Origin of the sequence: Bacillus sp. CCNWLW194 (assembly GCF_037120585.1) — a bacterium.
Taxonomy (GTDB): Bacteria; Bacillota; Bacilli; order Bacillales; family Bacillaceae_G; genus Bacillus_A; species Bacillus_A basilensis.
Genome location: NZ_JBBBBL010000011.1, coordinates 1 through 57,671, shown reverse-complemented (window position 1 = coordinate 57,671; position 57,671 = coordinate 1). Strand labels below are relative to the sequence as shown.

Sequence of the window (57,671 nt, the reverse complement as noted above, 5' to 3'; positions counted from 1 at the left end):
TGAAAATGAATATGTACATATAGGTACATTGTAGGAGGATTTTTTAAATGCAAAACGGTAAAGTAAAATGGTTTAACTCAGAAAAAGGTTTCGGATTCATCGAAGTTGAAGGCGGAGAAGACGTATTCGTTCATTTCTCAGCTATCCAAGGCGAAGGTTTCAAAACTTTAGAAGAAGGTCAAGAAGTTACTTTCGAAGTAGAACAAGGTAACCGTGGACCTCAAGCTACAAACGTTAACAAGAAGTAATTGTGGAAAAAAGAAGGGCTTGCCCTTCTTTTTTTTGCATTTTTATTGAATAACCTCCTATGTACATATAATAATGAAATTGAATTTTCGTTTTTTAGACGAAGTATTACATGCATAAAGTGTATGATTAAATAAATACTGAAAATAAAGTATGTGTGTGAAAAGGAATTTAGAAAGAGGTAAATAAATTGGAAAACGCTACACATTTTATTGTGTTTGATATAGAGAGAAATTTCAGGCCGTATAAATCAGAAGATCCGTCAGAGATAGTTGATATCGGAGCTATAAAAATAGAAGCAAGTACAATGAAGGTAATTGGAGAATTTTCGGAGTTAGTAAAACCGGGTGCACGACTTACTCGTCATACGACAAAATTAACGGGAATTACAAAGAAAGATTTAATTGGTGTAGAGAAATTCCCGCAAATTATTGAGGAATTTATTCAGTTTATCGGGGAAGATTCTATATTTGTTACATGGGGAAAAGAAGATTATCGATTTCTATCTCATGATTGTACGTTACATGGTGTAGATTGCCCATGTATGGACAAAGAAAGAAGAATGGATTTACAAAAATTTGTTTTTCAAGCGTATGAAGAATTGTTTGAACATACGCCAAGTTTACAATTTGCGGTAGAACAGCTTGGTTTAACGTGGGAAGGGAAGCAGCACCGAGCTTTAGCGGATGCTGAGAATACAGCGAACATACTTCTTAAAGCATATAGCGAGAGAGATATTACTAAAAGATATAAAAGACATGGTGAGCTTGAACTTGTAGAAAACGGCAAACTAACAGAAAAAGCGAAAAAAAAGATGCGAAAATGGGTATTTAAAGAAATGAGAAAAAATACAGAGCGTCCTTTCGTTTGGAGTACATTTGAAAGTAGTGATACGTGGGAAAGTATAACGGAAAGATATTATATAAGTGAATCTACAGTAGAACTTCTGAAAAAGCATTTTCGTACTGCGGTTAGAAAAGCGGAAAGACAGATTAGGTATTTGGCTGAGATGGAGGAGAATACAGAGGTTAAATGATATTCTCCTCTACTTCTATCTACATAAATTTAACGTCATTGTATTGATGGGTGAATAAAGTATCCATATTAAATAGGAATTGATTTGTTCGAATGGGGCCATTGTAATTGCTTTGAAAATTAAGATGTGGCAAGAATTTTAAAATCTATTAATAAAAGCTCAATTTATCTTTAAATCGTGGTGTATTAAAGATTAAAATAAAAGAGTAAGATAAGAGTTTTATACAAGGGAGGTATGATAGTGATAGACTTGGATATTAAAGATGTCACCGTACAGATGGAATTAAACGGAGTCTTTTGGAATGAGGACGGGACTGCTGAAATGATGGTGACTACAAAAGCGGAGCATTCTTTTATTCTTCGTCTAGTAGTTGATTTAGAAAGTAAAACGATTCGTACGATGAATGCCGAGATAGTAGGTGGATTTTGCCCTCTGTGCAAACAGAAAAGGAATGAATGTAGTGAACTTAATGACCTACAAAACAAAATGGAAATTTTAGAAGAAGCCTACGATTGGGTGAGAGAGCATCCGGAATATCGTTTTCAACTATCTTTTTATGAGTACAATAAATTTGAGGTAATAAAGTAAAAGTTTCATTTTAAGAATATACATAGTGACTAAAAGGAAGCGTACCAAAAACTTTAGAAGGACTTGGTCAACTAGAAATATTGAAGCAAAGATCTCTAATGGAAATACGCTTGATTCTGCAACAAATGTGATCTTGGATTAAAAATTATTTTTAAACATAAGCATATTTTGTTATAAAGTAAAAAAACCGATTCTTAGTAGAATCGGTTTTTAATATAATTGTCAATTCTGTCCCAAATAAAAGAGCGCTTATTAAAAGCGCTCAGTAAAAAAGTTATATGGAAAGATTTATTCAATCCCGTTCCGATCATAAGAATACTGCTGCTTATTCTCAATCCGCTCCATTACGTCTTGCAATTCATCCGGCTTCAGAAACTCAATCGGAGAGAATCCTTTTTCAAACGTAAGTGTATCAGCCTCAATCATTAATATATATCGGTCATTTACCTTTGCGATATGTATTTGATCCCCGAAATCAGCAAGCAGGGCCTTCACAGAGATATGATCTGCTTTTAGCTTTAATTCTACTTCAGGAGCATGCTCGACGATTTGGGCAGTTGCTTCCATTACTTCTTCGGTTGAAAATTGTTCCATAATTTCGCGTTTCGGACTGGCAGCCCATACTTCCATCGCTTGGTCGAATTGTTCGCGTTCTTCCGTACCTTCTTCAAATACATCTTCAATTTGGTCGTATACCATGTCCATTACTTGTGTTTTCATAATTTCAGGCATAGAGCGTTCATATTCGACGAATTTTAAGAAGTCTTCAAAGTAACGGGCGTGTGATGCTTGGTGAATTTTTAGCTCGCCCACTTCGACCATACCTTCTTCAGGCATGTACGGATATTGGATAGATTTCATGTTTTTTGTTGTGATAGCCATTTCAACGTTACGAATCAGTGTGGATTCATCGGAAATAGAAGCGACTTTCGGCTCGAAGTCACATTTCATAACGAAAACGAATGGATCATCAAAGTATTTGCGTAGTTTTGCTTGCGCAATTAAAAATACACCACCGCGTACAGCACTTGTGTCAAGATATGTATAAACTAGAGGTTCGCTCATATCTTTGAAGTTTTCCTTTGTTTCCGCAAAGCGAATGCGATTAAATAGGTTGTAATGAGGGTTTGAATCAAGTTCGTGCCCTTCTTCTACAATAAAGCGACCGATCTTTGTCGGAGCTTGTTCTGTTTTCGCATGACGTTCTACTTTTCGCTTTGAAATTTTTAATAATTCTCCATTCAAAAATTCTTTTAAGGAGCTATCTCCATACTCTTCAGCGTCTAATGTTTGAAAATGTTTGTAGCGCTTATCAACAGCTTCACCTTTTCCTTCTACTTGTACAACATAAAAGGATAGATAATTTATTTCAAAATCCATATTTATCACCTTGTTTCATTTCATTAACTCTTATCAGTATAGAGATGGAAAAAACTTTCGTCAATTTATATAAGGAAGGGGGAGTCCCTTCCTTCATATATTTTTTATTTTCGAAATTAAAATCCGTCTTCTAATGCTGAAAATGGAATGTTTAGTCTGTTTTCTATTGTACGTAAACGTTGGTTTAAGCGGTTTAATCTACGTGTATGACGCTCAACTGTGTTTTCTAATTGACGTACTCTTTGCTCAAGCTCATTTACTCGTCTTTCTAGTTGACGGTTTCCAGTACCAGGAAAAGAGATTGGAAGTTGGAATTGTCGATTTTGATCATATGGATTAACTTGTTCTGCTGGATCTATATATTGTTGGTATTGTGCTTGTAAATCATATTGAGGCTGATAACCATTTTGGTTATATGGATCGTATGGATTGTAGGGGTACATAAAAAAATCCTCCATTTCTTTAAAATAGGTTAATTTCACCATAATGTATGTGCAAAAGCGGAGCGGTGGCACGGCAAATACCTATTTATGTTCAAGAGAAGTTTCTTTATAAATAAGAATATGGAGTTTTTACATTTGTATTTCTTTTGTTTTATGGTATATACTGGATAAAAGAATGGGGTTACATAAAGGTTACAATTCTATCAAACTCAAACTTTTATGTAAATATGTATAGACATTTGGAAAAGAAAAGAGTAATTTATATAGAGTAAAAAATAACTTGTAACAATTTATAAATATATTGTAAAATGATTGTAACAAAACATACATGAAAATGAAATAATACATAAAAGTAATGTTGGGAAAAAGGGGAGAGTATATTGTTCCGTAAAGTAAAGGGTATATTAGTTGGGGTGTTATGTGTAGCTGTAGTGAGTGGTTGTGGTACAAAAGTAAGTGATGTTGCATTAGTAAGTGATATTGGTGGCCACACGGTAGAGGCTAAAGCAGAAGTACAGGATTCTATTAGTTTAGTTGATAGTCGAACTGGTATGGAAGTGAAAAAGCTAGATTTATCGAGTCTAGGTTATTTTGAAGACGAAGCAAAATTTAAAAAATCGGTAACGAAGGTTGCTAGCGAGGTTGGGAAAAGCGTCGATAAAAAGATGGTTCCTTCGCGTTTAGCATCTGATGGAAGTTGGCAAGAAGGAAAACCTTCTTATGAATTAATGGAAAAAGAATTAGTAGATAAATTATTAAACGTTGGTATGTGGGATTCTTCATATCAGTTACCTATTGTTGAGAAAAAACCTACCGCGACATTAAGTGACGCGCAAGGAAGCGGTACGGTAATTGGTAGATATGAAACGAATTTAGGAGGCTCAGCAGGTGGCCGTATTGAGAATATCCGTTTGTCGGCAGCGAGCATAAATGGAGTTGTATTAGCAAAAGGAGATCGTTTCTCTTTCAATGCATTAATTGGTGATACAACGCCAGATAAAGGATATCAATTAGGAAAAGAAATTGTAGATGGTAAATTAGTAGATGGATACGGCGGTGGTGTTTGTCAAACATCATCAACTTTATACAATGCAGCAGATCAAGCTGGTTTGAAAATGGTAGAGAGAACGACACATTCTAAAACAGTAGGCTATGTTCCACAAGGAAGAGATGCTACAATTGCGTATCCATACTTAGATTTAGTATTTGAAAACACAAATGATGCACCTGTGAAACTTTACATGGGTATTCAAGGTGGAAAGTTAGTTGCTGAAGTACATAAAATGAGATAAGAGTTATAAAGTCACCTTTTCTGAAAGTTAGAAGAGGTGGCTTTTTTATTATGAAAATTAAAAAGTGGATAAATTCTGACTTTTCTTATTTACATAGGATGATTTTAGTTGTATCCTTCATAGTAACGGTTATATGTAATGGAAAATATTGGGATAAGGAGATGGAGTTATTCATGGTAAAAATTCATCCGAAAACACGTATTGGTCATGTTGAATTTAAAGTGATAGATTTAGAACGTCAAATTGCCTTTTACGAGAATGTTGTAGGCTTAGAAGTAATTAAGCAAGAGGAGAATAAAGCATATTTATCTGGAAAAGGTGGAAAGAACGTGTTACTTGTTCTTGAAAAGTTAGAGGACGGGGTACTGCAAGAGCCGCGTACGACTGGTATATATCATATAGCCTTTTTAGTTCCGACTCGTGAGGCGTTTGCTTCGGCATTATTTGGGGTGATTCGCAATAAGAATGTAATTGATAGTCCGGTTGAGCAAGAGGGGCGTTATACATATTCAAATGAAATTTTACCAATTTCAAGGTTTAATAGTGCAAGTGATCATACGTATAGCGAAGCGTTTTATTTACAAGACTTAGAGGGAAATGGTATTGAAATTTATGCGGATCGTCCGCGTGATCAATGGGGAGAAGGGCCAGGAGGAAGTACACCACTTAATTTAAAAGAACTAGCAACACTCGTTGATTATGAGGTTGATGGATTACCTGCTAACACTGTTGTCGGGCACGTACATTTACGAATAGCTGATGTAGAGAAATCACATGAATTTTATGTCGAAACAATAGGTTTTGAAGTACAACAGCGTGAAGAGGATTGCTTATTTATTTCAGCAGGGGAATATCATCACCATATTGGTGCAAATACTTGGAACGGAGTAAACAATCCACATCCACCAGTACATGCAACTGGACTAAAGGTATATGCGATTGTACTACCGCATAAAGAAGCGTTAGATGAAGTGAAAGAAAGATTAATAGAAAAACAACATGAAATAAATGAAACTACAAATGGGTTTGTGGTGGTAGATCCAAGTGGTATTACAGTGCAGTTTGAAATAGAAACAGCATAAAAGAAGTCGGAAGGTGTATAATCACTTTCCGACTTCTTTTTGATACGTAATCCAAGTAGCACAAGGGTTAAAAGGAAAGGATTTTAATATTTCCATTGCATATATACTCGTTGAATCAAATTCACCTTGAATAAAAGAATAGCCGTGTTTATTTGCATACATAGCTTGTTTGAAAAAGAGCAGTTTCAGTAAGGGTAAATCTTCTATAGTGTGAGTTCCGCACCATCCTAGTTCTAACGCAGTATCCCTTTCCGATGTATGGAGGAAAGAGTATGCCATAATTTGATGCGCTTCATCTATAATGAGAAAGCTTCCATCTAGTAGTACATCATCAGCTAAAATCATCTCTTGCCAAGTTTCGAGAGAGAGTTAGGCAACCAGATTTGCTAAGTGAGTATACTCGTAATTCGTTTTTACTAAGTGAGCTAGTTTTTCAAAGAAGTTATTATTGGACAAGATGGTGGATAAGGTTTGTACATGATAATTTGAATGAAGCGTTGTCCCGATAGGTATGATTTTTTGTACGTCTAATATCGGCATATATGTTCTTCGGATTTCCATAAAATTATTTTGCTCATAATAATCTTTTAAATGAGCTGACGTTTCCCATATAGAGGTTTGTAATGGTAGTATGAAATTTTCTCGTTTTGGAATCTCGTTTAATAAAAATTGTTCAATGCGTAGCCCTGAATAGAAAGGATTCGTATATATTCGAAAGTATGTGCAGTATGGATGGAAGTTACTGCCCCAGGTAAAAAAGATGCCTACTGCATCTTTTTTATAGTAGGCAACATACGCGCATTTTGTTTTATTATCTCGTAATAAGTGAAATAGATACGATTCTTCATTATATAAATCAATAAGTTGTTTTACTTGAAGCTCATTACTTCTACTATACTTCTCTATAACAAGATTATTTTCATTGGAGGACTTCTTCATAGCTCAATCCAAAATCTTCTTACTACATTTCCATCTTCCTCAGTGAAATCATCATCACGAAGCCCGCCGTTATGTAAAATTGTTTTTTCTGAAGCAGTATTTACTTCATCGCAAACGACAAGTGCTCTCGTGATGTTTAATTCCTTCGTTTTTTCTAGGGATAATTCTAATAACCTCGTAGCATAACCTTTTCTTCTTTCAGAAGGACGAATGCCATAACCGATATGACCGCCAGCGTTAAATAAATGTTCGGTTAAACTATGGCGTATATTAACAGCCCCCACAATTCTATTATTATCTGTAACGAGCCAATATGTGGAGTCTGGTACCCAGGATTCAGGAAGGTTTACTCCGTTATGTGAATCGAGTAATTCTTGAATCAGAGCGGGGAAGTTAGAAGGGTCTTTTGAAATGATCCACGGGATCATTGTTTCACCGCTATCTTTCCATTCGTTATAGAAATCTAAGTATTCTTCTTGTAAATCAGTAGTAGGTGTAAGTAATGAGACGTTCATTGTTAGTAAGCTCCTTTATTTATGTAGTTTTTATAAATAATTATGATACAAAATGAAAGCGTTTTCTTAACTTTCTCAACCTAATTTCATGTAATCCACCCTTGTTTTTTAGAAAATTAGTGGAGGTTTAAAATTAGAAGTTATTTATTTTATGTTAATATTTAAAATATTAACATAAAACGGTCGGAGTATTAAGTGTATTTTAGTGGTATTCCTTCATATTGATAAATAGATGTTTGTGATAATTTTTGTTTTATCTATCTATAATGAATGAAAGGAGGAAGAGCCCGTGAGTGTAGATTTTGATTTTATTATACGAATCGGTGTTGCTGGCTTGTTAGGAGCAATGATTGGTATTGAAAGAGAAATTCGATCGAAAGAAGCTGGATTAAAGACTCATTTCCTCGTAGCGGTAGGAAGTGCGTTAATAATGGTTGTTTCGAAATATGCCTTTTCAGATATTGTGTTTGAAGAGCATATGTCTCTAGACCCAAGCCGTATTGCAGCACAAGTCGTTAGTGGAGTTGGTTTTTTAGGTGCAGGTACAATTATTATTCAAAAGCAGGCGGTGAAAGGATTAACGACCGCGGCTGGTTTATGGGCTACTGCAGGAATAGGATTAGCAATTGGAGCGGGAATGTATGTAGTAGGCATTGGAGCGACGATTCTCGTTTTAATTGGTTTAGAAATTGTAAGTCGTATTTTTAAGGTGCAATTTTTATTTCCACAAAATATAACGGTGCAAATGTGTATAAATAAACAGGAAGCAGTACAACAAATATTAGAAACACTACAAGTGAAAGGCATTCCAATACTTTCATATGAAGTGGAAGCTTCACAGCAAAGTATAGAAACTGTTTTTAAGGTAGGGATGAAACTGAAAAATATATCGTCAGAAGAAAAGAATGAGTTTATTCAGCATATGCAAACATTACCGGAAGTTACATTCATAAAGTTAAAATCATAGTGTTAAAAACGAGGATAGATGTAGCGGGAATTTCGCTATGATCTATCCTTTTTTGATATAAAACGCACGTAAAGTCAAGTGTTAATTTTGCACGACATGGATACATGTGTGAACGTTACCTTATTTTTTTCTCAATACAGTATAAAAAGTAAAAATAGTAAAATAATGGTGCGGGACACTAAAAAATGTAAGGTAGGGGAGAGCATGAAAGGTTATTCGAAAAAAGTGTTATTAGGGGTAAGTTTTGCTAGTTTAATGTTAGGAAGTTTTCAAGGGAGTACATTGGCAGAAAGTACAAAGGGAGAGCAAGTTTCTTATCGAAATGTGCTCAAAATGGAGCCAGTTGGCGTACAACCACCAGTGCAAGAATTAGCTCATTCATCAAAAGTGCTGGAAAATAAGTCTTTTGAGAAAAGGCTACAACTTGCTGATTTATCACAAAGACCGCCTGAAGTGAAAAAGGAAAGTAAGCAATTAGCTGCAGCGAAAACTTATACAATTGCTGAATTAAATCAATTGAGCAATCAGCAGTTAGTAGATTTACTTGTAACAATCGATTGGGAGCAAATTACTGGGCTATTTCAGTTTAACAAGGATAGTCTTGCATTCTATCAAAATGATAGTAGGATGCAGGCAATTATTGATAAATTGAAGCAGCAAGGACAAGCCTATACGAAAGATGATTCAAAAGGGATTGAGACTTTAGTAGAGGTGTTACGATCTGGTTTTTATTTAGGGTTTTATAATACAGAATTAAGTAAACTAAATGAGCGGAGCTATCATGATAAATGCTTACCTGCATTGAAAATGATCACAAGCAATCCGAATTTTAAACTCGGTACATTAGAACAAAATAGAGTTGTATCATCATACGGGAAATTAATAGGAAATGCTTCGAGTGATGTGGAAACGATAACATCAGCTTCAAAGATTTTTAAACAATATAATGATAATTTTTCTATATTAGTAGATAATTTATCAGCTGGAAATGCGATTTACGATATTATGCAAGGCGTCGATTACGACATTCAATCGTATTTGTACGATACGAGAAAAGCGCCAAAAGATTCAGTATGGTATCAGAAAATAGATAGCTATATTAATGAGCTAAGTCGTTTTGCATTAATGGGAACGATTACAGAGAAAAACGGATGGCTTATTAATAATGGGATTTATTATACAGGTAGACTTGGTACGTTCCACACTATAGGAACGAAAGGGTTACAAGTAGTAACAGACGCAATGAAAATATATCCGTACTTAGGAGAGCAATATTTCGTAGCGGCTGAGCAAATTACGACGAATTATGGCGGGAAAGATGCAAATGGTAACGTTGTTAATTTAGATCAAATACGAGAAGATGGGAAGAAAAAGTATTTGCCGAAAACGTATACGTTTGATGATGGGGCAATTGTTTTAAAAGCTGGAGATAAAGTGACAGAAGAAAAAGTAAAACGTCTTTATTGGGCGGCAAAAGAAGTAAAGGCGCAATTCCATCGTACGGCTGAAAGTGACCAGCCATTAGAAAAAGGAAATCCTGATGATGTATTAACAATGGTTATTTATAATAGTCCAGCTGAATATCAATTTAATCGTCAATTGTACGGATATGAAACGAATAACGGTGGTCTTTATATAGAAGGAACAGGCACGTTCTTTACTTATGAACGTACACAAGAAGAAAGTATTTATAGTTTAGAAGAATTGTTCCGACATGAGTTTACGCATTATTTACAAGGAAGATATGAAGTGCCAGGACTTTGGGGCCAAGGTAAGATTTATGAGAATGAGAGATTATCTTGGTTTGAAGAAGGAAATGCTGAGTTTTTTGCAGGTGCAACGAGAACGGATAATGTTGTACCGAGAAAGAGCATTATTGGCGGATTATCTTCAAATCCAGCGGAACGTTATACGGCAGAGCGGACGTTAAATGCAAAGTATGGAACGTGGGATTTCTATAATTATTCCTTCGCTTTACAATCGTACATGTACAATAAGAGATATGATATGTTTGACAAAATTCATGATCTTATTAGAAAAAATGATGTAACAGCATATGATGCATACCGCTCTGCTTTAAGTAAAGATGCGAATTTAAATAAAGAGTATCAAGACTATATGCAAATGTTAGTCGATAACCGTGAGAAATATAATGTTCCATTAGTATCAGATGATTATTTAGCAACTCACGCACCGAAACCAGTTTCAGATATTGCGGCAGAAATTACAGCAGAAGCAAAATTAAGTAATGTATCGGTTAAGAAAAATAAATCACAGTTCTTTAATACATTTACATTGCAAGGGACGTACACAGGTACTACTGCAAAAGGGGAATATGAAGACTGGAAAACAATTACACAAAATGTGAATGATACGTTAAAACGTTTAAGTGCAAAAGAATGGACAGGCTATAAAACAGTAACAGCTTATTTCGTAAATTACCGTGTGAATGCATCAGGACAATTTGAATATGACGTTGTATTTCATGGGATTAATACAGAAGAAGGCGCTGTGAATAAAGCGCCAGTTGCGGTTATAAATGGTCCCTATAGTGGAAATATAAATGAGGCAATTTCGTTTAAAAGCGATGGATCAAAAGATGAAGATGGGAAAATTGTTGCTTATAAATGGGAGTTTGGTGATGGTACTGTAAGTGATGAACAAAATCCGACTCACGTGTATACAAAAGAAGGAACATATACAGCGAAATTAACAGTAACAGATGATAAAGGGTTAACGAATACTGTTACAACGAATGTAACCGTTCAAAAGAAAGAGGATAATAGTGTAGAAAAAGAACCAAATAATTCATTCCAAACAGCAAATAAACTGCAATTAAATCAAGTTTTACGTGCTAGTTTAGGAAATGGTGATACGAGTGATTTCTTTGAAATAAATGTGGAAACGGCGAAAAACCTGCAAATTAATGTAACGAAGGAAAATAATATAGGAGTAAACTGGGTTCTTTATTCGGAAGCAGATTTAAATAATTATGTTACGTATGCACAGCAAGAGGGGAATAAGTTAGTAGGAAGTTACTACACGTATCCAGGAAAATATTATTTACATGTGTATCAGTATGGCGGGGGAACAGGGAATTATACGGTAGAAGTAAAATAGTAAAAGGGAAATTGTTTTTCAATGAATGGAAATCAATTTAAGCTTATATTTAGTAATGCAGGTAACGATATCAGTTGCAAAAATAAATACTGGAATATCGTTATGCATATCAAAAAAGCTTATACTTTAAATGAAAAAATAACTGTAGGGAATGTATCCAATGATATTAAGAAATCAAGTATTAAGAGCTGATCTTGAAGTTAAGCAGATCTAATCAGTAAATGAGATACAGTCTATGAATCATTATTTCATAGAGATGTGAGCAAAGTAATAAAATTTAAGTATGTTTGATTTAATTAAAGGACTAGAGTTTATCCGTAAAAACAGATAAACTTTGGTCCTTATTACTTTTAATTCATTCAAGAAATCAAGATGACTAATGAGTCAAGTAGCAGCATTTTTTAAATTTATTTAATAAGTTAAGTAGTAAAATTTTATCATTTAAATAATTCCGTCATATTAGCAGGGGATACTAATAGAAAAGCGTGTCCCTTTACCTAATTCACTCTCTATCTCTATATCTCCGTTTAATTCTTTAATAATGCTATAAGCAATCATAGTACCAAGTCCAGTCCCTTTTTCTGTTGTTGAATAGAATGGCAAAGCAATTCGTTTTATTTGTTGAGAGGACATTCCAATCCCTGAATCAATAATATCGATTATAATATTACCTTTTATTTTCTGTATATTTATTTGTAATACTCCACCATTTGTCATGGCCTCAATTCCATTTTGTATGATGTTGTTTAGACAGATTCTGAATTTTTCGGGGTCGCCATTTATATAAAAGGAATCTGTACTATTTTGTTTTATTTCAACTTTATATGATAGAGCGAGTGGTGAAATAGTGTCTTTCACTTGATTTAAAATATGATTAATATCTATTTTCTCTTTTAGGGTGTTCTGTGGTTTTGTTAAAGATAAATAGTTATTAATAGTAGATTGTATTTGTTGCATTTCAATTAACATGATTTCTAAGTACTGATTCTGAGGTAGCTTAGAGGCATGTTTTTCATTTAACAATTGAGTGAATCCATGTACTGTGGTTAGTGGATTGTGGATTTCATGTGCAATGGACGCGGCTAGTTCGCTAGCTATATAAAATTTTTCAGCCCGTTGCAGCTTTTCTTTCATTTTATATTTCTCAATCATTCCCTCTATTAAATAAACTGATAATAATACTGTGAAAATATTAATGATTATATAATTTAATAAAAATTCTATGAGAGTAGAGTCTATTTTACCGCCTGTATTTATTTGAGTTACAAAACCGCAGATAGAAAGTGAAGTTGTACATACTAAAATAAGAAGTAAGCTTAATAATAGCTTTTTTTCTTTAACATACATAGGTAATACGTAACGAAAGAACATTGTTATAACAGAAATAATAGTAAAGATAATAAATGATGGAAGAACGCCATTTCCGCCTAAGTAAAATCGATAAGAAAGATATAAAATTCCTATAAAAACAATGTTTTTTGTATTTCCGTATAGAAAAACTAATATGATAGGAATAAAACGTAAATCGTAAATAAATCCAGCATGTAAATGAAAAGGAAAAGTCATGCAAAAAATAATAGCAACGGAGGAAAGGATAGAAATCAATATATTATTACATGTTATTTTTTCTTTAAATTCTAGCCAAAATACGTGGTAGCTAAGGATACAAATTATTATTATAAAGGTATTTAATAAAAGAGTAGATATTCCCATAGTTTTGCATCTCCGATAGTTTGTATATTGGATTATGTATGAGTTAAACTTAGATGTTTAGTATCAGTAAACTTTCTATCTAAAAAAGGAAGGGCACTTGAAAAAGTACTATCATATTACTCGTATTAGAATTGATAAGGAAGTTAGAAAAAATAATAGATAAAAAAATCTACTTAGATATTTATACATATGAAACTAGAAATTGATTTTTGTATAGGTGAAATCTGAATTAAGTTACTGATAAAATAATGATTTTTTAAGTGTGAATATTCTGTGAAGGTAATATATGTGGTGACTTTTGTTTTATAGCCTTCGTTATATTAACATGGAATATATCAAATTACAAAGTGAAAATTTCAAAATTTTTTATTAGTATATTTTATCTGAAATGGAAACACTATTTATTTGAGTGTCTTGGTACTTAATTGTATGAATTCTTGTGAGAAAAAGAATTTGAAATTTACATGTTCTTTTTTATGAAGCATAATACTGTAGCCTTATCAATGTGAGTTTTTCAGTAACTATTTTAAGATACAAAGTTAAAATATATAGGTTTAAAGATATGAATTATTACATAAAAACGTACTTGAAAAAGAATGTATGATGGTAATAGATTACAAACATCGAGGGGGAACTTAAAATGAAGTTAAATAAACTAGTGCTTAGTTGTGGAGTAATTTCAGCATTAACACTTGGAGTGTTGGGAAATAATACTTATGCTGAAGAAGTAAACAAAATGAATGATACAATTCATTTTGTTGAACATATTCCTACAGACATATTATTAACTCAAACAATGGATTATAGTGGAGAGGCTATAACTTCTTTTGTATATAGTGGGAGTGAAAATTTAAGCTTCTTTATGAAAAATAATGGTCAAAATACAATGGGATATAGTGTGAAAGGTCCAAATATGGAGCTAATTGTTGGTGGTTATATAAAACCTGGAGAACAACAAATTAATGTTACAAATGTACGGAATGCTTTATCTCCATTACCAATTGGAACGTATAGTATTTACGTTTCAAATGATGATGGTTCTAAGGGACAATTCCAAGTTGCAGTAGGATCTATGAATTAAATTTAAAACGCCTTGTTTATAAGTTAATTTAGTCTTTATTTACCGGAAAGAAACTATATTGAATCGAGAATTACACATAAAAATAAAAATGAGCACCTTATGTAATTACGAGAGGGTGCTCGTTTTTTGCTATAAAACAGAAGAGAATGGTTTTCAACTATTTATAAATACATGTTGATATTTTCATTGCTAATTTACTAGTTTGTGTAAAAAAGAGGATGTCGGTTGTGATAAATCTTAAAATAAAGGTAACTTGTCATTCAGTTAAGTTACATGGAAAACTAGAAAAACCACTTATATAAGTGGTTTTTCTAGTTTTAGGCTATACATTTAAAATTAGGCTTAGTTAAAGTAATAAGCATTTTATTTGATTGGATTATTTTGGTTCTGGATAATGATTGTAGTACGAAATTCTAATAAATTCTTGGTATACATTTGTTAATTTAGCATCTCTGAGAGCATCATTGAATTTTTGCATACGAACACTACCTTGAGCGTAGCCTCCACCAGGAACATAAGGATTTCTAGCTTCAAAGTCATCCATAAAGGCTTTTAATTTTTTATAGTCCTGAGATTGATAAAAAGTAGCCGCTTCTTCAGGAGTGACATCAAAGTAAGAAGATGATGTTGAGTTATAAGAAGCCGCTTGTGCGGTAGGTGTTTCTAGCATAGTTGCAGCCCCACCAAACATAGTAAGCGCCATAGAAGATACAATGATTTTTTTAAACATAATAAAACCTCCACGTGGAATATTTGGATTAATAGTAATCCTGTAATCATTATAGTTACAATGAAAATGTTTATCAAATGCAATGTTGCATAATTTATTATTTGAACGAGAATATATTTTCTCAACAGGACAAATGGTAAATATCTATAAGTACTACTTATAAGGATAATTGGAAAATAGAAATTAATAATAAAGGGGAATGCGAAATGACAACATTAATATCTAATAGAGATCTAGCTAAAATCCGAGAGGAAGATGTAGATGTATTAAAGGTAATGGCACATCCCGTTCGATTAAAAATTGTAAATGAATTAATGCATCATAAACTGTGTAATGTTTCGCAGTTGACAGAAATATTAAGGCTCCCGCAATCCACTGTTTCACAGCATCTATCAAAATTAAAGGGAACCGTGCTCCGTGCAGAAAGACGAGGATTAGAGATGCATTATTATATTGATAATGCTAAGGCTCGCCAGATTGTAGGAATTCTAGGTTTGTAGGTTCATAATTCGTAAAAAATTTTCTAATAGAATTAGTGGCGTACAAAGTAAAAAGAGCACTTTTCAAAAGTGCTCTTTTTAAGATGTACATTAGGAATTGAAAGAGGCATCAATGATAATTTAGAAAAAGTGTGCTTGGAATCAATCTTTTCTTAAAATAAAAGATAGTTATTTACATTGTTTAATAATTACTTAATATATTATTAAGTTGGTTACCTTACAAAACTGTAAGGTTATTTCAATTGACACTCGTATATATAAGTAACTATACTAGTTACACAATGTTGGTGAATATATTAAATAGTTTTAATCTATAAGTGTATGTCTGAAGATTCTTTTCGGAATAATAGTTCGATTTTAAATTATTCATTTGTAATATAGTGTTAATGCCAACTTAATCTATGCTTTATTCTAAGGAGTAGTATTTAAAGATTAACTATAAATGATATATTTACTAACTTGTAATAAATTTTTAGAGGTGCTAAATTTTGAAAAACAAATTAATTGCTACAGGAATTCTTGCTGGAAGTCTACTATCTTATTCTTCTAGTATTTTTGCAGATACTCACAAATTCCCAGATGTTCCTGCATGGGCTGACAAATCCGTTACTTATTTAGTTGATAAACAAGTATTGAGTGGTTATCCAGATGGAACTTTTGGTTCAAATGACACATTAGATAGAGCTTCTGCAGCAACCATTATGACAAAGGCTCTTGGTATACACATTGATTTAAATACAAAACCATCTTTTAAAGATTCACAAAACCACTGGGGAACTCCTTATATTGCCGCAGCTGAAAAGGCAGGAATAATTAAAGGTGAAGGAAATGGAATATTTAATCCTTCTGGAAAAGTTACTCGTGCTGCTATGGCTACTATGCTAGTGAATGCATATAAACTACAAAATAAAAGCACTAACAATGGACAAAGTAAATTTGAAGATTTAAAGGGACATTGGGGTGAAAAGTTCGCAAATACTTTAATTGATTTAAAAATCTCAGTTGGTACAGATAATGGTTGGCAACCAAATAGATTCATAACACGCGCTGAAGCTGCACAACTAACCGCAAAAACAGATATGCTTCAATATAGTCAAAGTAATCCTTTAGAAAATAAAGCAATAATTATTGATCCAGGACATGGCGGCGAGGATCCAGGAAAAAACACAAAGGGATTACCTGAAAGTAAGATTGTACTAGATACTTCTTTACGTCTACAACAATTGCTTGAAAAACATACTCCATTTACAGTTTTACTAACTCGTGAATCTGATACTAGACCTGGACATGATCAAAAAAGCTCTTTACAGGAACGTGTTAAGTTTGCTAAGCAAAATCAGGGTGATATCTTTATAAGCATTCATGCAAATGCTTTTAACGGTAATGCAAAAGGGACAGAAACATACTACTATAAATCTTCTAAATCTGAAAAAACAAATCCTCATGTGGAAGAAAGTCGTGTTTTAGCTGAAAAAATTCAAACACGATTAGTAGACGCACTTCAAACACGTGATAGAGGTGTTAAACATGGAGATCTTCATGTTATAAGAGAAAATGACATGCCAGCTGTGTTAACGGAACTTGCTTTTATAGATAATGGTATCGATTATAGTAAGTTATCTACAGAAAACGGAAGGCAGATTGCAGCAGAAGCCATTTATGAGGGGATTTTAGATTATTATGAATGGAAAGGGAATAATGTATCTGAATATAGATTGTAATAAGTAAATGAAAATATAGTAATTCTTGAAATGAAGAATTCTATAATTTTTTTACATTTTTTTAAACAACAATTTTAAATTCATATTTAAAATTGTTGTTTAAATCGCTATTTTGTGTTTTAATAATGTTGATAATAGTTATCAGTAAAAAAGAGATGAAAATTAGCAAAACAAGTGTTGATAGTTAGTGTCGTAAAGATTAATAAATTTCTACATTGTAACGTTATGAATCTATCTTTAGTATTGAAAACTAAAAATAATACGTTTATATCTTTTAAATGTTTAAGAAGGAGTGGCTGTCTGTATGAAAAAAGCAAATGGAATAGCTAAAAGTGTTGCGGTAGCGTCCGTTATTATGTCTGGATCACTTGGTTTACAAGCAACATCTGTATTTGCGGATTCTAAAGGAACTGTAGAAAATCTTCAAAATGGTGGAAAAGTCTATAATAGTTTTAAAACTACTTATGACATGAAGCAGAATATCAAAAATTCAATAAAGGTTTCTTTTATTGAGGATCCTTACGCAGATAAAAAGATTGCAATTGTTACCACTGATGGTAGTAATATAGATGCTAAATATACAATTAATGGCGGATACTATAACGCAGGTTTAAAATGGCCATCGGCTTATCATACTGAAGCAGAAATAACAAGTGGTGATAGCGCTCAATTCCATAAAGCTGCCCCAGTTAATACAATGACTTCAGCAAAGGTTACTTCCGAGGTTGGGTATACACTTGGTGGAAGTGTTAAAGTTGGGGTAAATGATAAAGGACCCAATGCCGATGCGAGTATTACGGGTAGCTTTGCTTGGAAAGAAAGTGTATCTTACGATCAAGTAGACTATAAAACGGTATTAGAGACTCACACAGATAAAAAATTAAATTGGAAAGTAGGATTCCAATCATTTAATTACCCGGAGTGGGGAATTTATAATCGTGATTCATTTAATACTTTCTACGGTAATCAACTATTTATGAAATCACGTAGTTATAATGAAGGAACGAATAATTTTGTTTCAAAGGATACAGTACCAGCTTTAACAGGATATGGTTTTTCTCCTAATGTAGTAGCGGTTATTACTGCTGATAAAACAGAATCTACATCAGATTTAAAAATAACAAATCGTAGAATTTCAGATCAGTATAATATTGAATGGGTAAGTTCAAAATGGTGGGGAACAAATAATAAAGATACATATAATGAGTTCTTTACAAACAACTATAAATTGGACTGGAAAAACCATCAAGTTACCCTTGATAACCAAAAAGCCCTTGAAGAACAAATGATTGGTATCAACAACGTGAATAACAAACTTAACAAAGGAAAAGGGAAATTATCTTTTTCAATGAATGGAAACCAACTCAAAGCGACATCTATCAATGCTGGCTATGGTATCAGTTACGAAGATAAAAATTGGGGCATCTTTGTAAATGGTGAAAAGGTCTATACGTTTAATGAAAAAACAACTGTAGGAAATATCTCAAATGACATTAACAAATTAAACATCAAAGGACCTTATATTGAGATTAAACAAATCTAATCAGTAAATGAGGTACAATTGATGGATAATTATTTCATCAAGATATGAGTATAAAGGTTTATTTTAAATCTGCATAACGTAATGAAAGGACCAGAGTTTATCTGTAAAAACAGATAAACTCTGGTCCTTATTATTTTTCGTTCGTTCTTATACTCAATCAGAAAAGAGCGTGAAGTATTTGAAAGCTATTCATGCTACACAGCGGGATATTGTTTTAAGTATGGTGTTTATTTTTATTTCATTTTTAAATGAATTCTTTGTATGATGACATAGGGTAGGAGAGGGTTAGGGGATGTTTCTTTTTGAGGCGTACGTTGTGTGGCGAATAGTTTAAAGTAATCAAGACTTCATCGGTTGTTAAGTTACTACTTTAAATATATAATTAAATTTCATTAAAAAGATACTCTATTCAAAGTCCTTATTGGATTTTTGAAGTGAAATATATATTATTTGAGGTGTGTAAAATGGGGAAATCTCGAGAGCAGACGATGGAAAATATTTTGAAGGCTGCTAAGAAAAAATTTGGAGAGCGTGGCTACGAAGGTACGAGCATACAAGAAATTGCAAAAGAAGCGAAAGTGAATGTCGCTATGGCTTCATACTATTTTAATGGGAAAGAAAACCTGTATTATGAGGTGTTTAAGAAATATGGCCTTGCTAATGAGTTACCTAATTTTCTTGAGAAGAATCAATTTAATCCTATCAATGCTCTTAAAGAATATTTAATAGTCTTTACTACACATATAAAAGAAAATCCTGAAATTGGGGTATTGGCATATGAGGAGATTATTAAGGAAAGTGCAAGATTAGAAAAAATCAAACCCTATTTCATAGGTAATTTTGAACAGTTAAAAGCAATATTACAGGAGGGTGAAAAACAAGGAGTTTTTCATTTTTTCTCCATAAATCATACGATACATTGGATCACTTCTATTGTTTTATTTCCAAAGTTTAAAAAGTTCATTGATTCTTTAGGACCAAATGAAACGAATGATATAAATCAGGAATGGATGCCAGAAGACTTAGTGAACAGAATTATTTCTGCTTTAACAGATAAGCCTAACATGTAAATTATTCATTGTTTATGAATTTTAATTTTCTTATTAAAAAGCCTAATTTCTCAATATATTGTAGAGAGATTAGGCTTTTTTGGACACTTCATTCTTAAATTATTTTAGTATTTATTGTTTATTACATTTGAAATGACTTTTAATGTGTATAAGCACGTGATAAGTAAATTAAATAAACAAAGGCCCTGTAAAAAATACAGGGCCGGATACAGGGTTAAGGGAACGCATAGTTTCTTAGTAACATATTAGCATAAAATTTTCATGTAACTACATAAGAGTTTTGACAAATTTAAGAACAAGATAGAGGGTTTTTAAGAATAAATAGAGTACTGAAAATTAGGGTTGTGATTTAAATGTTAGCGTTGTTATATCGTTAAAAATAGATGAGTATTTTAATCATGATAACGTTTAGGAATGTATATTGAAGAAATATTTTTTGATTAGGTTAAAAGAGAACTCTGTCAATTTAATATACGTTATATCCAAATAACTTTAGATCTTCTCCTGAGTCCGAAATAATCTCTTCGAACTGCAATCCTACTTTTTCTAAAAGCTTTCCTGAATAGATGTTATCGATAGTTGTAATTGCTACAATTCGTTTCAGTCCTAGTTTTTGTACTCCGTATTCGATTACAGCAGAAGCGGATTCAAAGCCATATCCCTTTGAACGGAATTTCTCTAAAAAGGCAAAGCCGATATCAACATCTTCTAATGAATCCCTTTTAATAAGACCACACATACCAAGTGGAGTGAGATCTTCTTTTCGTTCAACTAAGTAAAGACCAAAGCCCATTTTATTATACATATCAACGGGTCCGTTTAAGATGTATTTTTTTGCATCTTCTAAGTTTTTAATTCTTTTATCACCGATATACTGAATCCATGCAGGATCGTTTACTAATTCAAGAATAAATGGAGCGTCTTTTATATCAAACCAGCGAAGAACGAGTCGTTCAGTTTCAAGAACTATCAATCCAATGCACCACCTTTAACATTTATAATAATTAGTATGGATTGCGTAATACGAAATCGCAACATATTTTAAAAGAGTCCTGCTTGTTCACATAAAGTTCGTTTGTTTTGTATAAAAGGATATTTTATAATTAGATTTGATTGTAAAGAGTGAGATGCTTATACAATGACTCCTAGGTGACTAGGAGTTTTTACTATATAACTATCATTATTACTAAATATGACACACTACACATTCTACTCAAGGAGGTACATAATGAAGAAATTATATAATGCATCGTTTACGTATTTGATTATCGGTTTATTATCAGGGATTTTCGCTAGGGAATATGGAAAGTATAAGGGGATTGTAGGATCTACGTTGTTAAATCTTTTGCATACACATACACTTGTACTTGGCTTTTTCTTCTTTTTAATTGCTTTAGGATTAGCAAAAGTATTCGCGTTTCATGAAGCGAAAAGTTTTAATAAGTGGTTTGTTGTACATAATATCGCATTAATTTTAATGTTAGGTTCATTGGCAGCAAGAGGGCTTCTTCAGTTAAATGGAGCGGATTTTAACGGGTTAACTTATATTGTTGGTTTTTCTCATTCGCTAATGGCAATTACTTTAATTTGGTTTATGTTGTTAATAAAGAAGTCGTTTAAAATGTAGTTTTATAGAAAAGAACTTGAAACAATTGTTTCAAGTTCTTTTTTTATTCGAAAGTAAGAAATGAATTTCGTATATGTAAAACTTGAATTATTTAATTTTTCGGATTATTATGTATAAAACACTTAACATATTTTGTAATTCTAATTTATAGAGAGTAGGAGAGTGTACGATGGAAATAACAGTAGAGCGTTTAGTAAATGAATTAAAGGGTGTACTTCCCAAAGATCGAGTAGTTGTGAATACGACAGTAAGAGAGTTACATAGTAAAGATGAATCTTATCATGCTAGTAGTTTACCTGATGTAGTAGTTTTTCCGAAAACGACAGAAGAAGTTAGTGCCATAATGAAAATAGCGAGTGAGCACGGAACAGCTGTCGTTCCATTTGGGGTAGGTTCTAGTTTAGAAGGACATGTAATTCCTTATGAAAAAGGGATTACGGTTGATTTTTCATTAATGAACAAAATTCTTGAAATAAGAGAGAAAGATTTTCTGGTGAAGGTACAGCCGGGGGTGACTCGTTTTCAGCTCAATAAAGAATTGAAGAAATACGGTTTGTTTTTTAGTGTAGATCCAGGGGCAGATGCAACGTTAGGTGGAATGGCTGCTACAAATGCAAGTGGAACGACAGCGGTGAAGTATGGCGTTATGCGTGATCAAGTTCGTGATTTAGAAGTCGTTCTTGCTGATGGAGAAGTAATACATACTGGGAATTTAGCAGCGAAGTCATCATCAGGTTATCATTTAAATGGTGTTTTCGTAGGATCAGAAGGTACGCTTGGATGCTTTACAGAGTTAACATTAAAAGTATACGGCATACCAGAGCATATTATGGCTGCGAGAGCATCGTTTCCAACTATAAATGATGCAGTAGAAGCTGTAATTAATATACTACAAGCGGGTATTCCAATTGCGAGAATTGAACTTGTAGATGAATTATCTATGAAACAAGTAAATCATTATAATGAAACAAGTTACAGAGAAGAACCTACACTGTTTTTAGAATTTCATGGCAATGAAGCAGGGCTTAAGCAAGATATTGAATTCACGAAGGAAATTGTTTTTGATCATAAATGTAAAGAAGTTGCTTTTGAAACGGAAACTGCGGCGAGAAATAAATTATGGGATGCACGGCATAATCTAGCATACTCTTATGTTCATAGCTATCCTGGTAAAAAGCTTATGAGTACAGACGTATGTGTACCCATTTCAGAATTAGCTGGTGCAATCCAAAATGCGAAAGAGACGTTAGATAAAGTAGGGCTTGTCGGTGGTATTCTCGGTCATGTAGGAGACGGTAATTTCCACGTGCTCTTAATGATTGATCCGAACGATAAAGAAGAAGTGGAAAAGGGTGACGAAATAAATGAAAGTATCGTTTTATATGCTCTTAAACGAGGTGGAACGTGTACGGGAGAACATGGCGTTGGAATCGGAAAGCGGAAGTATCAAGAAGAAGAACATGGGGCGGCATTGCTCGTAATGGAAAAAATAAAAAAAGCTCTTGACCCGCAAAATATTTTGAATCCGAATAAAGTTTTTCAGTTGAAGGATAGGGGATGATGGGGTGAAAGTACTAGAAGCGATAAGTAATATAGCTGGAAAATATTTTGCATTTTGGGTTATTTGTATTGCAGCTATTGTATATTTCATTCCTGGACCATTTCTTGGGTTAACTAGTTACATCACAATTTTACTCGGGGTTGTAATGTTTGGGATGGGATTAACATTAAAGGCTGTTGATTTTAAGATCATTGCTACAAAACCATTGCCAGTTATTATCGGTGTATGTGCTCAGTTTATTATTATGCCACTTGTCGCATACGTACTAGCCTACGTTATGAATCTGCCAGCTGAATTAGCAGCTGGACTAGTGTTACTCGGTTCAGTACCGGGTGGCACTGCATCAAATGTTATGGTTTATTTAGCAAAAGGGAACTTAGCGTTGTCTATTGCAATGACGTCATTATCAACGTTACTAGCACCCATTGCTACACCTCTTATTTTATTATTACTTGCAGGACAATGGATGCCAGTGAATGCTATGTCTATGTTTCTTTCTATCGTACAAGTCATTATCCTACCTATTATTTTAGGATTAGTGGTGAAGAAGTTTTTCCCTAAAACTGTTACGAAAGGAATGACTGTTATTCCTTTAATATCAGTATTAGCAATTATTATTATAGTTTCAGCGGTTGTTTCCACAAATGTAAGTAGCATTACTTCTTCAGGCCTTCTTATCTTTATTGCGGTTATGCTCCATAATGCGTTCGGTTTTTTACTCGGATATATAACAGCGTTCGTACTTGGACTAGATGAAGGGACAAGAAGAGCTATTTCAATAGAAGTAGGAATGCAAAATTCAGGTTTAGGTGTTGCACTAGCAACCGCACATTTTGGACCAGCTGCCGCACTCCCGAGTGTATTAGCAGCAGTATGGCATAACATTGCAGGACCAATATTAGCAACCATCTGGTCAAAAAATGCAAAGAATACTTTCAGGGATGAAAATGTATCGGTAAATATAGAAAAATAGGAATGATAAAGAATGCAAAAACGTATTGTACATTTTGAAGGCTTAGTTGTATTCTTAGCCGCGATTTATATGTATTCATTATATGAATTTAGTTGGATTATATTTTGGATATTCCTATTAGCACCGGATTTATCAATGTTAGCTTATGGGATAAATAATCATATTGGTGCTAAAATCTATAATATATTTCACACATATATTATATCCATTTTAATAGCTATAGTAGGTGTTTATTTTAAGATGGATACCGTTATTATGATAGGCCTAATATGGACTGCACATATCGGAATGGATCGAATGTTTGGATATGGATTGAAATATGAGACGGATTTTAAGGATACTCATATTCAAAGGTTGTAAATTGTATTGGGAAGAGGGATATATTGAAACAGAGAATTACTATCGAAGAATATAACACCAAATGGGAAAGTGAATTTAATAAAATACACACTCTTATTAACAATGTAATGGAAGACAGCATTGTAGCTATTGAACATGTTGGGAGTACATCTGTTAAAGGACTTGCGGCAAAACCAATATTAGATATCGATATAGTAATAGAAGAGTACGAAATTTTTCCTGAAGTAGTAAAAAGGCTTGAAACGATAGGATACTATCATCAGGCAGAATGGAGTTACAAAGGGAGAGAGGCGTTTGGTAGAAAGGATGCTTTCGTTCCGTGGAGTGAAGAAAATACAGTTTGGATGGAACATCATTTATATGTGTGTGACAAAAATAGCGAAGAGTTAAGAAAACATATAGCGTTTCGGGATTACCTTCGTGAACATGAAGCCGTTGCTGCTGAATATGGGAGTTTAAAGAAAGAGTTAGCAAGAGAGTCGAAACATCGATCCAGTTATAGTGAAGGTAAGACGGCATTTATTACAAATATATTGGAAAAAATAAACTAAGGTCGCATTGAGTATATGCGGCCTATTCTTTTTTAATTGAGAGCTGCCATTATAAAACAAATATAAACTGGCCCTGTTGAATGCTACGAGACTTAAATATAATTAGAAATAAAAGATCGGAAAAGAGGGAGCTTATGTACGTACCAAAATATTTCGCAATAGAAGATGAAAAGATGAAGTATGAGATAATAGAACAAAATAGCTTTGCAACATTATTTTCTCAACATAACGGGGAACCATATGCAACGCATTTACCGTTGTTATTAAATTGGGAGACTCTAACTTTACATGGTCATTTCGCACGTCCGAATGAACAGTGGAAAGATAGTGAGAATCAAGAAGTGTTAGCTATATTCCAAGGACCACATAGCTACATATCTCCATCGTGGTATGAAACAAACAATGCAGTACCAACATGGAATTACGTTGCAGTGCATGTATATGGGGAATTAGAAATTGTTGAGGATGAACAGGAATTATTAAATTCTCTTCAAGAGTTAGTACATAAATATGAAGATCCAGAGAGCACCTACTCACTTAATGATGTAGATCCGAATTATATGGGAGGATTAAGTAAAGGGATAGTTGGTTTTAAAATTAAGATTAGTAAAATAGAAGGAAAAGCGAAATTAAGTCAAAATCATTCTGTGGCAAGAAGAAAATTAGTTGTGGAGGAACTTGAGAAAGTTGGTAGTGAGGGGAGTAGGGGGATTGCGGAGTTGATGAGAAAATAAAGTCTACATCAAAGGGAGATATTCTAAATAAGCGTATTTAAAAAGACCTTCTTAATTGAAGGTCTTCCGTTTTTTAAAGTGCTTTTTCAGCTGTTGTTGAGTTGTAGTCTTTACTTGCGTCAACAGATTGAACAAGGTCAGGTCTTTGTGGTGCAGGAAGATCAGCATGACCCGCTTGGTATGTAAATGAACTATGAATACCAGTAGCTAGAATACCGAAAACAGATAGTCCTAAAAAAACAGAGCTAATTTTTTTAATCATTTCAATGCCCCTTTCTCAAACGTTTTTTCTTTTGCTTGTAACGCTTTATGAAAATATTCACTTGCCTTAATGTGGTTATTTTCACTATAAAATTTAACAGCTAATTTTTCTGAGTATTCTTGAGTGTAGTTATATAATAATTCTTTGTCGAAAAACGTAATTCCTTTAAGAATAATTGTTTCTAATTCTTCAGAAGCAACATTATTATTTAGTTCGTTTAGAATTTTAAAATGATATATATATTCTTCATTATTTAATTCAGTACAAATTTTTAACCCTTTTTGGATTAACCCTTCAGCAATACTAGTTTCATCTAGTTTAGAGTGTTCTCTTGCTTGCAAGAAGAGAGCTTTGAAATGTGTAGGTTTCTTTTCAGTTACTTCTGATAGGTGACGGATTGCGAGTGTGGAGAGGTTTTGACTCGCATATAACCAACCCAAATTATTACGTACACTTAAAATTAATTCTTTTTCATTAGATTTTTGTAAAAGGTGTATTGCTGAATTATATTGTTCTTCCGCTTGTTCATATTGTTTTAAATATACAAATGAGGCACCTAATGTATTTTTGCATAATCCAACTTTAACTTCGTAGCCAGTATGTTTATCGAAAATCTCTTTAGCCTTAGTTGCATATTCAATGGATTCAATTGGTTGATAAAAGTGATAATGGAAAATCGCCATTCGATAATAAAATTCAGCATGCTCTAGATTATCAGTGTTATTTACTAGTAATAACTTAGCTTGTTCATAATGTTCGCTAGCTAAGTTATAGTCTGTGGTTAAAGTTGCATAAATGCCTTTAAAGAAGTGATAGTAGTAAGCCAGTGGATGGTTGGATGAGATTAAGTAAGAATCTATTTTATCAAAACAATCTTTTGAAATACTTAAACTATCTACTAAAACTTTATATCGAAAGTCTAGTAAGGAATGATATAATGCTAAGTTTTCATCTTCTTCAAAGTTTAGTTCCTTTTCCTCAATTTCATGCTTTAAGTTTGTCGCCTGGGACACATCTTGTTTAAGCATAGCTAAATACCAATCATTAAATAATTTCGTAATTTGTTCATTACCTTGTAGTTGAACGTTCATGAAATCCCCTCGCTTTTTGAATATTCTTATAAAATATATTATCAAAAATAACAATATTTAGAAATGTAATTTTTATTTCTCAATATTTGTTTAACGAGCTTATGAGTAAGTCTATTGGAATAGTTTAATTTTTGTTTTGGAGTAAAGAAAAGGAATCGGGAAAGGTGCATTTTAAAGTTCTAGTTGAGAGGGGAGAATATAAAAAGGTGTGTTCACACAATCTGTATGAACACACCTTTTTACATGTTAAACAATCAAGTCCCACAAAAAGTACGATAAGGACGATTCGTCGGTGCAGGTGGAACGCAGTATTCTTCTTGCTCTGTAGCATACGCATAAGGATTGGATAGAGCTTCAAGAAGTTTTTCCATTACGCTATAGTCGCCATTTGTGACAGCTGCTTCTAGTGCTTCTTCTACGCGGTGGTTTCTTGGGATGACCGATGGGTTATTATTTTTCATCATTTCGTAGGCGTTTTCCTTCGATTCTTCTTGTCTTTCTAATCGAGATTGCCACAGTTTGTACCATTCTTTAAATTCAGGACTTTCAAATAGAGCTGTATTTTCGAGCGTATTAAGAGTTAATGAACGGAATGTATTTGTGTAATCTACTTTATGTTTCTCCATCATTTTTAAAAGTTGCTCAATAAGTGTTTGATCTTGTTTCTCACTGTTAAATAGTCCTAATTTCTTTTTCATTCCAATGAACCACAGGTTTTCATATTGTACGCTAAATTTTGAAATTTCGTCTTGAGCAATCTTTAATGCTTCTTCTTCATCTTCATGCAGAATTGGTATTAAAGATTCTGCTAGTCGCGCCAGGTCCCATGCAGCCATATATGGCTGATTTCCATATGCGTAGCGACCTTGTGTATCAATAGAGCTAAATACAGTTCCTTGGTCGTAATTGTCCATAAACGCACAAGGGCCGTAATCAATCGTTTCTCCACTGATCGTTATATTATCAGTGTTCATTACACCATGGATAAATCCAACAAGTTGCCATTTAGCGATGAGACTTGCTTGTTTTTTTATGACTTCTTGTAGTAATGCAGTATATCGGTTTTCATGATCCTCAATTTCTGGATAATGCCTTTTTATCGTATAGTCAGCTAGTGATTGAAGATCCTCGATGGAACCACGAGCGGCAGCATATTGAAATGTGCCGACGCGTATATGGCTACTTGCTACTCTAGTTAAAATTGCTCCAGGTAACTTTGTTTCACGATATGTTGGTTCACCAGTTGTAACAACTGCTAAACTGCGCGTAGTTGGAATATCAAGTGCATACATTGCTTCACTAATAATATACTCACGTAGCATCGGACCGAGTGCAGCGCGACCATCACCACGGCGTGAATACGGAGTAGGGCCAGAACCTTTCAGCTGAATGTCAAAACGTTTACCTGAAGGGGTAATTTGTTCACCTATTAAAAGCGCACGACCGTCGCCTAACATATTAAAATGTCCGAATTGATGACCGGCATACGCTTGAGCTAATGGATGAGCTCCTTCTGGGAGTGCATTACCAGCGAAAATAGCAATTTCAACTTCTTTTTTCAATTCTTCAGGATTAAAGCCAAGAGATATTGCTAATGAATGATTTAGTTTAACTAACTCCGGTGAACTTACGGGAGTAGGGGGGGTTTCTGTATAAAATGATTGTGGTAAAGTCGTATAACTATTATCTAAATTCCAACCAGCTTCATTATTTTTAGTCATTTTATCTCCTCCTTGTTTATTTTTTTATTATGTATTTGTACGTATGTATTCTTTGCAAAATTAGCTAAAAGTATAATATGATATTTCCCCTTGCAATCTATTGTAAGGACTTCACTGCACTATGTCTATTTAACAGTAAATATAAAGACCCCATTTTAAGAAAATGGAGTCTTTATTATTATTTTATTTTTACGATTATTTTTCCTTTTGCTCTTCCAGCCTCTGAATATTCCATTGCTTTTTGCGCATCTTCAAAAGGGAAAACTCGATCGATTACTGGTTTGATTTTTCCTGCTTCAATATAATTTGCGATAGTACGTAATTGATCGCCACTTGGCTTCATAAATAAAAATGAATATTGAGCACTATGCTTCTTTTCAAGTGCAGTAAGTTTTTTACTTGCTAATGAAAATAAGAGTGTTTTGAAAAATCTGGAACCAAATTCTTTACCGAAACGAGCATTTGGCATTCCTGAAACGGAAACAATGTTGCCGCCGCCTTTTATAATATCGAATGATTTTTCAAGTGTTGTACCGCCGATTGTATCAAATACTGCATCATAATCTTTTAGTATTTCTTCAAATTTTTCTGTTTTGTAATTAATAATTTCATCTGCGCCAAGAGACTTTACTAAATCGGAACCAGCTTCACTAGCAGTCGTCGTAACGGTAGCACCCATTATTTTTGCTAACTGAATTGCGAAAGTACCAACACCACCAGATCCAGCGTGAATTAATATTTTTTGTCCTTTTTGTAAGTGCATGATGTCATGTAGTGCTTGATATGATGTTAAGCCAACGAGAGGAATCGACGCCGCTTCCTCAAAACTTAAATTTTTTGGTTTTAAAGCTATATCATCCTCATGAATGGCTATATATTCCGCGAAAGTACCGATCTTATTTTTTCTTGGACGTGCATATATTGCATCGCCGGCTTTAAAACGAGTCACTTTTGATCCAACCTTTACGATGACACCGGAAAAGTCATTACCAAGAATTAAGGGCATTTCATATTTAAGTAACATCTTTACTTTTCCATCACGTATTTTAAAGTCAATTGGGTTAATACTAGCTGCATGAATTTCAGCGAGTACTTCATATTCATTTATTTCAGGAGTAGGTACCTCTGCCATACGCATTGGAACTTTCCCGTACTTATCAATTATCATTGCTTTCATTTCTTATACCTCCAAATTTCAATAAAAGTTGTGCAATAGCTTTTCAATATCTAATACAAGATTTTTTAATAAGCCTAATTTTGTACGTATATCAATATAATAAAAGTTTTTTGTGCCTTCTTTTCGCATTAAAATAATACCGGCTTCTCGTAAAATTCTAAGGTGATGTGATACTGCTGGTCGAGAAAGGTGTGTTTGTTTCGTAATTTCACCTACACGTAATCCGGTTTGACATTCTGTTTCCATTAGAACTAACAAAATAGCTTGCCGTGTTTCATCACCAATTGCCAATAATACTTTTTGAGAATCAATAAAATCTTTTTTTATAACGCTTAATTGTTCTTGTTTATTCATTTCAATCACTTTACCTCCAATGAATTAGTCGAAAGGTTTAAGATGATGGACCATTACATCGATACGGTAATGCTACATCATTGTTATATGAGCTGCAATATTGGGAAAGAAAATCGAGACGAATGAAATTTTATGAGTTGAAAATGGTAGGGGATAGAAAAGACTTTAATGATATGTTATTTACAGATGAGAAAGGATAAGGATTTTAAAAAAATAAGCGGTCGTACCCTGAATAACTTATAGGGTACGACCGCTTATCATGTTTTTATTATGATGGTGTCTACTAAAGTGAATTGTTTCGTTTTACTCTTTCATACATGCATAATTCAAACAGATTATAGATGTATGAAAAAGTAAAAGTAATTTGGGGCGTAATCTATCTATATGATAATTTAAAATGAATTATAAGTCTATATCTTTGTTGTTTTTTTGATTATATTTATGTCACTGAGCTCAGAACAATGATGTGGAGGGTAAATATATGAAATTGAATTACATACCAGTTTTAATTGTTGGAGGAGGATTATCAGGGTTAGCCTCTGCGCTATTCCTTGCAAAACATAACGTTGATTATTCACTGGTTGAAAGGCACCCGTCTACTGCAATTCATCCAAAAGCAGGTGGAATCACTTTTCGTACGATGGAGTTATTTCGAGAATTGGGTTTAGAACAAAAAATTAGATCGGCGGGTAAAGCATTAGAAAGTTGCCGAGGAAGAATAGCAGTTCATACAATAGCTGAGGCGAATAAGGAAGAATTAGCAAAAATGCGGGCGACTCAGTATGGAAACGATGAGAAGTTACTTCAAAAAATAGAAGAGATTAGTCCATCAAAACAAACGGCTTGTTATCAAATTATTTTAGAAGAGATGATATTACAAGAAGCGAGAACACTAGGCGGAGAATTATCTTTTTATCATGAATTAGTTTCTTATGAACAAAATGAGCAAGGAGTAATCGCAACGATTCGGAATCGCGAAACGGAAGAAGAAAGTATTATTCATTGTGATTATGTAATTGCAGCGGATGGAGCGAAAAGCAAAATACGTAAGCAACTAGGGATAAGTACGGAGGGACGAGGTACAATCGGTGGCTATTATATGAATATTTATTTTGAAGTGGATTTAAGTGAGTTTATACAAGGGGATGCATTTGGTTTTTCTATGGTACTTCATCCGGAAGTTCTTGGTGCGCTTATTCCAGTTGATAACGAAAGAAGATGGATTTACCATGTATCCTACGATCCGTTAAAAGGAGAGCGACCAGAGGATTTCACTATAGAACGTTGTAAACAAATTATTCAAACAGCAATTGGAAGTACAAAAGTTGAGTCAGAAATAGTAAGTGTTTTACCGTGGGAAGCGACTGAAAGTACTGCTGCAAAATTTCAAGATAATCGCATTTTTTTAGTTGGTGATTCTGCCCATATTATGCCGCCAACTGGAGGGTTTGGTTCAAATACAGGCATACAAGATGCTCACAATCTAGCTTGGAAATTAGCGGCTGTTATAAAAGGGAAGGCAAAACCAAAATTGTTAGAAACATATCATGAAGAGAGATACCCTGTTGCAAAATTAACGACGAATTATGCAAGTAGTTTATTATTTCGTGCTGCGAATAGAGAGGAGAGCAGTTTGAATAATATGGATGGTTTAGCTGTAACTGTCGGGTATCAGTATTGTTCAGAAGCAATAATAGATGACTCAGCCACTCCACATAGAATGGATATCGTAGAGTTGAATGGAAGACCTGGAACACGGGCACCGCACTTTTGGGGGATGTATAAAGGGAAAGAAGCTTCTATATTAGACTTATTTGGTAACAATTTTGTATTACTTACTGGAGTAGACAATAGTTCTTGGGCTGAAGCTGTATATGATGTTTCATCTAAATTAGGGATAAATATTAAAGTGTATCGAGTTGGGTTAAGCGGAGATTTTATTGCTCAAGAAAATGTTTTTCGTGAATTATATGGGATAGAAAATGAAGGAATTGTATTAATTAGACCAGACGGCTTTATAGGATGGCGTTCGGAAAAAGAGGTAGTAAATCTAGATGTAGTGCTTGAAGAGGTAATGGGTAATTTATTATGTGATTTTTAAGTAACTAAGGAAGTATTGTCTTTTATAGGACGATACTTCTATTTTTTTGGCTTAAAAAATAAAGATTGTGTAGTGAAGAGACATTATTATTATAAAAATATATGCAAATTAATTCTCTTTCTTTTTTTTGTTATTAGAATTTTTTTAGTTTTTAGTTATAAGTGTTGGCAATTACTAGATTGAATCATTTTTTTATTGTATTATATTTCCTAGAGATTATATATCGCGCTAGGGAGTGGGACTATTTGACTATTGAACCTCTTATTTTATCAAATAAAGAAGTATATGTATTAACTGGTATATTTGACCATGAAACAATGATTGGAATTGAGAACCCCTTTGAAAATTGGTCAGATGAGGAAATAGACAAAGAATTAGATGTAATGTACGAGAATTGGACAAACGAAGAGCTACTCATAATAAAAGAAGATGAAACATTATGTGACAAACAACTTTTAGAATATTTTCGTATTTGTTTAACTACAGGATTTGTTATTGAAGTACAGATAAGTAAAGACAGTATTTTAGAAAAAAACATTTTCTATTTTAGTGAGAAAAAGGTTATACAAAATGTAATAACAGATGCTAACGGTGATAAACAATGTACATTTAAAGAATGCGGGACACCAGAGGTAGCTTGGCAATTTATATATCAAGCATTACAGCCTAAAAATACTTTCTCTTGTCCAAATTATACATTTAAAATCCCTTCTTCTGCATATAAGGAAACTATTTTAAATCAATCAAACAAGCAATTAGTAGATTACTTGAAACTTTACTTAGATGATGAAGCTTCCTTAGAGTTAGCAAACATTATACATAATCGTGAAGAGTTAAATACTGTTCAAGTTCATTATTATATAAAGGACTCATGGTCTACAGATTGTATTCAGTTTTTATATAGTCAAAACCAATATTGGCTAATCCAAAAAGTTTTAGATAATGAGCAAACACAAACGAATTTTATTTGCCTTGATACCTTTACAATTACTGAAGAGATAAAGAAAATGGTACTTTATCTTAAATCATTAGGGGGTAAAACAAGGTGAGAAGTGAAATTAAGGTTACTCCTGACCATTTAAGGAAACTAGCTTCTAATATAGAACAAACAGCTCAAGAGCTATCTGAAACACATCAACGTATCAATCAGCAGTTATTTGATCTTCCTTTCCAATTATCTGGAAGAGATGCTGTGTTAAATCAATCCCAATACGCAGGCTCAGTGTTAGCTACTATAACGACAGTTTTAAAAGAACATAGTGATGCATTAAGAAAAGCTGCTGACCGTTTTGAGAAGGCTGATCAACAAGAAGTTTCATTTGGGGAAGAAGCAATTGATGTTAATTGGTTTGCACCGTTGGGTGGCGATATTGGTGATTGGAAAGATAACCCTACGGGATCATTATTTACTTTACTTGGTACTGTAACTGAAGGTGCAGCTGCCTACAAGTTGGCAGCTTTACATAATAAAGGTTTGCGTGTAACACCCTACACAAATAAAAAAGGAAAAGAAATGGTAAGGTTTCAAAATCGGACTGTACTAAAGGATAAAAATGGACTTAATGTGATAAGGCGTACAAAATTACCTTTAGCCGAAGTAAAGCAAATAGACGATGTAAAAAGACATGTTTTATCACCAAAAGAATTTCTTAAAGATTCATTGAAATTAAAAACAAATGCTTTGGGCTATGCAGCTATAGGGTGGGATGTAATTAATGATACAAAGGAAAATATTGAAAATAAAGCTTCAAAAACTAAGATAGCTGGTGATATTATTGGTGATGCAGCAATTGGGGTTGGTACAACTGCTGCAAGTGCCTTTGCGGGAGCCAAAGCAGGTGCCTTTGTTGGAAGTTTTTTGGGAGGTCCAATCGGAACTGTTGCTGGAGCTTGTATTGGCTTTGGTGTTTCTATAGGAGCTAGTATAATAACAGATGGAATTAAGTTTAACAAAGGTGATTGGAATCATGATGGTAAACAGGATTCGATAAAAGATAGAGTTAAATCTGGAATCGGAGCAACTTTAGATAAAATTTTTTAGTTTTTGGGAGATTAATATGGAAAAATACCACGGAAAAAGCACAGAACAAATTATTCGGAAATTGATGCCTGGCAGTGTAAGATCGAGTGTCGTTATGGTGTGGGTAGTTATTAATTTTATGATTTTAACCCCATTTTTATTTCCTCCAACCTTTACCATATACTTATATATAATTTTACCTTTTCTTTTGATTGCTAATATATGGGGAGTATGGGTATTTTTTTATAAACCAAATGAGCCAAGGTTGGTACACATTTTATATAATGGATTTATGGGAATAACTTTTTCTTTTGGAAGCTTTATAGTGATTCAAAAGCTTGCATATACTTTTATTAAAATTGAAACACCTCTGTTTTTTATTGTTACTTTTGTGCTTTACATTTTTACAATTTATAAATTGATTTCTATTGGAATGAAAAGTTTTTTAAAGCGATTAAACAATGAAGAAAATGGAAATATAAAAATTTCTCCAATTGTTTATTTATCAGGATTGGGATATATTATTGGACAGATATGTATAGGTTCATTATCACAAAATGCTTTAGCGACGGTCTTAATTTTAGTCTTTTCTTTATTTGCTGTTGTGTTTAGTATATCTGGAGCGTATGTATGCGTATATATCGACTTAAAGAAGCGGAAAACCAAGCTAGGTTCCTTAAATTCTTAGCAAAAAACAATTAATAAGGAGGGGCCATACAATGAATTCGCAACTTTTTCCTATAGGATCTATTGTAATTTTAAAAGCAGGTACAAAGAAACTTATGATTTTTGGGCGAAAACAACAAGTAGCAACGGATGAGGTAAGAAAATTCGATTATATGGGATGTCCTTATCCAGAAGGCTATATTAATCCAGATTTCACTTATTTATTTAATCATGATGATATTCAAGAAGTTGTTTCAACTGGATATGAAGATCAGGAAGAGCGTACTTTCCAAGAAAATGTATTATCTAAAATACAATAAGAAATAATGTAAAAAACTGTTTAAACAAGCAGTTTTTTTTACATTATTTCTTATTAGTGATGCAGCAAATGGAACCTTTATTGGAATGGAATAAGCTTGGATGTTTTTATAGAAATTAATATAGAAACTGATGGAATCAATTTAACAAAGGTGATTGGAATCATGATGGTAAACAGGATTCGATAAAAGATAGAGTTAAATCTGGAATCGGAGCAGCTTTAGATAAAATTTTTTAGTTTTTGGGAGATTAATATGGAAAAATACCACGGAAAAAGTACAGAACAAATTATTCAGAAATTGATGCCTGGCAGTGTAAGATCGAGCGTCGTTATGGTATGGGTAGTTATTAATTTTATGATTTTAACCCCATTTTTATTTCCTCCAACCTTTACTATATACTTATATATAATTTTACCTTTTCTTTTGACTGCTAATATATGGGGAGTATGGGTATATGTTGATTTGAAGAGGAAGGAAATGGATGGGATGCATAATGGACAAATATAATGGCAACAACATAGTGGATTGTATACGAATATTAATACCATTTGATATAAGAAATATTGTAGGGGCCTTTATGTGGGTTATCATGAATTTTATGCTACTCATCATTTTATTCATATTTCCACCGTACAATATATACTCTTACGCAGCTTTTCCATTTTATGTGATATGTAATCTATGGGGAATTTGGGTTTCTATTTATAAGCCTCGGCAGCCTCAATTGCAACATTTACTATATTCTGGATTTGTTGCGTTAAGTATTTCATTTTGTAGTTTTATAGCTGTGCAAAAGTTAGCTTACGAATTCGTAGAAATAGAATCTCCTTTATTTTTTATTCTATCGCTTATTGCATATAGTTTAATTGTTTATAAATCTGAATTATTCTGGATTAAATATTTTACAGCCCGCTTAAGGGGGATCACTGATCAAGATGTGAAAATCCCTAAAATTGTATATTTTTCGGGTTTAGGTTATATGATTGGTCAAGTTAGTATTGGAATTTTGAGCCAAAAAGCTATGGCGATTGTGCTAATCGTTATTTTTTCATTTATTTCAGTTGTTTTCCTAGCGCTAAGTACACATTTGTATTTTTACTTTGATTTCAAAAAACAAGGTATTACTTCGCGACATTTAAAAGAATTATATTTTCAAAAGAAGCCTAAACTGTCAAGGAAGGAAAGGAGACAATCCGTGGCTGCTTCGGGACATGTAAATATACCACATTCTCAAAAGAAACCTAAACTTGCAAGAAAGGATATACGAAATTAAGAATTTGTAATTAAGTAAAGCCTAGATTTACGTAAATATCATGTCAAATGACAATAGAATTTTATCTTGTATGAATGGAAATTAAAGAAGTTAGATAGGAATCGGGTTGTTCGGAAAAATTCGACGTGTTCAAATAATAATTAGTTTGAGGCAGATGTATAACTCATACTGATTAAAGCTTCACTGTACTGGAAAAATAATATTCACAAAATTTAATAGGTTTGGTATGATTAATTTCGACAAGTTAATCGAGGCCGGAGATATTTGAGATAAGCCATAAATTTATTTAGGGATACAGAAGTGTCCTCTAAATAATTTATGGATTTTTTTATTGATGAAATGTAATCAATAGGAAGTTACATGTGAATAGGAGGGATATGGAAAATAAATAGTATAGTAATAACATAGGAGAATTATATTTGTAAGATTGGAATTTTAATATAGGCTTATAAAAATAATGAAAGTGTATCTTCTATTTCGTGTAAATCTCATTAACTTGTTGAAATTTACAACGTAGGAAGGGTTAAAAGGATGAGAAAAATTATTAGCGTATTAGTTATTTTCTTTATGACGGGAAGTATTTTTGCTGGGGGAGCTGTTCATGCGAAAGCAGAAGGAAAGCATGAGTGGAATAAGAATAAGTTTTTAAATATTGCACATCGCGGAGCAAGTGGACATGCACCTGAGCATACTTTTGCTTCTTATGATTTAGTAAAAAAAATGAAAGCGGATTATTTAGAGTTAGATATTCAATTAACAAAGGATGGCCAATTACTTGCAATGCATGATACAGCAGTTGATCGCACGACAAATGGAACAGGTGAAGTACGAGATAAAACATTAAGTGAAATAAAGAGTTTAGATGCAGGATCGTGGTTCAATAAAGCGTATCCAGAAAAGGCTAAGCAAGAGTATGTTGGTCAAAAAGTTCCGACTCTTGAAGAAATTTTCCAAAAGTACGGAAGAAGCATGAAGTATTACATTGAAACAAAATCACCAGATGTGTATCCAGGAATGGAAGAGGAATTATTAGCTTTATTAGAAAAATATAATTTAATAGGTCAAAACATGTCTTCTAGCCGTGTCATGATTCAATCATTTAGTAAAGATAGTTTAAAAAAGATTCATAGTATGAATAAAAATATTCCATTAGTTCAATTGCTTTGGTATTATCCAAATGAAAACAATGAGATTGTTGAATGGTCTGGCATTACACATGAGCCAAAACGTGTAACGAATGATGATTTTCAAGAAATTAAAAAATATGCAGTCGGTATTGGACCAAACTTACGTAATGATAACGGAGATTTAATTATCAATGAGTCATATATGAAAATGGCTAAGCAAAATGGACTGTTAATTCATCCTTATACAATTAATGAGAAACCAGATATGAGATTGTTAATGAAATGGGGTGCTACAGGAATGTTTACAAATTATCCGGATCGGTTACATAGTGTGTTAAAAGAAAAATAAGTGAGATAGCATAAAAGGTATACCAGTGTTTTAGGTATACCTTTTTTCTATTATGCTAGATTATAGTAATAGGAAACATATTCTTCTAGACCTTGAACCTCTTTTTCAGGTGGCTCAATACCACCTTTTCTACCGTAGCAAACATTTCTCAAGTATTCCCCAAAAATCATAGAGCGGCTTTTCTCATTTTCCATCCAATTATATCTATCAATTATAAACTCACCATCGAAACTTGTATCAAATGTATATGGGATACAAGTAATAGTTTTAGGTAAATGTTTTTTTAATACTCTATATTGCCGACCAGCGCCTAAGCTTTTGCATACAAATAGTAGCCGATTAATCTTTGTGAAATCAAAAATCTTTTTCGCTTCCATTACATTAGCGATAGAATGGAGGGAGTTTGTCTCGAACATGATAGCATCTTTTGGTACGCCATGTTCCATTAATTTATTTACAATTACTTCTGCTTCTGACAAATCCCCGTAATTCCAGCTCGGATGTTTCATGCCATGTAAACTAGTACCACCTGTAACGATAATTTGATTTCCTAAACCTTGTCGATAAGCTTCTAGAGGAGCTTGCCAATTGCCAGGGTGAGAACCGCCGAAAACGAAAATGGCATCACATTTTTGTGGTGTTATTTCTTTTAGAAAAGTGATTTCTGTAATTTGATCGATTTGTTTTTTCGTAAGAGTAGGGACATCAGGATATTTAGGTATTACCATTTAAAAACCTCCTATATAGTAAAATGATAAATTCATTATATAGCGATTTTGTTAAGTGGAAAAAGGGAAGGTTTTCATTTAAAAGTACCCCTTTTAAGATAACTCTCCAATAAACCAAATTTCTTTTTCATCGATTGCATCCTCATCATAAGTGACTTCTTGAAAGTGCAACATTTGAGGAGTAGGACAAATTGAGATTCCCCATGTTTCCCAAAAATCAATTTCATTCGAAAGAAGTATCCATTTTTGAAATTCATTATTTCTAGTGAAAAAGTTATGAAAGTAGTCATCGTTTTTAAATACGATAATTTGCGATTTCCATAAATTCTCTATAGAAATTAAAGTAACAACTCGATATGTATGTGTATCACTCGGTTTTATTTTTATTAAATGATTTACTCGATCTATTAAGGTTTGTATACATAATCGTTTTACTTTTCTAGGTGTTTTATGAGACTCGATAAAAGCTTGAGAAACTGGTAAAGGCATATACCAATATTCATTGTTATAGAAAATAGAAGGGAACGTTTTTGTATGTTCCTCAATTCGTTTAATCATAGCGTTTGTTTTTCGTTTCATCCCACGTATTTTCTTTTCATGCATTGTGAGTCACCTCTATAAATTTTTGTAATGCAGCTGAGCGAAATATATCGTTTCTAGTAATGAAAGTAGTAGGAACTTTTTTGAAGCTATTTGGTAAAGGATTGAATGATACGTCATGTTCATGCCCCTTTAAAATTGATTTCATCATAATCGCTACGCCCATACCTGATTTTACACATGCAAGTATAGCTTCAATTGTTCCGAACTCTAATACTCGTTTAGGCGAGACACTTTCTTCTTGAAGCCAGTCTTCTAATAAACTTCTATAATAGCATCCGTGACTAAAGGCAAGTAAATTCATATCTCCTATGTCTTTAAAGGAGGATAAAGTTTTTTTACTAATGAGAACTAATTCTTCTTCACGAAATACACTTGTATGAAGTTCAGTATGCTGAATAGAGCCAGCTATAAATGCTCCGTCAAGTTTTCGCTCTAATACAAGCCAAATTAGTTGTTCGGTCGTATTTGTTTCTAAAATCAAATCGACTTTTGGGTACTTCTCATAGTAGGCCGTTAATATAGAGGGGAGCCTTACCGCAGTTGTAGATTCTGTACATCCAATTTTCAAAGTACCTTTTGGCTCAGTTCCATTACTTTGAATCGCTTTTATAGATTGATCCATTAAGTGGATAATTTGTTTGGCGTATGTTAATAAAATCTCACCGTTAGAAGTTAAAGTTACACCTTTTCCGTTTCGGTAAAATAAAGGCACACCTAATTCATTTTCTAGTTGTTTCATACGCATCGTTACGCCTGATTGTACATAGTTCAAATTTTTAGCTGCGTGAGAAATATTGTTTTCCTTCGCAACTTCGTAAAATACAGTTAAATCTTTTATGTCCACGTATCATCCCTCCGAAAAGGTATCATTTTTTTTGATGGATTATATGATGAATCTTTATTTTATATGATATCAGAACTTTCATACAATGGAAGAGGATGGAGGGATTATTGTGTTAATGGAAGAAAGGATGAACAGTACTTATAAGTGGGTTATGTTAATTGTTGCGACGATTGCTCAAACAACAGCGACGCTAATAACGTATGGTGTCGGGGTTTTCGCTTTATTTTGGAAGGAAGAATATGCGCTTACGAATATGGAGAATGGATTGTTAGTAAGTATTGTAAATGTTGGACCGTTATTTTGTATGCTTTTTGTCGGTCGGCTACTTGATCAATATAATGAAAAAATATTAATTTCTATCAGTTCATTTTTGCTAGGGAGTTCGCTTTTACTGACTAATATAGTAAGTGGATTTAATGGGTTATTATTTGTACTTTTATTAATAGGAATGTTTTATAGTGTTTCCCAGCCAGGAGGAAGTAAAGTGATTTTAAAATGGTTCCCAAAAGAAAATCGCGGATTAGCGATGGGAATAAGGCAAGCTGGTATACCGATTGGTGGCGCGTTAGCGGGAGTGTTAATCCCCTTTCTTACAGTACAATATAATATGACTTACGCGATAAATAGTATCGCATGCATTTGTATAATTGGAGGAGTATTATTTTTTGTGTTTTATAAAGAGCCATATGTTCAGGAGGAAGCGAGGAAAGGACATATTAAAATTTCCTTTTGGATGGAGCTAAAAGTAGTGATATGTAAAAAAGAGTTGTATCCAATTTATATAACGGGTATTTGCATGATTTCATTACAAATGGTGTTAGTTGGACACTTCATGAAATTTTTAGCAGGGGAACAATCGATTACATCTATTGTAGCCGGAACAGTATTTTCAGTTATGTTCTTTTCTGGAATGATTGGTCGTGTTGCATTAGCAACTATTAGTGATGTGTTTTATAAGGGGAATCGGCGTATACCTTTATTTATAGCTGTCTGCGCTTCTATCGGCTTGATTTTATTGTTAGTAATGAATATACATACAATAACGAGTGGAGTCTTGTATAGTGTAAGTGCATTGTTAGGATTCTTTTCAATTGGATGGTTTAGTCTTTTTATAGCCGAAGTTGCTGAATTGGCAAGTGAAGAATCTGTAGGAATAACAGTGAGTGTAGCACTTACATTAAATCAAATTGCTATTATTGTTGCACCTGTTTTATTTGGTTATATTGTGGATGAGAAAGGGTATGCGTATGCGTGGTTATGTATAGTAGTATTGTTAAGTATCTCAGCAGTCAGTTTATATAGAAAAAACAAAAAAATAAAAGAAAGTTAGCAATGTAAATTTTTTATGAAGAAAATATAAAGAAATGCCGAGTGAGCGACATTTCTTTTTTTATTTGTTGTATAATCAAAATATAAATGAGATTCATTTTCAATGAAGTTCATTGCCTCTTTTGAAATTGCCTGTAATTTTAGCCATAATGATTTGTTTTTCTTTATCGTTATTTGCATGATTTATTTTGTTTGAAAATTTTTAGTATCATTTCCTTTTAAAGTCATAATCTATTTTACTTAATATTAAATTATAACTATATTCTATTGTAGGATAATGAAACGTCATATCACCTAAACAATTGTCTCTATCTGTTTTTTTCATCTTAACAACTCCGTTTCTTATAGTGTGTAACAAATGTTACATAAGATGTTGAAATTATAGTAGGGTGCATCCGATTGTATGGTGGAAATTTTGCAAGAAAGAAATACAATAGAGAGTAGCCAAAAACTGAATATGAGAAAAAGGAATCTAGTTCATTTAGGTGAATAATAGGTAGTATTATAAAAAATTTGAAAATTAATAGATATAGAATAGAATGGATGCGCGTTAAGTGAAACTAGATAAAAGAGGGTTCCTATTATGTTAAAGAAATGGTTAATCGTTTTCTTTATTTTTGCTGTTTTTTCTGGAAGTGTCGTTGCACTCATACATGCAAGTAAAGGTAAGAAATATGATATAAAGGCATTTTCTAATTTGAATAATAAGCAAAAGGACGATATGCAAAAAGTTGATGCCAATGAGAAAAAGCACTATGAAGTTGTAGCTGGAAAACTAGATCAATATTTAAAAGATAAAGGATTTAATGGTAGTGTTCTTGTAGCTAGTAAAGACCATGTGATTTTACGAAAAGGTTATGGGTATGCAAATGTGAAAGATAAAGTATTCACAATGCCAAGAACGAAATATCGCATTGGTTCTATTACGAAAACAGTCGTTGCAATATCTATCATGCAACTAAAAGAAAAAGGAAAATTAAATATTGAAGACAATGTAAATAAGTATATTCCATCGTTTCCGGCAGATAAAAATATTACGTTACGAAATTTATTAACGCACACATCAGGGTTACCAGATCAAGGAAAAGGTAGGGTGGATGCGGCGTCACGTTTAAAGTTAGTAACGTGGATTGGTTCGCAAGCGTTACAATTTCCTGCAGGGACAGGATGGAAATATACAGACTATAATTATATGGTGCTTGCGTATATTGTAGAAAAAATTACGAATAAACCGCTCGCTGAATATGTGAAAGAAAATATTTTCACTCCTGTTGAAATGCATGAATCTGGAATGGGGGCAACTCTCCCAGAAGATATTTTTTTAGCAGAAGGTTATACGAGAAAAGATAATGAATTAATAGCTGCACCTCGCTTAAAAATGAACTGGTTGTATGGATGTGGTGAAATGTATACGACTGTTGAAGATATGAAAAGGCTAGATGAGGCTATTATGAATGGAAAACTGTTATCTAGACAAAGTGTATTAGATATGTTTACTGCATCACCTGCAAGAAAGTATGGATTTAGTTTCTATACGTATCCAGATTATTATCATAACCACGGGGTATTAGCAGGCTGGAATACTTTTAATAATTTTAACTGGGATAAAAGAACGTTTGTCATATTGTTCTCTAACGTCCAAAATGGTATGAATGATGCATTTAATCAAGAGTTTAGGAAAATGGCGAATGATTTAATAGAAGGAAAGGGAGCATGAAAGAGAAAGAGCCTCTAGCGAGAGGCTCTTCTTTTTTATAAAGTTGAAAACTCTTCAACAAGTTCACTAAAACGATTTAATGCACTTTCAATCGGTTCTGGCGTAGTTAAATCAACACCAGCTTTTTTCAATAAGTTTAATGGATAGTCTGAACTTCCGCCTTTAAGGAATTCAATATAGTGTTTTTGAGCATTTGGATCGCCGCTCAATAATTTATCGGCAATTTGGATTGCAGAAGCGAATCCAGTTGCGTATTTGTATACGTAAAATGGACGGTAGAAATGCGGTATTCTAGCCCACCCGTATTTTACTTCTTCGTCAAATACGAGGGAGTCGCCATTATACTCTCTGAACAAGTTTTCATAAACGTCGCTAAAGACTTGGGCATTTAATGGTTTACCTTGCTGCGCCATTTCATGCGTGATTTTTTCAAATTCAGCGAACATAATTTGTGTAAAGAAAGTGCCTTTAAATTTCTCAATGAAATGGTTTACTAAATGGTTACGTACATCAGCATCTTTTGCTTCTTTTAATAAATGATGAATTAATAGCACTTCATTTACTGTAGAAGCGACTTCTGCGACAAAAATAGTATAGTGTGCAGAAATTCTTGGTTGGTATCCGTGTGAGTAGTGCGTATGCATACCGTGCCCACATTCGTGAGTAAGAGTGAAAAGACTATTTAAATCATCATGATGATTTAAAAGAATGAATGGATGAACGCCGTATACACCAAAGTTATAAGCACCGGAACGTTTTCCTGGAGTTTCTCTCACGTCGATATAACGTTTATCTTTAAAGCTCTTTAATGTTTCAATATATTCTTCACCTAAAGGAGCTAGTGATTCAATCATGATGTCAAACGCTCTATCGTATGGAATGTCTTGTTTTACACCAGCTACTAAATCAACGCTCAAGTCGTACTGGCGTAGTTCATCTACATTTAATTTTTCTTTTCGAAGTTTATTATAAGTATGTAATGATTGAATGTTTTTTTTCGTTGTATCAATTAAGTTTTCATATACTGCTTTCGGAACCATATCGCCAAATAATGATTTCTCTAACGCCGATGGATAGTTTCTTAGCTTAGAAATAGTAACATTATTTTTAATAGCAGCAGATAAAGTAGAAGCGATAGAATTCTTTAATTGAACGTATGGTTTGTAATAAGCTTTATAGGCTTCTTTACGTTTCTCGCGATTCTCATCTTCTATTAACTTTGCATACATTCCGCGTGTTAAATTTACTTTTTCTCCATCATCATTTGTAATTTCTCCAAATAGTATATCTGCATTATTTAACATGCCGTATGTATGCTGAGGAGAGGAAAGTGCTTCACCCATTTGTGATAAAATCTCTTCTTGGTCCTTATTCAATACGTGTTTTTTATAACGGTATAATTCAAATAAGTCTTCTTTATAATATTGTAAGCCTTCTGCTTCTTCTATGTAAGAATGTAATGTGCCTTCATCTATGCTAAGTAAGAATGGAGAAAAGAAAGATTTAGCCGCACTTACTTTCACGTGTAATTGTGACACTTTATCGACAAGCGATTGGGCGTCAGTATCGCGCGTATCAAGATCAGATTGTAATCGTGCATAAGCAAACATTAAAGATATTATGCTAGATATTTCTTCACTCTTCGTTAAATAAGCTAATAAACTATTGCCATCGTGAATATTTCCATTAAACTCGTGTAATTCTTTCGTTAACACTTCAATTTTATGAAAATCGCTTTCCCAATCTTCAATTGTATGGTAGATATCCGTTAAATCCCATTTCTCTTTCTCATCTACTTGTAATCGATCTTTAAGTTCTGTCATAATCATTTCCTTTCTATACATGTAGTTATATTTCTATATAACTATGAAATACAACAAATTGCAAAAAATCCCTGCTGAAAATTGAAAAGCCTTGCTAAAATGGCAAGGCTTGAAAAATTATAATGTAATTCCGAATTTTGAATGTAAAAGATTTTTATATTGCACATCTGTAACGTTTTCTTTCGTTTTTTTACCGTTTTTCGCTATTGTCAGACTATCCTTTGTTAAAGATGCATGCCCATCTTCAGTTAGTTTTACAATAAGAGGTACTTTATTAAATGGTGAGCCATCATGTTCAACGATAATTTTTTGTGCGGTATTTGCTTTTTCTTCATCCACTTCTTCTATATAAAATGCATAGCCTAACGTCCAATCACCAGCAGAAGATTGATCCAAAAACTCATTATTTTTACGCATCTCTAACATATAGTTTCCCTTTTCGGTCATTTCTTTACGAATACGATAATCTCCTGTAACGGAGTGAATGACTTCACCTGAGAAAGGGACAGGTGCAAGAGGTAAGTATGATCCGAATCCTACTTCAATTAAATAAAGTTCATTATGATGTGTTAAAACGGTTGCGATATGACCAGAATCAACAGCCCATATGGAGTTTGCGGCGTTATATACTGTTCCTGAAACGAGATGAACATCAAATCCAGCATCTTTAAGGAAATAATACATAGTAGGATTGAGTTCATAACAAAGACCGCCACGATTGTTTACTAAAATTTTTTCTTTTAGATTTTCTTTTGATATTTCCTTAAAATTCTTTTCGAGAACATTTAAGTTTTCAAATGGGACAGTTTGTGCCATTGCGTACATAATGTTAGGTAAATCTTCAAATGAAACTTTGTCTTTTTCTTTTTCTTCAATATTTAATCTTGCAAAAAATTGCTTTTGAAAGTCGGTCATAGAAATCCCTCCGTTATGCTTTTATAGATAAATTGTAAACAATCTTGAATAAGATGTGAAATGAAAACTACGTTGAAGTATTGGTTGAATATTTGAAGTTAGACTAAAAAATAATATGGGAGAATGAGAGATTGCTACTTTACTAATTGTAGAACGAATATTATAATAATTCCGATAAACTATGCAAACGTTTTCTAAGGAGGAATGGTTTAAATATGTTAAAAAAAATAACAGTAGTCGGCTTGTCGGTTGTTTTGTTTTTACCTAGTATATATGGGGAGAGTAAAGCGTATGCAGATACGGTTAACAATGGAACGTTAATGCAGTATTTTGAGTGGTATGCTCCAAATGATGGGAATCATTGGAACCGCTTGCATTCGGATGCTGGAAATTTAGCTCAAAAAGGAATTACATCTGTCTGGATACCGCCTGCATATAAAGGAACTACGCAAAATGACGTAGGATATGGAGCATATGATTTATATGATTTAGGGGAATTCAATCAAAAAGAAACGGTACGAACAAAATATGGGACGAAAGCACAATTGAAATCTGCAATTGAAGCTTTACATAAACAAAACATCGATGTATACGGTGATGTAGTTATGAATCATAAAGGTGGAGCAGATTATACTGAAACTGTAACAGCTGTTGAGGTAGACCGTAATAATCGAAACGTTGAGGTATCGGGTGATTATGAAATTAATGCATGGACAGGGTTTAACTTTCCTGGGCGCGGAGATACTTATTCTAATTTCAAATGGAAATGGTATCATTTTGACGGAACGGATTGGGATGAAGGAAGGAAATTAAATCGAATTTATAAATTTAGGGGTATAGGTAAAGCATGGGACTGGGAAGTGTCTAGTGAGAATGGAAATTATGATTATTTGATGTATGCAGACCTTGATTTTGATCATCCAGATGTTGCGAATGAGATGAAAAATTGGGGGACGTGGTATGCGAATGAATTAAATTTAGATGGCTTTCGTTTAGATGCTGTTAAACATATTGATCATGAATATTTACGCGATTGGGTAAATCATGTTAGGCAGCAAACGGGGAAAGAAATGTTTACGGTGGCTGAATATTGGCAAAAAGATATCCAAACTTTAAATAATTATTTAGCGAAAGTCAATTATAATCAATCTGTATTTGATGCACCACTGCATTACAATTTTCATTATGCTTCAAAAGGAAATGGGAATTATGATATGAGAAATATTTTAAATGGAACAGTAATGCAAAATCATCCTGCACTCGCAGTTACTCTTGTTGAGAATCATGATTCGCAGCCTGGTCAGTCATTGGAATCTGTAGTCAGTCCGTGGTTTAAACCGTTGGCATATGCATTTATTTTAACTCGTGCAGAGGGCTATCCTTCAGTTTTTTATGGTGATTACTATGGGACAAGCGGAAATAGTAGTTATGAAATTCCAGCGTTAAAAGATAAAATTGATCCGATTTTGACAGCACGAAAAAACTTTGCATATGGTACGCAGCGTGATTATTTAGACCATCCAGATGTGATTGGATGGACAAGAGAAGGTGATAGTGTACATGCTAATTCTGGTTTAGCGACATTAATCTCTGATGGACCGGGAGGATCAAAGTGGATGGATGTTGGAAAGAATAATGCAGGGGAAGTATGGCACGATATGACGGGTAATCAAACAAATACTGTAACAATTAATAAGGATGGATGGGGGCAGTTCCATGTAAGTGGAGGATCAGTTTCCATATATGTTCAGCGGTGAATTGTTAATAGAAAAGAAGAGGTAGACTGAAATATAAGTTTTCCTCTTCTTTTTATATTGTTATCATTCCTAAATCGTTATTTTAATAAATGAACTAGTCGACTTTTGAGACAACAAGGGATGCGTTGGAATAAATAATGTCACCCGTGGCTTCTCTTATTCGTACTCGAAGAACATCTCCTTGGTTTAAAGATAATAGATCAGTTCTGGCGGATGTAGCTCTTACCCCAGGACCACCACCAACTCGTGATTCAATTGCGAATTGAATTGAATCGTTTATTGTAAGATTTAATATACTAGACGAAATAGCTTGTATCACAAATACGATTGAAAAGGATACTGAGTATACACCAGTGGTATCAATTGTAATGGAGTTGTCTACTGGGTTTAGAGTAGTTCCACTAACAGGTCCTGGAAGGGTAAAATTAATATTTGTATTAACTACTACTGAAAAACCAATACCTACGTCAGTAGTTATTGTTCCAAATACGGGAAGAATCCCTAAACCGGTTGCTCCAGTGGGACCAGTAATTCCAATTCCAGTAGGTCCTGTACCCCCAGTGGGACCAGTAATTCCAATTCCAGTAAAACCTGTCGCACCGGTAGGTCCGGTGATTCCAGTAGGTCCGGTAGGGAATGTAAATGGTGGAATTGGTGGTAGTGTGGGGCCGATTAAATTTGGTTCAAGAGCAGTTCCATGTAAAATAATATATTCTTCGCTCATATAGTAACCTCCTATGATTGCTTGTCATAATTATTAAATGTAGTAGGGAAAGTAAATGACATTCGCAATAGCGGAGGCACTTATTAAATTTTTTCGCAGTGAAATTAAAGTGGTTATTTTAAAGTTGGAGACAATAAAAACCGTACTGTGATTGCTATAGAATTAAATATTAGTATGTTTTTAACGGATTTTAATAGAGATTATATTTGCTTTACGATAAAATGATTATAGTGTAAAATTACACTATAAGTGTAAAATGATAACTGATAGTTTTTTTTATACTTATGATTATTAGAAGAAGTTCTTTATATAAATCGTAATTTAAAATCCATAAGGACATTTTTGTATAGGCAGTAGTAGTAAAAGGAGAGGCAATATGAAAAGAACAATAATGAAATGTAGCATAATGTTTAGTTTATTACTATTAACATCATGTGATATATTGGATGAAGAAATTGAACAAAAAGCACAAAGTTATACAAAATCGGAGCATGGTATTTCTGTGAAACTAGATCGAATTGAAATACCTAGTCAAGGTAAGGATTTTTTAGGACCAGATATACGAATAGCTTATGTACAGCAAGTAGATGAACCATATTTGCAATTTCAAATGTATTTCGATGGACGAACCTCTCCAAAGGTAAATAATGATAACTATAAAATAAAAAAAGAAGCGAATGATTTACGAGAAAGATTCAATACATATTATGAAGAAAAAGGGACTAATACTATACTTACTTTCGAGGAAATGCAAACAGGGGACACTGTTTTCGGTAAGGATGCAGAGAAAAAAATATCGAAGAAACATCCGAAGCATTATGTTACGGCGGTTTTCAGAAGTAATATCTTTTTGGATTTAGACAACCGGGCACATATGGAAACATTAGCGGAAGTTGCGAGAAATATTCAGGAATTCAATAAAACGATTGAAAATAGTAAGAGTTGTGTGGATGATATAACGGTTCAGCTACCCAATGCTAATAAGGACGTATTACAACATATTGCGGTAGATTATATAGTAACGGCTGAAGATGCGAAAACGACCCTTGAGAAAAAGGCTGATTATATGAAAGCTTTACAATCTGCAAGGAAATAGTCTGACACCTTTACTTCTTATAAAACATATAGTATGATGATTTCAGTAAATTAGATTTCAATGACTATAATATAAATTAATGAGAGGTGCTTTTTGTGAGTGCGGTAGGTACTAAATAGGAAAAATTTAATGAAATAAATCGGATAAGACCAGGGGATTTTTATGTATACCATACCCCTAATTTTGTCATGGATTTATTTCGATACCTATGAAGATACCTACAATACTTTATAAAGCGTGTAATAAGGGGATTTCCATCCGTTTTTATGGTTTATTTCCTCATATGTTATTACTCATGCCTTGTAAATGTAAAAGCTGCGGTATCCCCGCAGCTTTTTTGTATATATTTTTAATGTATAAAAATGGTAATTGAATAATGTAGAGCTCATTGGAATCTAATGAGTAGGTATCTTCATTGATGATAGAAATCAATCATAGTGAGGAGAAATAAAATGAATACGATGACTTTTGAAAAGTTACAATATAACGAATTAAAGGATATAGTGAAATCTTATTGTGTAAGTGGGTTAGGTAAGGAATTATTAAATAAATTAGAACCTAGTACGAGTATAAAAGTAGTGAGGAATCGCTTGAATGAAACGACGGAAGCGCGAGCTATAGTAGATGCAGAAGGGCATGTTCCTTTCTTCGGAATTTCAAATATCGCAAGTACAATTCAAAAATTAGAAAAAGGTATGATTTTAGACCCTGAAGAGTTAGTAAGTGTTTCAGACTTTTTACGCGGCTGTAGAAAGATTAAAAAGTTTATGTTAGATAAAGAATTTTTTGCGCCAGTATTAGCTTCTTATGCAAATTCAATGACTGAATATAAAAGTATTGAAGAGGAAATTAATTTTTCAATAAAAGGCAATAGTATTGATTCTGCCGCTAGTAAAGAGTTAAAACGAATTCGAAATAATATCGATTCTGTAGACGGAAAAATAAAAGAGCGTTTAACGAAGTTTTTAAATAATAGTACAAATAAGAAGTATATTCAAGAATTCTTTATTAGTAAGAAGGATGATAGGTATACGATTCCAATTAAATCTTCTTATAAAAATCAAGTTGCGGGAAGTATAGTTGAAGCGTCCGCTAAAGGCTCTACTGTATTTATAGAACCACACACGGTTACAAAGTTAAATGGGGAACTTGCAAGTTTGAAAGCAGAAGAAGCGATGGAAGAGTATCAAATTTTGGCAACTTTATCAGGAATGGTAGTAGAAAACATTTATCATATAAAAATTAATATGGAATTAATTAGTCAATATGATATGGTATTTGCGAAAGCGAAGTTTAGTAAATCAATCGATGGAATAGAGCCGAAGTTAAATGATCATGGCTACATTCATTTAGTAAATTGTAAGCATCCGCTTTTAAGTGGAAAAGTAGTACCGTTAAACTTTGAAATCGGTCAAAATTATCGTAGTTTAATTATTACAGGACCAAATGCGGGCGGGAAGACAATCGTATTAAAAACAATTGGGCTACTAACATTAGCAGCAATGTCAGGCTTGCATATTGCAGGAGATAAAGAAACAGAAATTGCTATTTTTGAAAATGTGTTTGTAGATATTGGTGATAATCAAAGTATCGAAAATGCACTCAGTACATTTTCATCACATATGAAAAATCTATCTGAGATTATGAGGATGTCAAATAATAATACGTTGCTATTATTTGATGAAATAGGAAGCGGGACTGAACCAAATGAGGGAGCAGCACTTGCAATTTCTATTTTAGAGGAGTTTTATCTTGCAGGATGTATTACAGTTGCGAGTACGCATTACGGTGAAATTAAACGCTTCTCAGAAATACACGATGATTTTATGAATGCAGCAATGCAATTTAATAGTGAGACATTAGAACCGCTTTATAAATTAGTAATCGGTAAATCAGGTGAAAGTAATGCACTTTGGATTGCAAATAAAATGAACGTAAGAGAACATGTACTGAAAAGAGCGAAAGAGTACATGGAAAATAAAGAATATGCCCTAGAAAAACTGAATGAAAGCAAAGTTAGAAAACCGAAAGTCGTGCAAGAAAAAAGAGAAAATCATTACGAGTATAAAATGGGCGATCGTGTAAATTTATTAGATTATGATGATTTTGGTATCATCTATAAGGAAATAGATAATTTTTATAACGTCGTTGTATATTATAACGGTGAATTTGTTGAAGTAAATGTAAAACGTATTACTTTAGAGGTAGCAGCAAAAGAATTATATCCAGAGGGATACGATTTAAATACACTATTTGTCGATTATAAAGAAAGAAAAATGCAACATGATATTGAGCGCGGATCGAAAAAAGCGCTTCGTAAAATCCAAAAAGAAATAAGAAAGAATAGGGGGTAATATAGAGTGGTAACGATTAGGCAAGAACAAAAAAGCGATTATAGAAAAACAGAAGAAGTTGTAAAAGAAGCATTTTTACATGAAGAGTATAGTGATAAAAAGGAACATGAACTTGTAAAGCGTATTAGAGAATGTGATGCGTTTGTTCCTGAGTTATCTATTGTTGCGGTAGATGAGGAAATAGTCGGTCACATTATGTTATCGAAAATTACGATAGAACAGGATGGAACTTCTGAAGAATCATTAGCACTTGCACCAGTTTCAGTTGCTAGCGGTCATCAGAAAAAAGGAATTGGCGGTAAACTTATCGCTTATGCGTTAGAAAAAGCGAAAGAACTTGGATACGGATCAGTAGTAGTATTAGGGCATCCAGAGTACTATCCGAAATTTGGTTTTAAGAAAGCAAGTGAGTGGAATATAAAAGCAACATTTGAAGTGCCTGAAGAGGTGTTTATGGTGGTGGAATTAAGGGAGAATGCTCTTGAAAGTGTAGAAGGAGTTGTACAATATTCGAGTGCTTTTGCTGAGTAGGAGTATCGGTTAAGAAATATAATCATAAAAGATGCTATCTTTTTGTATGGATATACAGAAAGGTAGCGTTTTTTATTAAGCGAAGCTACTTACATATATTTTGCTCAATGAATAATTGAGGTGTTAATATTGAGATAGAAATGTAAAGGGAGAGAAAAAAGAATGAAGAATCGAGAAACAGAGAGCAATGTCGTTACGTTATATGTTACAAGACATGGTAAAACAATATTAAATACGAACCATCGCGCGCAAGGTTGGGCAGACTCTCCGTTAGTGGAAAAAGGTGTGGAAGTTGCCACAAATTTAGGAACGGGATTAAAAGATATTCATTTTATGAATGCGTATAGTAGTGATAGCGGCCGAGCGATTGAAACTGCTAATTTAGTATTAAAATATAGTGAGCAGTCAAAATTGAAACTTGAGCAAAGAAAAAAATTACGAGAATTAAATTTTGGTATTTTTGAAGGTGAAAAACTTGATAATATGTGGGATGCGGTTGGAAAAGCTGCGGGTGTTGCATCACCAGAAGAACTTATGAAGTTTTCTATTCAAGAAGTTATTGATCTTATTAGAGCAGCAGACCCTACAAAACAGGCGGAAGATTGGGAATTATTTTCTACTCGTATAAAAGCAGAGATTGATAAAATTAGTGAAGAAGCAGCTAAAGATGGCGGCGGGAACGTTTTAGTTGTCGTTCATGGGCTTTTGATTACTACCTTAATAGAAATGCTAGACAGTAGTAAAACAAAACTTGGCGTGGAAAATGCTAGTGTGACAAAGATTGTATATCGAGATGGAGCATATACAGTCGAGTCGGTTGGAGATATGAGTTATGTTGCAAAAGGGAAAGAGAGTGTGGAAATATAATTATACCTCAAATAGAAATATGAAAAGGAAGTTAGAAAAATCTAGCTTCCTTTTCCCTTTTTAGTATACTATTTATAGATTTTAGTTTGAATGTTCTGATAAAAATACACCGTGATAATTATTGTGATGATATAGTAAGAGGTAGGTATTTAGTAGCATCTTAGGAACAAAGAATCGTCTTGTAATATATTGGATGGATAGTGGTATAGTCTTACATCTCGAAATTTAAGTAAGTTTACAAGAACTAAAACAAAGTAAGGAACGTGTGAATATGGATCGAATATATTTTGTGGACAATCCGTGGCCTAATGGTCATCGAATTGTTAATTTTAAGTGGAGTGCACATTTTAAATATGCAGAGGAAGAAGAGTTAAATGGTATAGCTGGTTTGTATTTTGATTTACATTTAGAGACTGCGGATTATGATGAGGAAGATTTGGATGAAGAAGACGAAGAAGATGAAGAAAACGAAGATGATTGGCATGCGAAGATTGTATGGAACAACTTCCATAGTAGCACCTTGTCATCAGAAGAATGGGATTTTAAAGGATTTCGTGTAGGAAGTGATGAGGTACCATTTGACTTGGATATGCTAAATGGGAAGGAATTTGCAATTGATTTTTTATCCGAAGATGAACAGAAGAACTTAGATTTAGAGTTAACGGCATTTGATGTTTATTTACTTGGACATGATGCGTCAGCCTTTCATGATATTAAGTTCACTAGATTAGAAGGGAAGACGTATCAAATTGAATGGAAAGGGAAATTGGCGCTTGCGTATATTGGAGACTATGAGTTCAAATATGATTTTCATACATTAATTTCCTCAACGTCATTTAGTGGAATTAATATTCCTAATGAAATAACTGATCATGAGGCATACGTTTTGTTAAAACGATTTGTTAGTAATCCAGTAATGTTTGAATTGCACCATGATAATGGCAATAGACGATTTGTATTTAAATAAAAATATATCGTTGCCTTTGCGAAACAACTGTATAATGTTTTCAATTTATTTAATTAATTTTTGAGTCGAAGAGTAAGTGATAATATAAAACCCTTTTTTTAGGTCATGGACGAGAAAGTCTAACGATATATAGGAGGGGGTTCTACTGTATATGAGGTTTTGGACATGAGTAAAAGCATACTGTGTTCGGCATAGTTAATAACTTTCGTGTCGGAAAATTCAAACGAAATGATACATATTATGTTATTTATGTTCAGTTCTAAGAGGAAAAGAATATTAACAATTATATGGAGAAGTGATTATGTTGATTAAATTAGTTCATTTTTTATTTGGAAAACCGTGTAAAAAAGGTGATTCGTTCCAAACTAAATTTCCACGTTTTATTTATTGGAATGCAGTTGTATTTTATTTTTTTGGAATGATATTCTTTGGGATTTTTTCTTTTATTGATACTGTATTTATTGAGTCGCTCATATTTGGAGGTTTGTTTTTTCCTTTAATATTTAGATTCGTTTATTTTATGAACTTAAAAATGAGCGGTCTAGAAAAAGAAGTATAGAAAGAATATAAATAACAGGGTTATTGGGAAGAAGCGAAAGTGAACATTAATAAAATGAAAAAAGGAAGCAAAGAAATAAAATCTTGCTTCCTTTTTAAATTGGAACGACTAAGGGATTAATAAAATTTTCCCTGTACTTTTTCTGCTCTCTAATAATTCATGGGCGCGAGCACCGTCTTGTAAAGAGAATGTAGTAGGACTTGTAATGTTTAATTTTCCAGTAGCGATCCAATCGAATAATTGAGTAGAGCGTTGCTTACGTTCTTCAAAGGTAGTAAGTATGTTCCAAAGGTCTCCGCCAGTTAAAGTTTTTGAAGTATCCATAAGCATACGTGGATCTACAGGCGCAGGATTACCGCCAGCCATTCCGAAAAATACGACAGTACCACCAACTTTAGTAGCGTTAAAACTTTCCTCAAGTGTAGAGCCTACTGATTCATATACAACATTTACTCCAGTGCCGTTTGTTATTTCAAGTACTTTTGAATGCCATTTTTCAGTATATAAAAATACGTGATCGGCACCAGTTAATGTGGCTACTTTTCCTTTTTCGTTTGATGAAGTTAGGCCGATTACTGTTCCACCCTGTAGTTTAATCATTTGAATAAGAAGTTGACCAACGCCGCCAGCGGCAGCATGTACTAAAGCTGTATCACCTTGATTTATTTGATAGCTATCTTTTGTTAAATAATGTGCTGTTAGACCTTGTAATAAGACAGAAGCAGCTGTTTCAAAAGAAATTGAATCTGGAAGAGGGATTACTTTTTCTGCTGGAACAGCAACTAATTCTGCATTTGCAAATGGGACATCAGCAAATGCAATACGGTCTCCAGAGTTGATAGTAGTAACGTCAGCTCCTACTTTTTCAACAATACCAGCCCCTTCATAACCTAAAATATAAGGCGGGTTTCCAGCGAGATGATAATAGCCGCGGCGTCTGTAAATATCAGCGAAGTTTAATCCGATTGCTTTCGTACGTACAAGAATTTCATTTGGATTTATGATTGGATCATGTATTTCTTTATATTGTAGTACATATGGACTTCCAAACTGTTCGAAACAAAGTGCTTTCATATGGAATACCTCCATTTATATTGTTTGTAGATGCTCTTTATCATACAATACAAATATCAATAGACAAAGAGGATTATTTTGATGAGATCAATCGAAAATTTCGATTGAAAAGAGGGATGATAAATGGAGATAAAACAATTAATTACCTTTAAAATAGCCGCGGATACTTTGAACTTTACACAAACTGCGAAGAAATTAAACTTTGCTCAATCGAGCGTAACGGCGCAAATTAAAACGTTAGAAGCTGAGCTAGGTACGCCGTTATTTGAAAGATTAGGAAAACGTCTTTTCTTAACTGAAGCAGGGAGGAAGTTTCAATTATATGCTGATAAGATGATTGGACTTAGTAACGAAGCGAAAATGGCTGTGAAAGATGATGAAGAAATAGCTGGTACGTTAACGATTGGTGCACAAGAAAGTCAGTGTACATATAGGCTTCCATCTATATTAAAGAGATTTAAAGCACAATTTCCTCAAATAAAACTTATATTTAAACCAGCACATTCTAATAAAGATGCGAAGGAACAATTGATGGAGGGAAAAGTCGATCTTGCATTTATTTTGGATGAATGTAAAACAGAAGATGCTTTACATGTGGAGCCGCTTATGAAAGAAGAATTAAAAGTAGTAGCTGCTCCAGAGCATCATTTACTCCAGCAAACTTCCGTTTCTATAAAAGATTTAGAGAAGGAAACACTTTTATTAACAGAACTAGGGTGTTCATATCGGACTTTATTTGAGGAGTTATTTCGTGCGAAAGACATATATCCAGCAAATAAGATTGAGTTTGTTAGTGTCGAGGCAATTAAACAATGCGTCATTGCAGATTTAGGTGTTGCTGTGTTACCAGCTATAGTAGTAGAAAAAGATATGCGAGAAGGGGCGATAAAGGAGTTAGTTTTAAAAGAAACAATTCCTCCGATTTATACGCAAATCGCTTGGCATAAAGACAAATGGATGACAGTGCCACTGCAGCAATTTATTGATGTAACAAGAGAGTTTTTTACAACGGATTAAGTGGAGAAATATTTGTTTTCTATAAAAGAAAAAATAGCAATTTTGTATAAAGAACCGATGCTTGCATGTAACAAGTATCGGTTCTTTTATGTTTGAAATAAAGGATGCTATAAAATGTGTATTTCTCAACTTTTTTTCTTAAAAGGATAAGTAAATTTCTTCGTATATTCCAATAATCATAAGGGAATTTACAACATTTTTTTGTTTCTGTAAGATGCCTCTAGGAAGCATGAAAGGAGGGGCGTACATAGGGGATAGATTGTCTTTATCATACGTATTTATTTTGAGGGAGGAGATTGGAAATGTTTAAAAGGTTCATGAAAGTATGTGTGTTAAGTGTAGCGAGTGTAGGGGTATTATTTAGTTTTCAAGAAAGTACATTTGCAGCTACCGATCTTAGTAGTTATTATGACGGGAAAAATCCGGCTATAACGAAAGTGTATGGGGGTAGTGCAACACATCCATCAACTTAAGGTATATTTTTATACAAAATGCGGTCTTTCCATATAGTTTTTTATTATCTTTTATAGATT

General features: G+C 33.3%; 54 protein-coding genes and 4 pseudogenes. 38 read left to right on the top strand and 20 right to left on the bottom strand.

Annotation, left to right across the window (positions count from 1 at the left end):
- Window positions 1–47: 47 nt before the first annotated feature.
- From cspB to V7S50_RS23045, 3 genes are all read left to right on the top strand, one after another.
- Complete coding sequence (cspB, locus tag V7S50_RS23055) at window positions 48–248, top strand: cold shock-like protein CspB (RefSeq protein ID WP_001179150.1); 201 nt, start codon at window positions 48–50, stop codon at window positions 246–248.
- Between the two features lie 188 nt (window positions 249–436).
- Window positions 437–1,282, top strand: coding sequence for an exonuclease (locus V7S50_RS23050; protein ID WP_063221223.1), 846 nt, complete (start codon window positions 437–439; stop codon window positions 1,280–1,282).
- A 240-nt stretch (window positions 1,283–1,522) separates the two neighbouring features.
- Entirely contained in the window at window positions 1,523–1,870 is a 348-nt protein-coding gene (locus tag V7S50_RS23045) for a hypothetical protein (RefSeq protein WP_063221222.1), read from the top strand.
- A gap of 288 nt (window positions 1,871–2,158) precedes the next feature.
- Here the strand turns inward: V7S50_RS23045 and V7S50_RS23040 are convergent, their stop codons facing one another.
- Together V7S50_RS23040 and V7S50_RS23035 are read right to left on the bottom strand one after the other, a co-directional pair.
- Entirely contained in the window at window positions 2,159–3,250 is a 1,092-nt protein-coding gene (locus V7S50_RS23040; RefSeq protein WP_242255218.1) for a DUF3900 domain-containing protein, read from the bottom strand.
- A 116-nt stretch (window positions 3,251–3,366) separates the two neighbouring features.
- Window positions 3,367–3,735: a hypothetical protein gene (locus V7S50_RS23035; RefSeq protein WP_242255220.1), complete on the bottom strand. Its 369-nt coding sequence runs from the start codon at window positions 3,733–3,735 to the stop codon at window positions 3,367–3,369.
- A gap of 338 nt (window positions 3,736–4,073) precedes the next feature.
- Between V7S50_RS23035 and V7S50_RS23030 the strand changes: the two genes are divergently transcribed.
- Both V7S50_RS23030 and V7S50_RS23025 read left to right on the top strand, forming a co-directional pair.
- Window positions 4,074–4,985, top strand: a complete 912-nt coding sequence (locus tag V7S50_RS23030; RefSeq protein ID WP_242255222.1) for a VanW family protein — start codon at window positions 4,074–4,076, stop codon at window positions 4,983–4,985.
- Window positions 4,986–5,158: 173 nt separating this feature from the next.
- The gene (locus tag V7S50_RS23025) at window positions 5,159–6,067 is read left to right on the top strand and encodes a VOC family protein (RefSeq protein ID WP_242255302.1); all 909 of its coding nucleotides are present in this window, start codon (window positions 5,159–5,161) and stop codon (window positions 6,065–6,067) included.
- A gap of 21 nt (window positions 6,068–6,088) precedes the next feature.
- Here V7S50_RS23025 and V7S50_RS23020 read toward each other — a convergent pair.
- Window positions 6,089–7,006: pseudogene (locus V7S50_RS23020) on the bottom strand (GNAT family acetyltransferase).
- Window positions 7,003–7,521, bottom strand: a complete 519-nt coding sequence (locus V7S50_RS23015) for a GNAT family N-acetyltransferase (protein ID WP_242255224.1) — start codon at window positions 7,519–7,521, stop codon at window positions 7,003–7,005. Before V7S50_RS23015 ends, V7S50_RS23020 begins: the two are co-directional and overlap by 4 nt.
- Window positions 7,522–7,810: 289 nt before the next feature.
- Between V7S50_RS23015 and V7S50_RS23010 the strand changes: the two genes are divergently transcribed.
- Together V7S50_RS23010 and colA are read left to right on the top strand one after the other, a co-directional pair.
- Window positions 7,811–8,488: an MgtC/SapB family protein gene (locus tag V7S50_RS23010; protein WP_242255226.1), complete on the top strand. Its 678-nt coding sequence runs from the start codon at window positions 7,811–7,813 to the stop codon at window positions 8,486–8,488.
- A 204-nt stretch (window positions 8,489–8,692) separates the two neighbouring features.
- Entirely contained in the window at window positions 8,693–11,608 is a 2,916-nt protein-coding gene (gene colA / locus V7S50_RS23005) for a collagenase ColA (RefSeq protein WP_242255228.1), read from the top strand.
- Window positions 11,609–12,067: 459 nt separating this feature from the next.
- Here the strand turns inward: colA and V7S50_RS23000 are convergent, their stop codons facing one another.
- Complete coding sequence (locus V7S50_RS23000) at window positions 12,068–13,321, bottom strand: sensor histidine kinase (protein ID WP_242255232.1); 1,254 nt, start codon at window positions 13,319–13,321, stop codon at window positions 12,068–12,070.
- A 640-nt stretch (window positions 13,322–13,961) separates the two neighbouring features.
- Between V7S50_RS23000 and V7S50_RS22995 the strand changes: the two genes are divergently transcribed.
- Complete coding sequence (locus V7S50_RS22995) at window positions 13,962–14,402, top strand: hypothetical protein (protein WP_242255234.1); 441 nt, start codon at window positions 13,962–13,964, stop codon at window positions 14,400–14,402.
- A 376-nt stretch (window positions 14,403–14,778) separates the two neighbouring features.
- Here V7S50_RS22995 and V7S50_RS22990 read toward each other — a convergent pair whose 3' ends face one another.
- A complete protein-coding gene (locus V7S50_RS22990; RefSeq protein WP_000473489.1) occupies window positions 14,779–15,132 on the bottom strand; it encodes a hypothetical protein in 354 nt (117 codons plus the stop codon).
- Window positions 15,133–15,338: 206 nt separating this feature from the next.
- Here V7S50_RS22990 and V7S50_RS22985 point away from each other — a divergent pair, with 206 nt between their 5' ends.
- The 4 genes from V7S50_RS22985 (at window position 15,339) to hlyIIR (ending at window position 19,966) form a co-directional block, all read left to right on the top strand.
- Window positions 15,339–15,632, top strand: a complete 294-nt coding sequence (locus tag V7S50_RS22985; protein ID WP_242255236.1) for an ArsR/SmtB family transcription factor — start codon at window positions 15,339–15,341, stop codon at window positions 15,630–15,632.
- 488 nt (window positions 15,633–16,120) lie between these two features.
- A complete protein-coding gene (locus tag V7S50_RS22980; protein WP_242255237.1) occupies window positions 16,121–17,353 on the top strand; it encodes an N-acetylmuramoyl-L-alanine amidase in 1,233 nt (410 codons plus the stop codon).
- A gap of 304 nt (window positions 17,354–17,657) precedes the next feature.
- Window positions 17,658–18,896: a hemolysin II HlyII gene (hlyII, locus tag V7S50_RS22975; RefSeq protein WP_242255240.1), complete on the top strand. Its 1,239-nt coding sequence runs from the start codon at window positions 17,658–17,660 to the stop codon at window positions 18,894–18,896.
- A gap of 464 nt (window positions 18,897–19,360) precedes the next feature.
- Window positions 19,361–19,966, top strand: coding sequence for a hemolysin II regulator HlyIIR (gene hlyIIR / locus V7S50_RS22970; protein WP_242255303.1), 606 nt, complete (start codon window positions 19,361–19,363; stop codon window positions 19,964–19,966).
- Between the two features lie 466 nt (window positions 19,967–20,432).
- Here the strand turns inward: hlyIIR and V7S50_RS22965 are convergent, their stop codons facing one another.
- Window positions 20,433–20,939 carry a GNAT family N-acetyltransferase gene (locus V7S50_RS22965; RefSeq protein ID WP_242255242.1) on the bottom strand — a complete coding sequence of 169 codons (507 nt, stop codon included), beginning with the start codon at window positions 20,937–20,939 and terminating at the stop codon, window positions 20,433–20,435.
- A gap of 255 nt (window positions 20,940–21,194) precedes the next feature.
- Between V7S50_RS22965 and V7S50_RS22960 the strand changes: the two genes are divergently transcribed.
- From V7S50_RS22960 to V7S50_RS22935, 6 genes are all read left to right on the top strand, one after another.
- Window positions 21,195–21,593 carry a DUF2871 family protein gene (locus V7S50_RS22960; RefSeq protein ID WP_242255244.1) on the top strand — a complete coding sequence of 133 codons (399 nt, stop codon included), beginning with the start codon at window positions 21,195–21,197 and terminating at the stop codon, window positions 21,591–21,593.
- A 169-nt stretch (window positions 21,594–21,762) separates the two neighbouring features.
- Complete coding sequence (locus V7S50_RS22955) at window positions 21,763–23,154, top strand: FAD-binding oxidoreductase (protein WP_242255245.1); 1,392 nt, start codon at window positions 21,763–21,765, stop codon at window positions 23,152–23,154.
- Between the two features lie 4 nt (window positions 23,155–23,158).
- Complete coding sequence (locus V7S50_RS22950; RefSeq protein WP_242255247.1) at window positions 23,159–24,127, top strand: bile acid:sodium symporter family protein; 969 nt, start codon at window positions 23,159–23,161, stop codon at window positions 24,125–24,127.
- A 12-nt stretch (window positions 24,128–24,139) separates the two neighbouring features.
- Window positions 24,140–24,487 (top strand): DUF4260 domain-containing protein, encoded by a 348-nt coding sequence (locus V7S50_RS22945; protein WP_001172040.1) that lies wholly within the window; start codon window positions 24,140–24,142, stop codon window positions 24,485–24,487.
- 23 nt (window positions 24,488–24,510) lie between these two features.
- Window positions 24,511–25,038: a GrpB family protein gene (locus tag V7S50_RS22940; protein WP_242255249.1), complete on the top strand. Its 528-nt coding sequence runs from the start codon at window positions 24,511–24,513 to the stop codon at window positions 25,036–25,038.
- Window positions 25,039–25,172: 134 nt separating this feature from the next.
- Window positions 25,173–25,772 carry an FMN-binding negative transcriptional regulator gene (locus V7S50_RS22935; protein WP_242255250.1) on the top strand — a complete coding sequence of 200 codons (600 nt, stop codon included), beginning with the start codon at window positions 25,173–25,175 and terminating at the stop codon, window positions 25,770–25,772.
- 73 nt (window positions 25,773–25,845) lie between these two features.
- On the opposite strand, the gene V7S50_RS22930 is transcribed toward V7S50_RS22935, so the two are convergent.
- From V7S50_RS22930 to V7S50_RS22910, 5 genes are all read right to left on the bottom strand, one after another.
- A complete protein-coding gene (locus tag V7S50_RS22930) occupies window positions 25,846–26,034 on the bottom strand; it encodes a Phr family secreted Rap phosphatase inhibitor (RefSeq protein WP_087958833.1) in 189 nt (62 codons plus the stop codon).
- Window positions 26,031–27,125, bottom strand: a complete 1,095-nt coding sequence (locus V7S50_RS22925; RefSeq protein WP_001102707.1) for a response regulator aspartate phosphatase — start codon at window positions 27,123–27,125, stop codon at window positions 26,031–26,033. Before V7S50_RS22925 ends, V7S50_RS22930 begins: the two co-directional genes overlap by 4 nt.
- A gap of 254 nt (window positions 27,126–27,379) precedes the next feature.
- Complete coding sequence (locus V7S50_RS22920; protein ID WP_242255251.1) at window positions 27,380–28,846, bottom strand: protein adenylyltransferase SelO; 1,467 nt, start codon at window positions 28,844–28,846, stop codon at window positions 27,380–27,382.
- Window positions 28,847–29,024: 178 nt separating this feature from the next.
- Window positions 29,025–30,023 (bottom strand): NADP-dependent oxidoreductase, encoded by a 999-nt coding sequence (locus tag V7S50_RS22915; protein ID WP_166703206.1) that lies wholly within the window; start codon window positions 30,021–30,023, stop codon window positions 29,025–29,027.
- Window positions 30,024–30,041: 18 nt separating this feature from the next.
- A complete protein-coding gene (locus V7S50_RS22910) occupies window positions 30,042–30,386 on the bottom strand; it encodes an ArsR/SmtB family transcription factor (RefSeq protein ID WP_000571892.1) in 345 nt (114 codons plus the stop codon).
- Between the two features lie 472 nt (window positions 30,387–30,858).
- Between V7S50_RS22910 and V7S50_RS22905 the strand changes: the two genes are divergently transcribed.
- The 9 genes and pseudogenes from V7S50_RS22905 (at window position 30,859) to V7S50_RS22870 (ending at window position 38,233) form a co-directional block, all read left to right on the top strand.
- Window positions 30,859–32,478, top strand: a complete 1,620-nt coding sequence (locus V7S50_RS22905; protein ID WP_242255252.1) for an FAD-dependent oxidoreductase — start codon at window positions 30,859–30,861, stop codon at window positions 32,476–32,478.
- A gap of 245 nt (window positions 32,479–32,723) precedes the next feature.
- Entirely contained in the window at window positions 32,724–33,527 is an 804-nt protein-coding gene (locus V7S50_RS22900; RefSeq protein WP_242255254.1) for a hypothetical protein, read from the top strand.
- Window positions 33,524–34,519 carry a WXG100 family type VII secretion target gene (locus V7S50_RS22895; RefSeq protein WP_242255256.1) on the top strand — a complete coding sequence of 332 codons (996 nt, stop codon included), beginning with the start codon at window positions 33,524–33,526 and terminating at the stop codon, window positions 34,517–34,519. Before V7S50_RS22900 ends, V7S50_RS22895 begins: the two co-directional genes overlap by 4 nt.
- A 16-nt stretch (window positions 34,520–34,535) precedes the next feature.
- Window positions 34,536–35,186: a hypothetical protein gene (locus V7S50_RS22890; protein WP_242255258.1), complete on the top strand. Its 651-nt coding sequence runs from the start codon at window positions 34,536–34,538 to the stop codon at window positions 35,184–35,186.
- A 31-nt stretch (window positions 35,187–35,217) separates the two neighbouring features.
- A complete protein-coding gene (locus V7S50_RS22885) occupies window positions 35,218–35,484 on the top strand; it encodes a DUF4176 domain-containing protein (RefSeq protein WP_061686097.1) in 267 nt (88 codons plus the stop codon).
- 117 nt (window positions 35,485–35,601) lie between these two features.
- Window positions 35,602–35,720 (top strand): annotated as a pseudogene (locus tag V7S50_RS34095) (type VII secretion protein); the annotation flags it as partial.
- Between the two features lie 16 nt (window positions 35,721–35,736).
- Window positions 35,737–35,940, top strand: a pseudogene (locus tag V7S50_RS22880) (hypothetical protein); the annotation flags it as partial.
- 25 nt (window positions 35,941–35,965) lie between these two features.
- Window positions 35,966–36,757, top strand: coding sequence for a hypothetical protein (locus tag V7S50_RS22875; RefSeq protein ID WP_309259177.1), 792 nt, complete (start codon window positions 35,966–35,968; stop codon window positions 36,755–36,757).
- Window positions 36,758–37,288: 531 nt separating this feature from the next.
- Window positions 37,289–38,233, top strand: coding sequence for a glycerophosphodiester phosphodiesterase (locus V7S50_RS22870; RefSeq protein WP_336375953.1), 945 nt, complete (start codon window positions 37,289–37,291; stop codon window positions 38,231–38,233).
- A gap of 50 nt (window positions 38,234–38,283) precedes the next feature.
- Here the strand turns inward: V7S50_RS22870 and V7S50_RS22865 are convergent, their stop codons facing one another.
- From V7S50_RS22865 to V7S50_RS22855, 3 genes are all read right to left on the bottom strand, one after another.
- Entirely contained in the window at window positions 38,284–38,961 is a 678-nt protein-coding gene (locus tag V7S50_RS22865) for a YdcF family protein (RefSeq protein ID WP_242255264.1), read from the bottom strand.
- 93 nt (window positions 38,962–39,054) lie between these two features.
- Window positions 39,055–39,564 (bottom strand): DUF3916 domain-containing protein, encoded by a 510-nt coding sequence (locus V7S50_RS22860; RefSeq protein WP_242255265.1) that lies wholly within the window; start codon window positions 39,562–39,564, stop codon window positions 39,055–39,057.
- Entirely contained in the window at window positions 39,557–40,408 is an 852-nt protein-coding gene (locus V7S50_RS22855; protein ID WP_242255267.1) for a LysR family transcriptional regulator, read from the bottom strand. The genes V7S50_RS22860 and V7S50_RS22855 overlap by 8 nt, the downstream gene beginning before the upstream one ends.
- Before the next feature lie 85 nt (window positions 40,409–40,493).
- Here V7S50_RS22855 and V7S50_RS22850 point away from each other — a divergent pair, with 85 nt between their 5' ends.
- Window positions 40,494–41,738: an MFS transporter gene (locus tag V7S50_RS22850; RefSeq protein ID WP_242255269.1), complete on the top strand. Its 1,245-nt coding sequence runs from the start codon at window positions 40,494–40,496 to the stop codon at window positions 41,736–41,738.
- A 99-nt stretch (window positions 41,739–41,837) separates the two neighbouring features.
- Here V7S50_RS22850 and V7S50_RS34090 read toward each other — a convergent pair.
- Window positions 41,838–41,965, bottom strand: a pseudogene (locus tag V7S50_RS34090) (ABC transporter ATP-binding protein).
- Window positions 41,966–42,320: 355 nt separating this feature from the next.
- On the opposite strand from V7S50_RS34090, the gene V7S50_RS22840 reads away from it, so the two are divergent.
- A complete protein-coding gene (locus V7S50_RS22840; protein ID WP_242255272.1) occupies window positions 42,321–43,454 on the top strand; it encodes a serine hydrolase domain-containing protein in 1,134 nt (377 codons plus the stop codon).
- Between the two features lie 35 nt (window positions 43,455–43,489).
- On the opposite strand, the gene pepF is transcribed toward V7S50_RS22840, so the two are convergent.
- Together pepF and V7S50_RS22830 are read right to left on the bottom strand one after the other, a co-directional pair.
- Window positions 43,490–45,277 (bottom strand): oligoendopeptidase F, encoded by a 1,788-nt coding sequence (gene pepF / locus V7S50_RS22835; RefSeq protein WP_242255274.1) that lies wholly within the window; start codon window positions 45,275–45,277, stop codon window positions 43,490–43,492.
- Window positions 45,278–45,394: 117 nt separating this feature from the next.
- On the bottom strand, window positions 45,395–46,192 hold the full coding sequence (locus V7S50_RS22830; RefSeq protein WP_242255276.1) for an arylamine N-acetyltransferase family protein: 798 nt from the start codon (window positions 46,190–46,192) through the stop codon (window positions 45,395–45,397).
- Between the two features lie 215 nt (window positions 46,193–46,407).
- Here V7S50_RS22830 and amyS point away from each other — a divergent pair, with 215 nt between their 5' ends.
- Entirely contained in the window at window positions 46,408–47,949 is a 1,542-nt protein-coding gene (amyS, locus tag V7S50_RS22825; protein WP_242255278.1) for an alpha-amylase, read from the top strand.
- A gap of 94 nt (window positions 47,950–48,043) precedes the next feature.
- Here the strand turns inward: amyS and betA are convergent, their stop codons facing one another.
- Window positions 48,044–48,673 (bottom strand): collagen-like exosporium glycoprotein BetA, encoded by a 630-nt coding sequence (gene betA / locus V7S50_RS22820; protein WP_242255279.1) that lies wholly within the window; start codon window positions 48,671–48,673, stop codon window positions 48,044–48,046.
- Between the two features lie 376 nt (window positions 48,674–49,049).
- Between betA and V7S50_RS22815 the strand changes: the two genes are divergently transcribed.
- From V7S50_RS22815 to V7S50_RS22790, 6 genes are all read left to right on the top strand, one after another.
- Complete coding sequence (locus V7S50_RS22815; protein ID WP_242255280.1) at window positions 49,050–49,769, top strand: hypothetical protein; 720 nt, start codon at window positions 49,050–49,052, stop codon at window positions 49,767–49,769.
- Between the two features lie 452 nt (window positions 49,770–50,221).
- Window positions 50,222–52,123: an endonuclease MutS2 gene (locus tag V7S50_RS22810; RefSeq protein ID WP_242255282.1), complete on the top strand. Its 1,902-nt coding sequence runs from the start codon at window positions 50,222–50,224 to the stop codon at window positions 52,121–52,123.
- A gap of 6 nt (window positions 52,124–52,129) precedes the next feature.
- A complete protein-coding gene (locus V7S50_RS22805) occupies window positions 52,130–52,654 on the top strand; it encodes a GNAT family N-acetyltransferase (RefSeq protein WP_242255284.1) in 525 nt (174 codons plus the stop codon).
- A 162-nt stretch (window positions 52,655–52,816) separates the two neighbouring features.
- Complete coding sequence (locus V7S50_RS22800) at window positions 52,817–53,521, top strand: histidine phosphatase family protein (RefSeq protein ID WP_242255286.1); 705 nt, start codon at window positions 52,817–52,819, stop codon at window positions 53,519–53,521.
- Window positions 53,522–53,792: 271 nt separating this feature from the next.
- Window positions 53,793–54,488: a hypothetical protein gene (locus V7S50_RS22795; protein WP_242255288.1), complete on the top strand. Its 696-nt coding sequence runs from the start codon at window positions 53,793–53,795 to the stop codon at window positions 54,486–54,488.
- Window positions 54,489–54,789: 301 nt separating this feature from the next.
- On the top strand, window positions 54,790–55,047 hold the full coding sequence (locus tag V7S50_RS22790) for a hypothetical protein (protein WP_000905817.1): 258 nt from the start codon (window positions 54,790–54,792) through the stop codon (window positions 55,045–55,047).
- 108 nt (window positions 55,048–55,155) lie between these two features.
- Here the strand turns inward: V7S50_RS22790 and V7S50_RS22785 are convergent, their stop codons facing one another.
- Entirely contained in the window at window positions 55,156–56,121 is a 966-nt protein-coding gene (locus tag V7S50_RS22785; protein WP_242255290.1) for a quinone oxidoreductase family protein, read from the bottom strand.
- Window positions 56,122–56,244: 123 nt separating this feature from the next.
- Between V7S50_RS22785 and V7S50_RS22780 the strand changes: the two genes are divergently transcribed.
- Entirely contained in the window at window positions 56,245–57,138 is an 894-nt protein-coding gene (locus tag V7S50_RS22780) for a LysR family transcriptional regulator (protein WP_242255292.1), read from the top strand.
- 302 nt (window positions 57,139–57,440) lie between these two features.
- Window positions 57,441–57,611, top strand: coding sequence for a hypothetical protein (locus V7S50_RS22775; protein ID WP_242255305.1), 171 nt, complete (start codon window positions 57,441–57,443; stop codon window positions 57,609–57,611).
- Window positions 57,612–57,671: the final 60 nt, after the last annotated feature.

What these genes read in the sequence shown, in the direction of transcription:
- cspB (WP_001179150.1), top strand. Translation starts at nt 48, where the DNA reads ATGCAAAACGGTAAAGTAAAATGGTTTAACTCAGAAAAAGGTTTCGGA.
- V7S50_RS23040 (WP_242255218.1), bottom strand. Translation starts at nt 3,250, where the DNA reads ATGGATTTTGAAATAAATTATCTATCCTTTTATGTTGTACAAGTAGAA.
- V7S50_RS23035 (WP_242255220.1), bottom strand. Translation starts at nt 3,735, where the DNA reads ATGGTGAAATTAACCTATTTTAAAGAAATGGAGGATTTTTTTATGTAC.
- V7S50_RS23025 (WP_242255302.1), top strand. Translation starts at nt 5,159, where the DNA reads ATGGTAAAAATTCATCCGAAAACACGTATTGGTCATGTTGAATTTAAA.
- V7S50_RS23015 (WP_242255224.1), bottom strand. Translation starts at nt 7,521, where the DNA reads ATGAACGTCTCATTACTTACACCTACTACTGATTTACAAGAAGAATAC.
- colA (WP_242255228.1), top strand. Translation starts at nt 8,693, where the DNA reads ATGAAAGGTTATTCGAAAAAAGTGTTATTAGGGGTAAGTTTTGCTAGT.
- V7S50_RS23000 (WP_242255232.1), bottom strand. Translation starts at nt 13,321, where the DNA reads ATGGGAATATCTACTCTTTTATTAAATACCTTTATAATAATAATTTGT.
- V7S50_RS22995 (WP_242255234.1), top strand. Translation starts at nt 13,962, where the DNA reads ATGAAGTTAAATAAACTAGTGCTTAGTTGTGGAGTAATTTCAGCATTA.
- V7S50_RS22990 (WP_000473489.1), bottom strand. Translation starts at nt 15,132, where the DNA reads ATGTTTAAAAAAATCATTGTATCTTCTATGGCGCTTACTATGTTTGGT.
- V7S50_RS22985 (WP_242255236.1), top strand. Translation starts at nt 15,339, where the DNA reads ATGACAACATTAATATCTAATAGAGATCTAGCTAAAATCCGAGAGGAA.
- hlyII (WP_242255240.1), top strand. Translation starts at nt 17,658, where the DNA reads ATGAAAAAAGCAAATGGAATAGCTAAAAGTGTTGCGGTAGCGTCCGTT.
- hlyIIR (WP_242255303.1), top strand. Translation starts at nt 19,361, where the DNA reads ATGGGGAAATCTCGAGAGCAGACGATGGAAAATATTTTGAAGGCTGCT.
- V7S50_RS22960 (WP_242255244.1), top strand. Translation starts at nt 21,195, where the DNA reads ATGAAGAAATTATATAATGCATCGTTTACGTATTTGATTATCGGTTTA.
- V7S50_RS22955 (WP_242255245.1), top strand. Translation starts at nt 21,763, where the DNA reads ATGGAAATAACAGTAGAGCGTTTAGTAAATGAATTAAAGGGTGTACTT.
- V7S50_RS22945 (WP_001172040.1), top strand. Translation starts at nt 24,140, where the DNA reads ATGCAAAAACGTATTGTACATTTTGAAGGCTTAGTTGTATTCTTAGCC.
- V7S50_RS22935 (WP_242255250.1), top strand. Translation starts at nt 25,173, where the DNA reads ATGTACGTACCAAAATATTTCGCAATAGAAGATGAAAAGATGAAGTAT.
- V7S50_RS22930 (WP_087958833.1), bottom strand. Translation starts at nt 26,034, where the DNA reads ATGATTAAAAAAATTAGCTCTGTTTTTTTAGGACTATCTGTTTTCGGT.
- V7S50_RS22925 (WP_001102707.1), bottom strand. Translation starts at nt 27,125, where the DNA reads ATGAACGTTCAACTACAAGGTAATGAACAAATTACGAAATTATTTAAT.
- V7S50_RS22920 (WP_242255251.1), bottom strand. Translation starts at nt 28,846, where the DNA reads ATGACTAAAAATAATGAAGCTGGTTGGAATTTAGATAATAGTTATACG.
- V7S50_RS22915 (WP_166703206.1), bottom strand. Translation starts at nt 30,023, where the DNA reads ATGAAAGCAATGATAATTGATAAGTACGGGAAAGTTCCAATGCGTATG.
- V7S50_RS22905 (WP_242255252.1), top strand. Translation starts at nt 30,859, where the DNA reads ATGAAATTGAATTACATACCAGTTTTAATTGTTGGAGGAGGATTATCA.
- V7S50_RS22890 (WP_242255258.1), top strand. Translation starts at nt 34,536, where the DNA reads ATGGAAAAATACCACGGAAAAAGCACAGAACAAATTATTCGGAAATTG.
- V7S50_RS22885 (WP_061686097.1), top strand. Translation starts at nt 35,218, where the DNA reads ATGAATTCGCAACTTTTTCCTATAGGATCTATTGTAATTTTAAAAGCA.
- V7S50_RS22875 (WP_309259177.1), top strand. Translation starts at nt 35,966, where the DNA reads ATGGGATGCATAATGGACAAATATAATGGCAACAACATAGTGGATTGT.
- V7S50_RS22870 (WP_336375953.1), top strand. Translation starts at nt 37,289, where the DNA reads ATGAGAAAAATTATTAGCGTATTAGTTATTTTCTTTATGACGGGAAGT.
- V7S50_RS22865 (WP_242255264.1), bottom strand. Translation starts at nt 38,961, where the DNA reads ATGGTAATACCTAAATATCCTGATGTCCCTACTCTTACGAAAAAACAA.
- V7S50_RS22860 (WP_242255265.1), bottom strand. Translation starts at nt 39,564, where the DNA reads ATGCATGAAAAGAAAATACGTGGGATGAAACGAAAAACAAACGCTATG.
- V7S50_RS22850 (WP_242255269.1), top strand. Translation starts at nt 40,494, where the DNA reads ATGGAAGAGGATGGAGGGATTATTGTGTTAATGGAAGAAAGGATGAAC.
- V7S50_RS22840 (WP_242255272.1), top strand. Translation starts at nt 42,321, where the DNA reads ATGTTAAAGAAATGGTTAATCGTTTTCTTTATTTTTGCTGTTTTTTCT.
- pepF (WP_242255274.1), bottom strand. Translation starts at nt 45,277, where the DNA reads ATGACAGAACTTAAAGATCGATTACAAGTAGATGAGAAAGAGAAATGG.
- V7S50_RS22830 (WP_242255276.1), bottom strand. Translation starts at nt 46,192, where the DNA reads ATGACCGACTTTCAAAAGCAATTTTTTGCAAGATTAAATATTGAAGAA.
- amyS (WP_242255278.1), top strand. Translation starts at nt 46,408, where the DNA reads ATGTTAAAAAAAATAACAGTAGTCGGCTTGTCGGTTGTTTTGTTTTTA.
- betA (WP_242255279.1), bottom strand. Translation starts at nt 48,673, where the DNA reads ATGAGCGAAGAATATATTATTTTACATGGAACTGCTCTTGAACCAAAT.
- V7S50_RS22815 (WP_242255280.1), top strand. Translation starts at nt 49,050, where the DNA reads ATGAAAAGAACAATAATGAAATGTAGCATAATGTTTAGTTTATTACTA.
- V7S50_RS22810 (WP_242255282.1), top strand. Translation starts at nt 50,222, where the DNA reads ATGAATACGATGACTTTTGAAAAGTTACAATATAACGAATTAAAGGAT.
- V7S50_RS22800 (WP_242255286.1), top strand. Translation starts at nt 52,817, where the DNA reads ATGAAGAATCGAGAAACAGAGAGCAATGTCGTTACGTTATATGTTACA.
- V7S50_RS22795 (WP_242255288.1), top strand. Translation starts at nt 53,793, where the DNA reads ATGGATCGAATATATTTTGTGGACAATCCGTGGCCTAATGGTCATCGA.
- V7S50_RS22790 (WP_000905817.1), top strand. Translation starts at nt 54,790, where the DNA reads ATGTTGATTAAATTAGTTCATTTTTTATTTGGAAAACCGTGTAAAAAA.
- V7S50_RS22785 (WP_242255290.1), bottom strand. Translation starts at nt 56,121, where the DNA reads ATGAAAGCACTTTGTTTCGAACAGTTTGGAAGTCCATATGTACTACAA.
- V7S50_RS22780 (WP_242255292.1), top strand. Translation starts at nt 56,245, where the DNA reads ATGGAGATAAAACAATTAATTACCTTTAAAATAGCCGCGGATACTTTG.
- V7S50_RS22775 (WP_242255305.1), top strand. Translation starts at nt 57,441, where the DNA reads ATGTTTAAAAGGTTCATGAAAGTATGTGTGTTAAGTGTAGCGAGTGTA.